This window comes from Jeotgalibacillus salarius, from assembly GCF_004405125.1.
Lineage (GTDB): Bacteria > Bacillota > Bacilli > Bacillales > Jeotgalibacillaceae > Jeotgalibacillus > Jeotgalibacillus salarius.
In genome coordinates this window covers 1-57,671 of record NZ_SORX01000002.1, presented here as the reverse complement: position 1 = coordinate 57,671, position 57,671 = coordinate 1, and the positions used below count along the sequence as shown (strand labels likewise).

General features: G+C 42.0%; 57 protein-coding genes and 1 other annotated feature (1 of these 58 running past the window's edge). Of the genes, 2 read left to right on the top strand and 55 right to left on the bottom strand.

The features are described 5' to 3' along the window. The 19 genes from rimM to E2626_RS02645 all read right to left on the bottom strand — a co-directional run. Positions 1-442 carry the 5' portion of a ribosome maturation factor RimM gene (rimM, locus tag E2626_RS02735; protein WP_134379428.1) on the bottom strand. The gene continues 71 nt to the left of window position 1, outside the view, so the window shows 442 of its 513 coding nt (coding positions 1-442); its start codon is at positions 440-442; its stop codon lies off the left edge, out of view. Positions 443-444: 2 nt separating this feature from the next. Then, on the bottom strand, positions 445-837 hold the full coding sequence (locus tag E2626_RS02730; protein ID WP_166786715.1) for a YlqD family protein: 393 nt from the start codon (positions 835-837) through the stop codon (positions 445-447). Positions 838-1,026: 189 nt separating this feature from the next. Then, entirely contained in the window at positions 1,027-1,260 is a 234-nt protein-coding gene (locus tag E2626_RS02725; RefSeq protein WP_134379424.1) for a KH domain-containing protein, read from the bottom strand. Positions 1,261-1,265: 5 nt separating this feature from the next. Continuing rightward, complete coding sequence (rpsP, locus tag E2626_RS02720; RefSeq protein WP_039808841.1) at positions 1,266-1,538, bottom strand: 30S ribosomal protein S16; 273 nt, start codon at positions 1,536-1,538, stop codon at positions 1,266-1,268. Between the two features lie 108 nt (positions 1,539-1,646). Beyond that, positions 1,647-2,996, bottom strand: coding sequence for a signal recognition particle protein (gene ffh, locus E2626_RS02715; protein WP_134379422.1), 1,350 nt, complete (start codon positions 2,994-2,996; stop codon positions 1,647-1,649). 14 nt (positions 2,997-3,010) lie between these two features. Beyond that, complete coding sequence (locus tag E2626_RS02710; RefSeq protein WP_134379420.1) at positions 3,011-3,328, bottom strand: putative DNA-binding protein; 318 nt, start codon at positions 3,326-3,328, stop codon at positions 3,011-3,013. A gap of 81 nt (positions 3,329-3,409) precedes the next feature. Beyond that, positions 3,410-4,420 carry a signal recognition particle-docking protein FtsY gene (gene ftsY / locus E2626_RS02705; RefSeq protein ID WP_134379418.1) on the bottom strand — a complete coding sequence of 337 codons (1,011 nt, stop codon included), beginning with the start codon at positions 4,418-4,420 and terminating at the stop codon, positions 3,410-3,412. 13 nt (positions 4,421-4,433) lie between these two features. After that, positions 4,434-7,994, bottom strand: coding sequence for a chromosome segregation protein SMC (smc, locus tag E2626_RS02700; protein ID WP_134379416.1), 3,561 nt, complete (start codon positions 7,992-7,994; stop codon positions 4,434-4,436). Beyond that, positions 7,994-8,704 (bottom strand): ribonuclease III, encoded by a 711-nt coding sequence (gene rnc, locus E2626_RS02695; RefSeq protein WP_134380346.1) that lies wholly within the window; start codon positions 8,702-8,704, stop codon positions 7,994-7,996. Before rnc ends, smc begins: the two co-directional genes overlap by 1 nt. A gap of 237 nt (positions 8,705-8,941) precedes the next feature. Further along, on the bottom strand, positions 8,942-9,175 hold the full coding sequence (acpP, locus tag E2626_RS02690) for an acyl carrier protein (RefSeq protein WP_134379414.1): 234 nt from the start codon (positions 9,173-9,175) through the stop codon (positions 8,942-8,944). A 59-nt stretch (positions 9,176-9,234) separates the two neighbouring features. Beyond that, positions 9,235-9,978 carry a 3-oxoacyl-[acyl-carrier-protein] reductase gene (gene fabG, locus E2626_RS02685; RefSeq protein ID WP_134379412.1) on the bottom strand — a complete coding sequence of 248 codons (744 nt, stop codon included), beginning with the start codon at positions 9,976-9,978 and terminating at the stop codon, positions 9,235-9,237. Between the two features lie 2 nt (positions 9,979-9,980). After that, positions 9,981-10,922 carry an ACP S-malonyltransferase gene (gene fabD, locus E2626_RS02680; protein ID WP_134379410.1) on the bottom strand — a complete coding sequence of 314 codons (942 nt, stop codon included), beginning with the start codon at positions 10,920-10,922 and terminating at the stop codon, positions 9,981-9,983. 16 nt (positions 10,923-10,938) lie between these two features. Beyond that, positions 10,939-11,919: a phosphate acyltransferase PlsX gene (gene plsX, locus E2626_RS02675; protein ID WP_134379408.1), complete on the bottom strand. Its 981-nt coding sequence runs from the start codon at positions 11,917-11,919 to the stop codon at positions 10,939-10,941. A 1-nt stretch (position 11,920) separates the two neighbouring features. Then, positions 11,921-12,493: a transcription factor FapR gene (fapR, locus tag E2626_RS02670; protein ID WP_134379406.1), complete on the bottom strand. Its 573-nt coding sequence runs from the start codon at positions 12,491-12,493 to the stop codon at positions 11,921-11,923. Between the two features lie 200 nt (positions 12,494-12,693). Then, positions 12,694-14,766: an ATP-dependent DNA helicase RecG gene (gene recG, locus E2626_RS02665; protein WP_244094231.1), complete on the bottom strand. Its 2,073-nt coding sequence runs from the start codon at positions 14,764-14,766 to the stop codon at positions 12,694-12,696. Continuing rightward, on the bottom strand, positions 14,738-15,625 hold the full coding sequence (gene sdaAA / locus E2626_RS02660; protein ID WP_134379404.1) for an L-serine ammonia-lyase, iron-sulfur-dependent, subunit alpha: 888 nt from the start codon (positions 15,623-15,625) through the stop codon (positions 14,738-14,740). The genes recG and sdaAA overlap by 29 nt, the downstream gene beginning before the upstream one ends. A gap of 35 nt (positions 15,626-15,660) precedes the next feature. Beyond that, entirely contained in the window at positions 15,661-16,323 is a 663-nt protein-coding gene (gene sdaAB, locus E2626_RS02655) for an L-serine ammonia-lyase, iron-sulfur-dependent subunit beta (RefSeq protein WP_134379402.1), read from the bottom strand. A gap of 98 nt (positions 16,324-16,421) precedes the next feature. Continuing rightward, a complete protein-coding gene (locus E2626_RS02650) occupies positions 16,422-18,053 on the bottom strand; it encodes a DAK2 domain-containing protein (RefSeq protein ID WP_134380342.1) in 1,632 nt (543 codons plus the stop codon). Positions 18,054-18,107: 54 nt separating this feature from the next. Then, positions 18,108-18,470: an Asp23/Gls24 family envelope stress response protein gene (locus E2626_RS02645; RefSeq protein WP_134379400.1), complete on the bottom strand. Its 363-nt coding sequence runs from the start codon at positions 18,468-18,470 to the stop codon at positions 18,108-18,110. A 236-nt stretch (positions 18,471-18,706) separates the two neighbouring features. Between E2626_RS02645 and rpmB the strand changes: the two genes are divergently transcribed. Beyond that, the gene (gene rpmB / locus E2626_RS02640) at positions 18,707-18,895 is read left to right on the top strand and encodes a 50S ribosomal protein L28 (RefSeq protein ID WP_134379398.1); all 189 of its coding nucleotides are present in this window, start codon (positions 18,707-18,709) and stop codon (positions 18,893-18,895) included. Between the two features lie 61 nt (positions 18,896-18,956). On the opposite strand, the gene spoVM is transcribed toward rpmB, so the two are convergent. The 15 genes from spoVM to E2626_RS02565 all read right to left on the bottom strand — a co-directional run bounded on the left by spoVM (position 18,957) and on the right by E2626_RS02565 (position 32,576). Beyond that, positions 18,957-19,043, bottom strand: a complete 87-nt coding sequence (gene spoVM / locus E2626_RS17530; RefSeq protein WP_134380340.1) for a stage V sporulation protein SpoVM — start codon at positions 19,041-19,043, stop codon at positions 18,957-18,959. Positions 19,044-19,058: 15 nt separating this feature from the next. Further along, on the bottom strand, positions 19,059-19,694 hold the full coding sequence (locus E2626_RS02630; protein WP_134379396.1) for a thiamine diphosphokinase: 636 nt from the start codon (positions 19,692-19,694) through the stop codon (positions 19,059-19,061). A gap of 102 nt (positions 19,695-19,796) precedes the next feature. Further along, positions 19,797-20,450 carry a ribulose-phosphate 3-epimerase gene (gene rpe, locus E2626_RS02625; protein WP_134379394.1) on the bottom strand — a complete coding sequence of 218 codons (654 nt, stop codon included), beginning with the start codon at positions 20,448-20,450 and terminating at the stop codon, positions 19,797-19,799. 4 nt (positions 20,451-20,454) lie between these two features. Continuing rightward, positions 20,455-21,336 (bottom strand): ribosome small subunit-dependent GTPase A, encoded by an 882-nt coding sequence (rsgA, locus tag E2626_RS02620; RefSeq protein ID WP_134379392.1) that lies wholly within the window; start codon positions 21,334-21,336, stop codon positions 20,455-20,457. Positions 21,337-21,348: 12 nt separating this feature from the next. Beyond that, positions 21,349-23,316: a Stk1 family PASTA domain-containing Ser/Thr kinase gene (gene pknB, locus E2626_RS02615; RefSeq protein ID WP_134379390.1), complete on the bottom strand. Its 1,968-nt coding sequence runs from the start codon at positions 23,314-23,316 to the stop codon at positions 21,349-21,351. Continuing rightward, positions 23,313-24,068 (bottom strand): Stp1/IreP family PP2C-type Ser/Thr phosphatase, encoded by a 756-nt coding sequence (locus tag E2626_RS02610; RefSeq protein ID WP_134379388.1) that lies wholly within the window; start codon positions 24,066-24,068, stop codon positions 23,313-23,315. The genes pknB and E2626_RS02610 overlap by 4 nt, the downstream gene beginning before the upstream one ends. A gap of 29 nt (positions 24,069-24,097) precedes the next feature. Continuing rightward, entirely contained in the window at positions 24,098-25,426 is a 1,329-nt protein-coding gene (gene rsmB / locus E2626_RS02605) for a 16S rRNA (cytosine(967)-C(5))-methyltransferase RsmB (protein WP_134379386.1), read from the bottom strand. Next, on the bottom strand, positions 25,419-26,354 hold the full coding sequence (gene fmt / locus E2626_RS02600) for a methionyl-tRNA formyltransferase (RefSeq protein WP_134379384.1): 936 nt from the start codon (positions 26,352-26,354) through the stop codon (positions 25,419-25,421). The genes rsmB and fmt overlap by 8 nt, the downstream gene beginning before the upstream one ends. Then, the gene (gene def / locus E2626_RS02595) at positions 26,351-26,842 is read right to left on the bottom strand and encodes a peptide deformylase (protein WP_134379382.1); all 492 of its coding nucleotides are present in this window, start codon (positions 26,840-26,842) and stop codon (positions 26,351-26,353) included. The genes fmt and def overlap by 4 nt, the downstream gene beginning before the upstream one ends. A gap of 14 nt (positions 26,843-26,856) precedes the next feature. Then, positions 26,857-29,244, bottom strand: a complete 2,388-nt coding sequence (gene priA, locus E2626_RS02590) for a primosomal protein N' (RefSeq protein WP_134379380.1) — start codon at positions 29,242-29,244, stop codon at positions 26,857-26,859. After that, a complete protein-coding gene (coaBC, locus tag E2626_RS02585; protein ID WP_244094230.1) occupies positions 29,241-30,449 on the bottom strand; it encodes a bifunctional phosphopantothenoylcysteine decarboxylase/phosphopantothenate--cysteine ligase CoaBC in 1,209 nt (402 codons plus the stop codon). The genes priA and coaBC overlap by 4 nt, the downstream gene beginning before the upstream one ends. 125 nt (positions 30,450-30,574) lie before the next feature. Continuing rightward, positions 30,575-30,802, bottom strand: a complete 228-nt coding sequence (rpoZ, locus tag E2626_RS02580; RefSeq protein WP_134379376.1) for a DNA-directed RNA polymerase subunit omega — start codon at positions 30,800-30,802, stop codon at positions 30,575-30,577. A gap of 1 nt (position 30,803) precedes the next feature. After that, positions 30,804-31,418, bottom strand: coding sequence for a guanylate kinase (gmk, locus tag E2626_RS02575; protein WP_134379374.1), 615 nt, complete (start codon positions 31,416-31,418; stop codon positions 30,804-30,806). Between the two features lie 2 nt (positions 31,419-31,420). Next, entirely contained in the window at positions 31,421-31,684 is a 264-nt protein-coding gene (remA, locus tag E2626_RS02570; RefSeq protein ID WP_041122349.1) for an extracellular matrix/biofilm regulator RemA, read from the bottom strand. A 22-nt stretch (positions 31,685-31,706) separates the two neighbouring features. Beyond that, positions 31,707-32,576, bottom strand: coding sequence for a YicC/YloC family endoribonuclease (locus E2626_RS02565; RefSeq protein WP_134379372.1), 870 nt, complete (start codon positions 32,574-32,576; stop codon positions 31,707-31,709). Positions 32,577-32,689: 113 nt separating this feature from the next. Between E2626_RS02565 and E2626_RS02560 the strand changes: the two genes are divergently transcribed. Beyond that, positions 32,690-34,399, top strand: coding sequence for an Rqc2 family fibronectin-binding protein (locus tag E2626_RS02560; protein WP_134379370.1), 1,710 nt, complete (start codon positions 32,690-32,692; stop codon positions 34,397-34,399). Between the two features lie 466 nt (positions 34,400-34,865). Here the strand turns inward: E2626_RS02560 and E2626_RS02555 are convergent, their stop codons facing one another. The 21 genes from E2626_RS02555 to E2626_RS02455 form a co-directional block, all read right to left on the bottom strand. Beyond that, the gene (locus tag E2626_RS02555) at positions 34,866-36,191 is read right to left on the bottom strand and encodes a PQQ-dependent sugar dehydrogenase (protein ID WP_134379368.1); all 1,326 of its coding nucleotides are present in this window, start codon (positions 36,189-36,191) and stop codon (positions 34,866-34,868) included. A gap of 807 nt (positions 36,192-36,998) precedes the next feature. Beyond that, positions 36,999-37,607 (bottom strand): orotate phosphoribosyltransferase, encoded by a 609-nt coding sequence (gene pyrE, locus E2626_RS02550; protein ID WP_134379366.1) that lies wholly within the window; start codon positions 37,605-37,607, stop codon positions 36,999-37,001. Beyond that, positions 37,597-38,307 carry an orotidine-5'-phosphate decarboxylase gene (pyrF, locus tag E2626_RS02545; RefSeq protein WP_134379364.1) on the bottom strand — a complete coding sequence of 237 codons (711 nt, stop codon included), beginning with the start codon at positions 38,305-38,307 and terminating at the stop codon, positions 37,597-37,599. Before pyrF ends, pyrE begins: the two co-directional genes overlap by 11 nt. Next, complete coding sequence (locus tag E2626_RS02540; RefSeq protein WP_134379362.1) at positions 38,279-39,217, bottom strand: dihydroorotate dehydrogenase; 939 nt, start codon at positions 39,215-39,217, stop codon at positions 38,279-38,281. Before E2626_RS02540 ends, pyrF begins: the two co-directional genes overlap by 29 nt. Beyond that, positions 39,210-39,974, bottom strand: coding sequence for a dihydroorotate dehydrogenase electron transfer subunit (locus E2626_RS02535; protein WP_134379360.1), 765 nt, complete (start codon positions 39,972-39,974; stop codon positions 39,210-39,212). The genes E2626_RS02540 and E2626_RS02535 overlap by 8 nt, the downstream gene beginning before the upstream one ends. Then, complete coding sequence (carB, locus tag E2626_RS02530; protein WP_134379358.1) at positions 39,971-43,162, bottom strand: carbamoyl-phosphate synthase large subunit; 3,192 nt, start codon at positions 43,160-43,162, stop codon at positions 39,971-39,973. Before carB ends, E2626_RS02535 begins: the two co-directional genes overlap by 4 nt. Then, entirely contained in the window at positions 43,155-44,240 is a 1,086-nt protein-coding gene (locus tag E2626_RS02525) for a carbamoyl phosphate synthase small subunit (protein WP_134379356.1), read from the bottom strand. The genes carB and E2626_RS02525 overlap by 8 nt, the downstream gene beginning before the upstream one ends. Next, positions 44,237-45,505, bottom strand: coding sequence for a dihydroorotase (locus tag E2626_RS02520; protein WP_134379354.1), 1,269 nt, complete (start codon positions 45,503-45,505; stop codon positions 44,237-44,239). Before E2626_RS02520 ends, E2626_RS02525 begins: the two co-directional genes overlap by 4 nt. Continuing rightward, positions 45,489-46,394 (bottom strand): aspartate carbamoyltransferase catalytic subunit, encoded by a 906-nt coding sequence (locus tag E2626_RS02515; RefSeq protein WP_134379352.1) that lies wholly within the window; start codon positions 46,392-46,394, stop codon positions 45,489-45,491. Before E2626_RS02515 ends, E2626_RS02520 begins: the two co-directional genes overlap by 17 nt. Before the next feature lie 165 nt (positions 46,395-46,559). Further along, complete coding sequence (gene uraA / locus E2626_RS02510) at positions 46,560-47,882, bottom strand: uracil permease (RefSeq protein ID WP_134379350.1); 1,323 nt, start codon at positions 47,880-47,882, stop codon at positions 46,560-46,562. A 119-nt stretch (positions 47,883-48,001) separates the two neighbouring features. Then, a complete protein-coding gene (gene pyrR / locus E2626_RS02505) occupies positions 48,002-48,538 on the bottom strand; it encodes a bifunctional pyr operon transcriptional regulator/uracil phosphoribosyltransferase PyrR (RefSeq protein WP_134379348.1) in 537 nt (178 codons plus the stop codon). Between the two features lie 138 nt (positions 48,539-48,676). Continuing rightward, positions 48,677-49,609, bottom strand: a complete 933-nt coding sequence (locus tag E2626_RS02500; protein WP_134379346.1) for an RluA family pseudouridine synthase — start codon at positions 49,607-49,609, stop codon at positions 48,677-48,679. Continuing rightward, positions 49,575-50,063 (bottom strand): signal peptidase II, encoded by a 489-nt coding sequence (gene lspA, locus E2626_RS02495; RefSeq protein WP_134379344.1) that lies wholly within the window; start codon positions 50,061-50,063, stop codon positions 49,575-49,577. Before lspA ends, E2626_RS02500 begins: the two co-directional genes overlap by 35 nt. 277 nt (positions 50,064-50,340) lie before the next feature. Then, the gene (ileS, locus tag E2626_RS02490; protein WP_134379342.1) at positions 50,341-53,118 is read right to left on the bottom strand and encodes an isoleucine--tRNA ligase; all 2,778 of its coding nucleotides are present in this window, start codon (positions 53,116-53,118) and stop codon (positions 50,341-50,343) included. 49 nt (positions 53,119-53,167) lie between these two features. After that, positions 53,168-53,395, bottom strand: a binding site (T-box leader). A 78-nt stretch (positions 53,396-53,473) separates the two neighbouring features. Further along, positions 53,474-53,980, bottom strand: coding sequence for a DivIVA domain-containing protein (locus E2626_RS02485; RefSeq protein ID WP_134379340.1), 507 nt, complete (start codon positions 53,978-53,980; stop codon positions 53,474-53,476). Positions 53,981-54,125: 145 nt separating this feature from the next. Beyond that, positions 54,126-54,902, bottom strand: coding sequence for a YlmH family RNA-binding protein (locus E2626_RS02480; RefSeq protein ID WP_134379338.1), 777 nt, complete (start codon positions 54,900-54,902; stop codon positions 54,126-54,128). A 55-nt stretch (positions 54,903-54,957) separates the two neighbouring features. Next, positions 54,958-55,233, bottom strand: coding sequence for a YggT family protein (locus E2626_RS02475; protein ID WP_134379336.1), 276 nt, complete (start codon positions 55,231-55,233; stop codon positions 54,958-54,960). A gap of 23 nt (positions 55,234-55,256) precedes the next feature. After that, positions 55,257-55,667 (bottom strand): cell division protein SepF, encoded by a 411-nt coding sequence (locus tag E2626_RS02470; protein WP_134379334.1) that lies wholly within the window; start codon positions 55,665-55,667, stop codon positions 55,257-55,259. Positions 55,668-55,684: 17 nt separating this feature from the next. Further along, positions 55,685-56,356, bottom strand: coding sequence for a YggS family pyridoxal phosphate-dependent enzyme (locus E2626_RS02465; protein WP_134379332.1), 672 nt, complete (start codon positions 56,354-56,356; stop codon positions 55,685-55,687). A gap of 5 nt (positions 56,357-56,361) precedes the next feature. After that, positions 56,362-57,174 (bottom strand): peptidoglycan editing factor PgeF, encoded by an 813-nt coding sequence (gene pgeF, locus E2626_RS02460; RefSeq protein ID WP_244094229.1) that lies wholly within the window; start codon positions 57,172-57,174, stop codon positions 56,362-56,364. A 67-nt stretch (positions 57,175-57,241) separates the two neighbouring features. Next, a complete protein-coding gene (locus E2626_RS02455; protein ID WP_134379330.1) occupies positions 57,242-57,490 on the bottom strand; it encodes a YlmC/YmxH family sporulation protein in 249 nt (82 codons plus the stop codon). Between the last annotated feature and the right edge of the window lie 181 nt (positions 57,491-57,671).

Sequence of the window (57,671 nt, the reverse complement as noted above, 5' to 3'; positions counted from 1 at the left end):
AATCAATATAAGGGATCAGCACATCTTTCCCGCTGTCAGGCTTGATGACCCAAACATCATTTGCACCAGGAGAAAGGATTTCGGTAATGTTACCAATACGCTTTCCTTCGTCTGTCAGAACTTCGCAGCCAATGATTTCATGGTAGTAGAACTCGTCCTCTTCCAGCTCATTCATCTGTTCAGCAGTTATTTTCAGCTGCGCTTCTCTAAAAGGCTCGACCAGATTCACATTGTCATATCCTTCAAAAGTCAGCAAGTCAAAATTTTTATGCCTGCGGTAACCGGATACTTTTAGCTGAACCGGGTCTTTTCCTGGCTGAAACAAATAAAGCGTGCTGCCCTTTGCATATCTTTCCTCAGGAAAATCAGTACTCGAGATTACTCTGACTTCACCCTTAATACCATGGGTGTTCACGATTTTCCCCACGTCAAACCATTCCATCTCTACCACCCCTGACGGATTTCTTTAACCATACCGTCTTCAAGAACAATGACAGGTTTTTGGTCAGGGTGCCAGATGCTGCCCTGATCAAGCTCTACCAGCATATCTGTTTCTCTTAATGTATATTCAGTACCCATTGGCATCTCATCAATTGTTTTTTGCTGAGCTTCCGTCTGAGCCATTAATTGTTTTCTTTTATTAATTTCCTGATTAATGCGGTTTGTCACAGCATCTGAAGATTGCTCAAATTGTTTTTCCAGCTTTTTCTGCTGAAAAATGAGTTGTTCAACTTCTTTTTGTGCACGCTCTGATTTTTGTGTAAGAGAATCTTTCAGACGCTTTTTAGAAGAGTTAGTCATAATTTCTTTCACAATTACCTTTTGAGTTACCTGCATGATCGCACCCCTTTTAAAGTTGCTCTGTAAAAGTTGGCTGTTGGTTTCCGCTTCAGGCGGATGCTTTCCGCGGCCGGTAGCAGGTGTCTCCACTTTGCGTTCCAACCACCAGCTGTGAATAAACAACAAATAACTTTAACAAAGCTTTTAATTTTTCATACAGCAAAAGGGAGGACATATGCCTCCCTTTTACTTATCTACTATTTCAATCACGGTCTTTTTCTTCTGCCCGCTTTCGCCTGCAAAAGAAACAGTACGTATAGCTTTCGCAACTCTGCCTTGTTTGCCAATGACTTTACCCATATCGTCCGGATGAACGGAAAGCTTGTAAGCAATCGCTGTGTCAGTCTCCTGCACATCAACACTTACTGCTTCCGGGTGATCAACGAGAGGCTTGACAATCGTTTCGATAAGCTCTTTCACGTCTGTTATTTACCGCTCTTTGAATTATGGAATTTTTCCATAATACCTTCATTTGAAAGAAGGTTACGTACTGTGTCAGAAGGCTTAGCGCCATTTCCCATCCACTTAAGAACTGCTTCTTCATTGATATCTACAACAGCAGGGTTTGCAACCGGGTTGTAAGTTCCTACTGTTTCGATGAAACGTCCATCACGTGGTGAACGAGAATCTGCTACTACAATACGATAGAAAGGAGACTTGTTTGCTCCCATACGCTTTAAACGAATTTTTACTGCCATGTTATTGCACCTCCGAATAGTTTCACACAAGATAGTATATTATCAAGGGTTTCTTCCTTTGTAAAGTCTTTTTTCTTAACACACTAATTTTTTTCTTAAAAAACGCTGTTATTGCATAAATGGAAAGTTCATTCCACCACGTTTTTTGCCTTTGCCTTGTGCATTTGTCATTTGTTTCATCATTTTTTTCATTTCTTCGAACTGCTTTAATAAACGGTTAATTTCCTGGATCGGTCTGCCACTTCCCCGGGCAATTCTCTTTCTTCTGCTGGCGTTAATGATTTCAGGCTGTTCTTTCTCTTTAACCGTCATAGACTGGATAATGGCTTCAACATGGCTGAGCTGTTTGCCATCCATATCAATATTATCCAGACCTTTCATTTTGTTGGCACCAGGAATCATTTTCAGTAATTCATCGAGAGGTCCCATCTGTTTCACCTGACCGAGTTGTTCAAGAAAATCATCCAGGGTGAAAGAAGCTGTACGGAGTTTTTTCTCCATTTCTTTCGCTTTGTCCTCATCCACGTTTGTCTGTGCTTTTTCAATGAGTGAAAGCATGTCACCCATCCCTAAAATCCGGGATGCCATTCTTTCGGGATGAAACGGCTCCAGCGCATCCATTTTTTCACCCATACCGACGAACTTAATCGGTTTACCGGTTACAGAACGGATAGAAAGGGCTGCCCCTCCTCGCGTATCACCGTCAAGTTTGGTTAAGACAACACCTGTTACTCCAAGTGCGTCATCAAAATTCTGAGCGACTGTTACCGCATCCTGACCAGTCATCGAGTCCACAACCAGGAAGATTTCATCAGGTGAAGAAAGTTCCTTGATCTGTTTTAATTCGTCCATCAATTCTTCATCTACATGAAGACGTCCGGCCGTATCAATCAGCACATAATCATGGTGCTCTTCTTTCGCCTTTTCAATCCCGGCTTTTGCAATTTCTACTGGACTTACCTGATCTCCCATCGAAAAAACAGGCAGACTGAGCTGCTTACCAATCGTTTCAAGCTGATTGATTGCAGCAGGACGATAAATATCAGCAGCTACTAGCAGCGGCTTACGATTGTGCTTTTTACGAAGCAATCCCGCAAGTTTTCCTGCTGTAGTCGTTTTACCGGCACCCTGGAGACCAACCATCATAATCACAGTCGGCGGCTTTTTGCCGACGGCGATTTGGCTTTGTTCCCCGCCCATCAGCTCTGTCAACTCTTCTTTAACTACTTTGATGACCTGTTGTCCAGGAGTAAGACTTGTCATTACTTCCTGGCCTACAGCACGTTCACTCACTTGTTTCACAAAGCTTTTTACAACCTTGAAGTTGACATCGGCTTCTAAAAGCGCCAGACGGACCTCACGCATCATCTCTTTAACATCAGCTTCGTTTACTTTGCCTTTTCCGCGGATCTTTTGGATGGAACCCTGCAGACGTTCGGCTAATCCTTCAAATGCCATAAATGCAAAGCCTCCTATTCCAATTCGTCAAGCGATTTAATGATCTCTAGAAGCTCAGGCTGGATTGCAGCAGCTTTCAGCTTTTCAATCACCTGTGTACGCTCCTGGAACTTTTGAAATAACAATAATTTAGACTCATACTCCTCAAGCATCGCTTCAGTTCTTTTAATATTGTCATAAACCGCCTGGCGGCTGACACTATATTCCTCAGCGATTTCACCGAGAGAGTAATCATCAAGAAAATATAGAGACATGTAGCTCCGCTGTTTAGGCGTTAACAACATTTGATAAAAATCATAGAGAAAGTTTACTCTTGTTGTTTTTTCGAGCATCACATATCCCCCTTTGTTAAGTGAAAAGCCTTTACACTGAAATCATACAGATTAAGGGCTTCTATGTCAACCCGGGAGGATTTATTCACGTTCTTCCTCGTCATCTATTAATTCCTCTTTATCAACCAGATCGGAAAATAGTCCGTAGACATACTTTTCTGCATTGAAAGGCTGGAGATCATCCATTTTTTCACCAAGTCCGACAAACTTCACAGGTATACCCAGCTCTTTTTTGATCGCAAGTACAATTCCGCCTTTAGCAGTACCATCAAGCTTCGTCAGCACGATCCCTGTTACATTTGTGGCTTCTTTGAAAATCTTTGCCTGTGTCATGGCATTTTGACCTGTCGTCGCGTCAAGTGCAAGCAGTACCTCATGCGGGGCATCAGGAATTTCTCTTTCAATGACACGCTTCACTTTTTCAAGCTCTTTCATCAGATTCACTTTATTTTGCAGGCGTCCTGCTGTGTCACAAATAAGCACATCCGCTTTTTTTGCTTTGGCAGAATGAACTGCATCGTACATGACAGCGGCAGGATCAGAACCTTCAGAGTGCTTAATGACATCAACACCGACTCGATTTCCCCAGACTTCAAGCTGTTCAATAGCTCCGGCACGGAAAGTATCTCCTGCTGCAAGAACCACTTTTTTACCTTCATTTTTAAACTGGTGTGCAAGTTTCCCTATTGTCGTCGTTTTACCAACGCCGTTAACCCCCACAAACAGAATGACTGTTAAATCATTTTCTTTAAAATTGAGAAGTTCATCAGGCTCTTCTCCGTTGTAATAAATTTCCACTAGTTTTTGGGAAATGACGCTTCGAATTCCTTCAGTATCTTTGATATTCTGGCGTTTAACTTCCATTTTCAATTCTTCCACCAGCGTCATCACTGTATCGAAACCGACATCTGCCTGGATCATAATTTCTTCAAGCTCTTCAAAGAAATCTTCATCTACAGTTCTATAATTGGCCACCAGATCATTCAAACGGGAAGTAAAACTGTTTCTGGTCTTGCTCAGCCCGTCTTTATATTTATCAGTTGCTGTATCCTGGGTGGTAAATTTCTCTTTCAGTTTCTTAAAAAAACTCATGCCATGTCTCCTCTTAACTCAAATTTATTTGTTCTTCAAGTTTAACAGAAACGAGCTTTGAAACGCCCGACTCCTGCATCGTAACACCATATAGAACGTCCGCACCTTCCATCGTTCCTTTACGGTGTGTAATCACAATAAACTGTGAGTGCTCACTGAATTGGTGAAGGTAGTCACTAAACCGCTGGACATTGGCTTCATCGAGTGCAGCTTCCACTTCATCCAGTATGCAAAACGGCACAGGACGAACGTGCAGGATTGAGAACAATAAAGCGATTGCAGTAAGTGCACGCTCTCCTCCTGATAAAAGGCTGAGGTTCTGCAGCTTCTTACCCGGCGGCTGTGCCACAATATCGATTCCGGTAGACAGCATATCATCCGGGTTTGTAAGCTTCAGTTCTGCGTGACCGCCACCGAAGAGTTTTTGAAATACGCTTGTGAAATGATCTTTGACCTGATAGAAAGTTTCGCTGAATCTTCTCGACATTTCAGCATCCATATCCTTAATAACTGCGAGTAAATTTTCCTTCGCTTCATGAAGATCATTCTGTTGATCAAGCAGAAATTCATACCTTTCACTCACTCGATCATATTCTTCGATCGAGCCGATATTGACATGACCAAGCTCTGAAATCGATAATTTGATCAGTTTGACTTTCGATCTTGCTTCATCAGGGTCAATTTCAAGTGGATATTCCTCTTTCGCAGCATTGAATGATAGTTCATACTCCTCCTGCAGCTTATTCAATCTGTAATCTATATCAGATGACAATTTACTTGTCTTTAGCTTCAAATCATTCATCTGTTCCAGGAGCCCCTGATGTATTCTGCTGGATTCCTTGTATGAGGCTGTTAGTTGCTGCAGCACCACCTCAAGCTCTTCACGCTGAAGCTTGATATCCTGCAATTTTCTTGACAGTGACAAGCTTTCTTCCTGCTTTTCTGTTATTTGCCTGTGCAGCTGATCCGATTGACTTTCACCTGATGACATTTCCTCGGTTAACCACTTCAAGTCTTCAAGGGATCTTTCATACTTTTCTTTCGTGTCCGCATTTAATTGAATTAAGTCTTTCAGTTCCCGTTTAACCTGCGAGGCTTTCTCTTCAGCAACAGCACGTTTGGCCTGGAGATTTGACTTAGTCTGAACCATTTCATCTCTGGATGATTGCTGTGTTTCTTTTTGTTCAGTCAGACTCTTGATCCTGGAATCTAATTCAACTAAGTGCTGCTCTTCCTCAGCTGCCTGTCGGGCTAAGTTAGCTGCTTTATCTTCAAAAGAACCTTTAGAGTGTTTAAATTCTGCCATTTCCAGGTCGTAAAGCTTCAATTGCTCATCTGCCTGCTTGATTGCAGTTTCTACTTCACGGAGATCTGCTTTCAGTTCAGATTCTCTTACACGAGACTGCTCTCCTTTTATACGCTGATCGTCCATTTCCTTTTCAAATTCAGCTGCCTGGTTTTTTAACTCCTGAACTTTTTGTTCGAGCTTTACAGCTGTCTCTTCATATGCCGGTATCTGACTAACAAGCTGATCAAGTTCATTTTTTCTTGAAAAAATAGAAGAAGTTTTTTTAGCCTGAGAACCCCCGCTCATAGAACCACCCGGGTTAACTACGTCCCCATCGAGCGTAACAATGCGGTACCTGTATTGAAGAATTTTTGCCAGTTCATTAGCACCTTTTAATGTTTTTACAACGACAACATGCCCTAACAGATTCTCAATGACATGCTGGTATTGGGGATCGAATTCCACAAGAGTTGAGGCCGGGCTGATAAAATCTTCATGCTCACTCGCCCGTGCAATAAGTGAATCGGGCAGTGCTCTTGATTTAATCACAGACATCGGCAGGAATGTAGCGCGTCCTGCGCGGCTTTGTTTCAGAAATTGAATTGCCTGTCTGGCATCAGCTTCACTTTGGGTGACAATACTTTGCATAGATGCTCCGAGTGCAGTTTCCACTGCCGTTTCGTGCTCCTTACTTACATCAATCAGCTCAGCCACGGCACCTTCAATTCCTTTTAAACGTGAGCCTCGATTTTTGAGCACTTCTTTCACACCCTGATAAAATCCGGAAAATTCTTCTTCCATGGACTCAAGCATTGACCTTCTTGACTTTGCTTCACTCACAAATTGATAAGCTTTATATAAATTCTTCTCCAGGTCAGACAATTCATTTCTAACTGCATCTCTTTTTTGAACCGCTGTTTTATAATGCTCAGCTATGATGTTCAGTTCACCGGCAGTCTGCTCTGCTAGAATTGCCAATTCCTGATGTTTTGCGTTCCACTTTTCACGCTCTTCTATATACCTGGCATTTGTGCCAGTCAGCTTTTCAGCTCTTTTATGCTCCTGATCGCGTTGCTGTGTTAAGTAATTCAACTCATTTTGAAAGGCAGTTTTATTATTTAACGCTTCAAAGTAGTCGTTTTTTGTTTTTTCGAGCTGCTGCTCAATCTCATCCACAGAAGTTCCAAGAACATGATCTGTTTCTGCAAGCTGTTGCTTAATGTGGACGATATCCTGTTTATATTCTTCAGCCACATGCTCTTTATGATTGATTTTCTTTTTAATTTCACTCAGCTGTTCATTTAAATCTTTTACTTTCTGTTTTAACTGATCTTCGTTTTGATCGGCATTTTTTTGACGTTCAATCAATACTTGACGACGCCCCTCAAGCTGTTCTGCTTCCTTGGTAACAGTCAAAAGATCAGACTGAAGTTCTTCAATATTCTTTTCACAAAAAGAACGTTCTTTCTGCTTTGCATTTAATGCTTCATCGTCTTCATCAAGTTTTAAGCGAAGTTTTTGTTCATGTGCTTTTACTTTCTGATACTCATCTTCTCTGGATTCCCACTCAGCAGTCATTTCTTCTGCTTCATGCGCAAGGAGACCGGATTCAGTTTTTAGCAGATCTTCTTTATAGGCCAAATATTCTCTCGCCAAAGAAGCCTGCTGTTTCAGCGGCTCCACCTGACTGCTCAGCTCATGAAGAATATCCTGAACGCGATATAGATTGTCCTGTGTTTCATCCAGTCTCAGATCTGCTTTTTTTCTGCGGCTTTTGTATTTCAATACACCTGCCGCTTCTTCTAAAATTACTCTTCTTTCTTCAGGCTTACTGTTCAGAATCTGGTCTACTCTGCCCTGACCGATGATTGAGAATGCCTCTTTACCCAATCCTGAATCAATAAAAAGCTCTGTAATGTCTTTTAATCTGCACGCTGATCCATTCAGAAGATATTCACTGTCTCCGGAGCGAAAAACACGCCTGGTGACACTGACTTCCATAAAGTCCAATGGCAACGTACCATCCGTATTGTCGAGTACGAGTGTGACTTCAGCAAAGTTAAGCTGCTTGCGTGAATCACTGCCGGAAAAGATGACGTCTTCCATTTTTCCACCGCGCAGTGATTTAGCAGATTGTTCACCAAGCACCCACCTGATCGCCTCAGTGATGTTACTCTTTCCGCTCCCGTTAGGTCCTACAACCGCTGTGACACCCGGCACAAAATCAATTTGTACTTTCTCCGCGAACGATTTGAAACCCAGCACTTCAAGTTGCTTCACATACATTATTTATTCTCCCGGCTTCCTGACTTTTTTAAATATTCCAATGCCTGCTGGGCTGCATGTTGCTCTGCCTCTTTCTTGGAACGTCCTGTACCGGTACCCAGGTCTTCATCACCAAGGAGTACCCTTGAGACAAACTCCCGGTTATGTGCCGGTCCTTTTTCTTTCAAAATTTCATAGTGGAGCGTTCCTGAATGGTTACGCTGAATAAATTCCTGAAGCTGACTCTTATAATCCATCACATGCGAAAAAGCACCGGTATCTACTTTAGGAAAAACAACTTTATCAAGGATTTGCTTAACTGGGTCCATTCCCTGATCAAGATATAAAGCACCGATAAATGCTTCAAATACGTCGGCAAGTAATGCTGGACGCAATCTGCCTCCGGTCTGTTCTTCTCCTTTGCCAAGCAGAATTAAATTACCAAAGTCCATTTCGTTCGCAAAAATGACCAATGAAGGTTCGCATACGATGGCTGCCCGCAGTTTTGTCATTTCACCTTCGCTCATTGAAGGGAATTTCTGAAATAAATAATGCGATACTGATAATTCAAGTACAGCATCACCTAAAAACTCCAGCCTTTCATTATCTTCATAAGGCTTTTTACGATGTTCATTCACATATGATGAATGTGTAAATGCAGTCATAATTAACTTTTGATCATTAAAACGAATTTCATGCGTTTGCTGAAACTCTCTAAACTTTTGCTCCATACCTCTTGAATATTGCTCACGTTTATATTTACCCACTCCGTCTTCACCTTGCCATTCATTTTCTTTTTCGGATCTACATTGTTCTGATGTCCTTTTCCGCAGAGGACAACCGGCTTAAAAGAAACATAAGTATACATTAATCATATCAGAAAACACTTATTGGAAGAATACCTCATACATACAAAAGCTTGGCATGAAGGTTCATGCCAAGCATATAGAAAGGTTTGTACCGGCTGATTACATTTTACTTTCTATGTAACTCACCGCGTTTCCAACGGTATCAATCTTTTCTGCATCTTCATCAGAAATTTCCATATCAAATTCATCTTCAAGCTCCATCACTAATTCTACTACATCAAGTGAATCAGCACCAAGGTCTTCCTTGAAAGAAGCTTCAAGCTTAACTTCAGATTCATCTACACCTAAACGGTCAACGATGATTTTTGTTACACGATCTAATACTTCTGCCATGTTCGTTCACCTCCCTTCAAGTATTATAGTGTAAAAACCGGCTGAATAAAACAACCTTTTTACATCACCATTCCACCATCAATATGAATTGTCTGCCCAGTAATATAATCAGCATCCTCTGACGCTAAAAAGACGACTGCTTTGGCGATATCTTCAGGCTTTCCGAAGCGGTCAAGCGGGATCATCTTTTTCATTGATGCCTGCACATCTTCAGCAAGTTCATCCGTCATATCAGTTTCAATAAAGCCTGGTGCTACGGCATTCACATTAATTCCTCTTGCTGCCAGTTCTTTCGCGGATGTTTTAGTCAGACCGATAACGCCCGCTTTAGAGGCAACATAGTTTGCCTGACCGGCATTACCCATTACGCCAACAATGGATGATACATTGATAATTTTCCCTTTACGCTGCTTCATCATTGGGCGTGCCGCCGCTTTAGTTGTTAAAAACACACCTTTTAAATTAATATCCATGACCTGATCCCATTCTTCTTCCTTCATTCTCATTAATAAGTTATCCTTAGTAATCCCTGCGTTATTAACGAGAATATCAATGCTGCCGAACTCTCCAATGGTCTCTTTCAGCATCGCCTGAACATCATCGGCATTTGAAACATCCGCCCTTATAACGAGCGCTCGTACACCAGAAGCTTCTACTTCTTTTGCTGTTTCTTTAGCTTTTTCTTCACTTCCACTGTAGTTCACGACAACATTCGCCCCATTTTTGGCCAGCTCTATTGCAATTGAACGACCGATACCGCGTGATGCACCTGTCACAATCGCTGTTTTTCCTTCGAGTTTCATGGTTATTCTCCTTTCAGCTTTGAAATCACCAGGTCAAGCGTTTCCTGATCATACACAGGATACACGTTGGCTCTGCGATTAATTTTTTTAACAAGACCCGATAATACTTTCCCGGGGCCAACCTCAATAAATGTATCAACACCGATAGAAATCAACTTTTCAATCGTATCTTCCCATAATACTGGTGAATAAAGCTGAGTGACCAGCAGTTTTTCGATTTTATCTGCTCCAAATACCGCATCAGCAGTAACATTTGCAATGACAGGGACAGCGGCATCCGAAATGGTCACTTTTTTTAACTCTGCTTCAAATTTCTCTGCTGCAGGCTTCATTAATGATGAATGAAAAGGTCCGCTTACATTCAGCGGAAGACACCGTTTGGCACCGCGTTCTTTTGCCAGTGCTGAAGCTTCTTCAACACCTCTTGCAGTTCCTGAGATCACTATTTGACCCGGACAGTTCAAGTTAGCCAGTTGCACGGCTTCACCCTTTTGTGACACTTCATCTGTAATCGCTTTTAAATTCTCACGGTCCATGCCAAGTACAGCTGCCATCGTACCTTCACCATTTGGGACTGCTTCTTCCATTAATTCTCCGCGTTTTCTGACAGTACGCAACGCATCTTCAAACGAAATCGATTCTGCCGCAACAAGTGCAGAATACTCTCCCAGACTGTGCCCGGCTGCATAATCTGCATGAATACCTTTTTCTTTCAGAACGCTCAATACTGCAATACTTGCAGTCAATAAAGCAGGTTGTGCATTAGCTGTTTTGGTCAGCTCTTCCTGAGGTCCTTCCTGCATGAGACGAACAAAATCGCTGCCTAAAATATTTTCAGACTGATTAAAAATTTCTTTTGCCGATTCATGACTTTGAGCTATTTCACTGCCCATTCCAACGATCTGGGCACCTTGTCCCGGAAATAAAAATGCAATTTTCGCCATCATTAAAAACCTCTCTTTATCGATTTAGTGATTCTGAAATCTTTCCGCTGACATTGTGTTCAGCCATTATATGCGCTTGTTTGATTGCATTGTAAACTGCATTCGCATTTGAAGATCCGTGTGCTTTGATGACAGGGGCGTTCAGACCAAACAATCCCGCACCGCCGTATTCAGTATAATCGAGCTTGCCTTTCAGTTGTTTCAAATCACTTTTAACAAGCCCTGCCGCGAGTTTGTTTTTAACAGATGAAGTAAAAGTATCTTTCAGCATGCCGAACAATGCCTGAGCAGTTCCCTCAATTGTTTTGAGCACCATGTTACCGGTGAATCCGTCTGTTACTACGACATCACATACGCCATTTAACAGGTCACGCGATTCAACATTCCCAACAAAGTTCAATTGTGACTGCTGAAGCAGACCATACGCCTGCTTCGTCAAATCATTCCCCTTGCCTTCTTCAGTTCCAATATTCAGTAGCCCCACTGTCGGATTTTTTATGCCTCTTACCTGCTCCGCATAGATACTCCCCATTAATGCATACTGCATCAGGTGTTCAGGTTTTGCATCCGCATTTGCACCTAAATCAAGCATGACAAAACCTTTTCCATCAATGGTCGGAAGAGTCGGGGCAAGTGCAGGACGGTCAATACCTTTAATTCTTCCTACAATAAAAAGACCTGCAGCCATTAATGCACCCGTATTGCCGGCTGATACGCAGGCATCTGCCTCTTCTTCTTTAACAGTCTGAGCCATCAGCACCATCGAAGCATTTTTCTTTCTTCTGACCGCTCTGACAGGCTCGTCAGTTGAAAGGATCTTTTCTTCAGTATGTATAACTTTTATATTCTTTTCGTTATTTAAAAATGGCTTTATTTTATTCTCATCACCATAAAGTTTGATGGTTAAGTTTGAATTTTCACCTGCAGCTTTGACTGCACCTTTTACTATCTCATCAGGCGCATGATCTCCACCCATGGCGTCAACAGCAATAATCAAATTAATCTTCCTCCTTTTTAGCGGATGAACGATACATGTCGAATTCACCCTTAAAGACGACTTCTTTTCCTACAGAAGATTTAACTTCCACAATCGTTCTGCGGCCTTCATTTCTGATTGCTTTCGCTTTTGAAATCACACGTTGACCGGAATGAACAGGTTTACAGAATTCAATTGCTGCCTTAGCTGTTAATGCGAGGTCATCATTAATCAGTGCGACTGCCAGTGAATTTGCCTGTGCGAATAAGTGGTGACCTCTTGCAATATGGTTTCTCTGAAAAACGTGTTCATTCTGTACGTCAAATATCGAGATCGCATAATCATCAAGTTCCACATCAATAATTTCCCCGATGACTTCATCAATTGGCAACGACCTTACTTCATCTTCAAAAGTCTGTTCAGCAACGTGCTTAATACGTTCCCTCAGTTCCGGAATAGAAAGCTCCATCCGGTCCAGACGGATTGTCTGCACACTGACTTCAAAGAATTTTGCCAGTTCGTCATCTGTAACAAAAGGGTTTTCCTGAATTCTCGAGGTCAGCTCTGTCTGACGCTCTTTTTTTGTCCGTTTCATTTCTTCACCGTCCGATACTAACACTTGGTACTAATAGTAGTATATAAATAAATAGGCCTTTTTGTAAAGAATATCGAAAGGACAGGGCAAGTGTCCCTCAACTGCGAATGAATGATTCAGCATGGTAATGTCCAAATCAATATTCGCAGAAGTCTCACACCCACCCCGCCCTTTATATGCTTCAAGTTCATTCATCATATTTAATCGAGTTTACCCCCGCTGATAACTCCTTCTGCCTGAAGGTAACTTCTCAGCGGTTCATAATCGCTGCTATGCCAAAAAATCTCACTTTCAATTAACTGATGAGCATCATCCCTTGCAGTTTCAAGCGCTCTGTAATCATGAACCATATCAGCTACTCTGAATTCAGGCATCCCACTTTGTTTTCGGCCAAAGAAGTCACCAGGGCCTCTTAATTCCAGATCTTTTTCACTTAGCACGAATCCGTCATTCGTTTCGGTCATGATTTTCATTCGTTCTTTACCGACTTCATTTTTAGGGTCTGCCATCAAAATACAGTAAGACTGATCGCTCCCACGTCCAACCCTCCCTCTCAGCTGGTGAAGTTGGGATAGTCCGAAGCGTTCAGCGTCATAGATCAGCATAACGGAAGCATTTGGTACGTTTACCCCTACTTCAACAACCGTGGTAGAGATGAGTATATGAGTTTCATTTTCAGCAAACTGCTTCATGATCGCTTCTTTTTCATCTGAATGCAAACGACCGTGCATAAGTCCTGCCTGATACCTTCCAGCATAATATTGACTAAGCTGAGCGTGTACATCAATTGCGTTCTGAACATCCAATTTATCCGACTCTTCAATCAGTGGGCAGATCACGTATGCCTGCCTTCCCTGCTCAAGTTCTTTTTCAATAAAGCTTAATATTCTATTCATCATATTTTCTTTCACCCAGTAGGTTTCAATCGGCTTACGACCTGCCGGCATTTCATCAATAATTGAAACATCCATCTCACCGAAAACTGTGATCGCAAGCGTCCGGGGTATAGGGGTTGCTGTCATAAATAATACGTCAGGACTTTCGCCTTTCTCGCGCAGCACCCTTCTTTGCTGGACCCCAAAACGGTGCTGCTCATCAGTAATAACGAGCCCCAATTTCTTAAAATCGACTTCGTCCTGGATCAGTGCGTGTGTACCAACCAGCAGATCAATTTCACCCTGTTTTAACTGTTCGAGAAGCAGTCTCCGCTTCTTCCCCTTAACAGAGCTTGTCAGTAAAGCGACGGTTACACCAGTTCCGTCAAATAAAGCCGCCAATGATTCAGCATGCTGCTCAGCCAGGATTTCTGTCGGGACCATCAGCGCACCCTGATAGCCTGCAGTGATAACTGCATAAAGGGCAATAGCAGCAACGACAGTTTTACCGGACCCTACATCCCCCTGTAAAAGACGGTTCATTCTAAAAGGTGTAGACAAGTCAGCAAAAATTTCTTTCAGTACTCTTTTCTGGGCGTTTGTTAACGGAAAAGGAAGTTTTTCTGTGAAATCTCTCAGCTTGTCAGCATCATATTGAAAATGCACACCTTTTGATTGTTCACGCTCAACCTTTCTTAAGCCTTGCATTTTCAGTTGAAAGTAAAAGAACTCCTCAAAGACAAACCTTCTTCTTGCCTGTTTCATACTTTCGGGAGACACCGGGAAGTGCATGGCCTCCAGTGCTTCTTTACGGTTTAATAACTTGTATTTCATCATAAGTGTCTGTGGAAGTGTTTCTGCCAGTGAATCACTGTACAGATCCAGCGCCTGTTTAATAAACTTCCTCAACGTTTTATTCGTCACACTGCCTTTAAGCGGATATACAGGTGCAAACAACTCTTCCTGCGAACCTTCTCCAAGCTTATAAGTTTGTGCCGTTATTAATTGCCGCTGCCTGTCCCACTTACCTGTAACAGTAAGTTTATCGTGAAGATTTACTTTCTTTTTTAAATATGGCTGATTAAAAAAAGTAACTTTAACACTGTGTGGACCAGTTAACAATCTGAAAGTAAGCCTGGATTTTTTTCGTCCATAAAATTGAAGGGCAGGTTCACTGTGAACACTGCCTTCAACGGTAACACGCTCTTCATGAGCAGCTTCTGACAGATCTTTCAGTCTGAAATCATCATATCTGTATGGGAGGTAGTTGATCAGGTCAGAAACAGTATAAATTCCCATATCACCCAGTTGAACAGCGGTTTCTTCTCCTACTCCCTGAAGTACAGAAACGGGTTTCAATAGTGGATGATCAGGATTCTTTATTAAGAGAGAATCCAAAGATTTTCGCCTCCAGCTCCCGGCCGGTAGGTGTTGCTGCCAGTCCGCCCTGAGCTGTTTCACGTAAGGCTACCGGCATTGTCTGACCGATTTTATACATTGCATCAATGACTTCATCGCAAGGTATTCTGCTCGTCACACCAGCTAGAGACATATCGGCTGCTACCACGGCATTTGCCGCACCCATAGCATTTCTCTTCACACATGGCACTTCCACCAGACCTGCTACTGGGTCGCAAACGAGTCCAAGCATGTTTTTCAGCGTGATTGCCATTGCTTCAGCACATTGGGAAGGTGTTCCCCCGGCCATCTCTACAATGGCTGCGGCAGCCATTCCTGCTGCAGAGCCTACTTCTGCCTGGCATCCTCCCGCTGCGCCTGAAATCGAAGCATTATTGGCTACTACGAATCCGAATGCGCCTGAAGTAAATAAAAATCTGAGTTTTTCTTCACGCGTCGGGTTTAATTTATTCTGGACTGCAAATAATGTACCGGGCACAACACCTGCTGATCCTGCAGTTGGCGTAGCACAAATCGTTCCCATTGCAGCATTCACTTCGTTCGTGGCGACAGCTTTGCTGACCGCATCCATCAACAGGTCTCCTGATAATGATTTGCCCGTTGCAATATATTTCTGAATAAGTACTGCATCTCCACCGGTTAGTCCTGAATGTGACTTCACACCCTGAAGACCTCTTTCAACTGCTTCTTCCATCACTACAAGATTTCTTTCCATTGTTTCAAGCACTTCTTCACGTGTTTTATTGCGAACTTTCATTTCCTGCTCAATCATAATGTCTGAGATTTTTTTATTATTTGTTTCAGCGAGCTCAACCAGCTCTGCAACATTTCTAAACATTTTAACCCTCCTATGGTGTAAGCGCTATCACTTTTTTAGTCAGTGATCTTGGTGACTTGCGAGACTTCAGGAAGCGCTTTTAATTCACTTAACAGTTCTTCTTCCACGTTCTGATCCACTTCAATCGTCATTAAAGCCATTTTTCCGACATCCCGTCTTGAAACATCCATCTTACCTATGTTCATCCTGTGCTTCGCGAGAACAGTTGAAACTGCAGCTACAGCCCCAAATCTGTCTTCATGAACAACTAGTATCGCGGGGTGATGACCTGTAAGACTCAGCTCAAACCCATTCAGTTCTATAATTTCAATCTTACCTCCTCCGATTGAAATGCCAACAAGCTCCATTTCACCGTCTTTATCACCGAGGTTTATTCTTGCTGTATTTGGGTGTTCAGTCAGCGCTTCTTCTTCACGAATCTTTACACGCATCCCTTTTTCTTTTGCAATTTTCCTTGCTTCGATGATTCGTTCGTCATCTGTTTCAAAGTCCATGATCCCACCGATAATTGCAACGTCTGTCCCATGCCCTTTATAGGTTTTCGCAAATGAGCCATAAAAAAATATATTGGCCCACTCCGGTTCCCTTCCAAAAAGTTCTCTGGCCATCTTGCCTATTCTTGCTGCTCCCGCAGTATGAGAAGATGAAGGTCCGATCATGACAGGACCAATAATATCAAATACACTTTTGTATTTCATTGCTGTTCCCTCTTTCATACAACTATTTTAGCACTTCAAAAAAATAGAAGGGCCAAGCCCTTCTATTTTCTCTTTTTTCATCTTAATTTTCAATGAACTTATTCAATTGATAAAATATAAGAATACAATGGCTGTCTGCCGTTGTGAACTTCAACTTCCACATCAGGGTACGTTTTCTCAACATACGCTTCGATTTCTGCAACTTCTTCTTCTGGTGAATCCTCACCATACAACACTGTAATGATTTCAGCTTCGTCATCCATCATATGTTCAAGAAGTTTTTTCACAGTTTCAATTCTGCTGTCACCTGAAGTAACAATTTTGCTTTCAGCAATTCCCATGTGGTCATCTTTTTTAATTGTGATGCCATCAATAGACGTATCGCGGACCGCAAAAGTAACTTGTCCGGTTTTCACATGCAGTAATGCATCTTTCATTGTTTCTGCATTTTCATCAAGTTCTGCTGATGGATTGAACGCAAGGATTGATGCCATGCCCTGTGGGACTGTTTTAGTCGGAATGACAACTGCCTCCATGTTAACAACTTCAGCAGCCTGTTCAGCAGCCATAATAATATTTTTATTATTAGGTAAGATAATAACCCGTTCAGCATGTGACTCTTCAATCGCTTTTACAATATCCTCTGTGCTCGGGTTCATTGTTTGACCGCCTTCAATGACACCAGTGGCACCTATGCTCTTAAATAGCTCAGAAATCCCCTCACCCATTGCGACTGTGATAATTGCATAAGGCTGTTTTTCAGCAGGCTTCTCAGTCTTTGCAGCACGGTGGTCTTTCCCAACAATTTCTGTGTGCTGTTCACGCATGTTTTCAATTTTCATTTTAATCAGGCTTCCATACAACTGGCCCTGCGAAAGAGCCTTCCCTGGTTCCTCAGTGTGGATATGTACCTTTGCCACTTCATCATCAGAGATCACAAGCAGAGAATCACCCAGTTCGCTTAAATTTTCACGAAACTGCATTTCATCGTATGGATTTTCCGAAACCTTCTGCTCTTCAAACTTCACCATGAACTCAGTACAATAACCAAATTCAATATCTTCAGTATTCATGTACCCTTGTACGCCGATGTGATGCTCTGCGCTTACAAGCTCGTCCATTGAAGGAGCTGAAGGAGAATCTGAAATCTTTTCACCTTTCAGTTCAGCAAGAAAACCTTCATAAACATGCACCAGCCCCTGTCCACCGCTGTCCACCACTCCGACTTCTTTCAGAACCGGTAACAGATCAGGCGTGCGCTTAAGTGATGCTCTAGCTTCTTTCAGTATAATTTCCATCAGCTTTGTTATATCTTCTTCAGTCTCTGCTGCTTCCATTGCTTTATTTGCTGCATCTTTCGCAACAGTTAAAATTGTCCCTTCGACAGGTTTCATGACTGCTTTATAAGCAGAAACAACGCCTGCATCCAGCGCCTGGGCAAAATCTTTTGCATTCAGGACTGCTTTTGATTCAACAGATTTACCAAAGCCTCTGAATAATTGTGAAAGGATTACACCGGAATTACCACGTGCACCCATTAATAAACCTTTTGACAGAGCAGTTGAGACTTTTCCCAGGTGATCTCCTGTATTACTTTTAACTTCTTTGGAACCCGAAGTCATTGACAGATTCATATTGGTACCGGTATCTCCATCAGGCACCGGAAATACGTTGAGTGCGTCAACTTTATCTGCATTATTTGAAAGGCTTACAGCCCCTTGAAGTATCATGCCGGCAAACGTGTTGCCGTCCAATTCTTTTCTAATCACAAAACTTTCCTCCTATCACTGGTTCGTCACCCTGACGCCCTGAACAAAAATATTGACTGCTTCTACTGAAAGCCCAACAGTTTTATCAAGTGTATATTTTACTGATGACTGAACGTTGTGAGCAACTTCTGAAATTTTAGTTCCATATCCCACAATTATATACATATCAATTGTAACTTTATCGCCATCCTGACGTACAATCACGCCCCGGGTAAAATTTTCACGTCTTAAGATATCGGTGAGCCCGTCTCGGACCTGATGCTTGGATGCCATTCCGACGATCCCATAACATTCAATCGCTGCTCCACCGGCAACCATTGCTATGACGTCATTCGAGATATCGATCAGACCATACTTATTAGTTAATTCAATCGACATTTAGTGCTCCCCCTTTGAATACTGTTTTGGCTACAGATATTTTACTATACTACAGCTGTGATTGAAAGATAAACAGTATTTATCGCTTATTCAGACGTGTAAAGCAAAAAAACTTGATAGAAGTCATTATTTTTATTGCATAATATATGTGCTTGTGATAAATTAGTTAAAGTGTGATTGACTAAGTGAAAGATTGAAACTCTGTTTTCAGCTTCATTTGTTAGGAGGGGAATAGAATGGCAAAACAATGTGTTGTAACAGGTCGTAAAACACGTTCCGGTAACGCTCGTTCCCACGCAATGAACGCTACTAAGCGTACATGGGGCGCTAACCTTCAGAAGGTAAGAATTCTTGTTGATGGTAAGCCTAAGCGTGTTTGGGTTTCTGCTCGTGCTCTGAAATCAGGCAAAGTAGAACGCGTGTAATAAATGATTAAACTAAAAAAGCTTGGAGATCCCAGTGATCTCCAAGCTTTTTTGATTTATGCTATGCAGCTCTCTTTCTGAATAAGCTTAAAACCCCTCTTACCATACCTCCGAGCATTCTCGGCAATTTTATTGAATAGAAGCGCATATGACTCCCTCCTTGCTAATCTCTGCTTCTTATCATCATTAATATGCCTTCATCAAATGAAATAGAAGCAAAGTTATCAAGTATCTCATTGCTAAGCGTCAGCGTCATTCCATATGTGATATCTTTATTCTCAAGCGGGTATTTTACTCCTGAAAGCGATAAACCCTTCACTCGTTTTGTAAATGGAATAAACGATATGTATGGCAGCACTTCATTTTTTTCAACTTTAAAAGAGCCTGGCACATGACAGGTGATTTGATTGTTGCCATCTTCAATCATCACAGTATGTTCATAATTGAGAACATTATCTGACAGTAAAAGTTGAACATTTCCGAAAAAATGATCCTGTCTGCCGCCAGTCACACCAATCATTCTGACTGGCTGATTTTGCTTTAACGCCCATTCCAGCGCCAGTTCCATGTCAGTCATATCCTTGTCAGCAGGTTCTTCGTGAATTGAACCTACCTTTTGTATAATTGTTTCTTTTTCATTGGAAGTGACTGAATCAAAATCTCCGAATGCATGCTCAACCTCTATGTGATGATTCAGTAAAAATACCGTCCCTTTATCAACTCCAATCCAGCAACCCTTCTTTGGCAAACTTTTAAACCACTGCTCATTAATTGGTCCTCCGCCTACTAAATTAATCATGATCCACCCACTTTAGTTAACATAATAATATTATAATTAATTTATTATTATATAGAATAAAGGAGCTGGCACATAAATGTCACAGCCCCTTCTCATATACACTTACTTAACTGCTTGTTTCAGTGCCTGAATCGCGCCTTCCCGGTCACTTTTGCCAAAAACATATGAACCGGCTACTGCAACATCAGCGCCAGCATTTGTGCACAACGCGATTGTCTCATCAGTCACTCCGCCATCAACTTCAATTTCGTAGTTGTAGCGTTCTGTATTTCTAATTTCATTGAGCTCCTGGATTTTTATAACAGTTTCCTTAATAAATGATTGTCCGCCAAAACCGGGGTTAACAGTCATCACAAGAACAAGGTCTGCATCACCCAGACAGTGTCTGATCGCTTCTACAGGTGTATGCGGGTTTAATACGATTCCTGCTTTTACCCCGGCAGATTTAATTAATTGGATAGTTCTGTGCAGGTGTTTTGTTGATTCTACATGAACCGATATGATATCAGCACCTGCTTTGGCAAATGCTTCTACATAACGTTCCGGCTGTTCAATCATCAGGTGAACATCCAGCGTAAGCGAAGTGACAGGTCTGATTGCTTCCACAACAAGCGGACCCATCGTAATATTAGGCACGAACATGCCGTCCATTACATCTATATGAATATAATCTGCCCCTGCTTTTTCAACTTCGCGGATTTCATCGCCCAGCTTGGAAAAGTCTGCTGATAAAATGGATGGTGCAATTTTAACCATAGCTCTAATACCTCGGCTTTCTGGATTTTATTTCTTCATAAAACTGCTGATAATGTTTATAACGATATGGTTTTATATCTTCAGTTTCTACAGCGGATTTCACTGCACACTTTGGTTCATTCATATGCAGGCAGCCGCGAAACTTACAGAGATTAGAAATTTCGTCCATTTCCGGGAAACAAGCAGACAGCTCCTCGAGTTCCAGCTCAGAAAATTCCAATGCACTGAACCCCGGCGTGTCTGCCACAAAACCCTGACCAATCTCAATGAGCTCAACATGACGGGTTGTATGCTTCCCTCTTCCAAGTGAGCTTGAAATGGCATCTGTTTTTAATTCAAGATCAGGTCTTAGTGCATTTAAAATGGATGACTTACCGACGCCTGACTGCCCTGCAAAGACAGTGACATATTCATCTAAAATCGGTGTCAATAACGACAGGCTTTCTTCCCATTTTGCTGAAGTTAAAATAACTTCATATCCTATCTTTCTATAGTCCTCTGCAAACAGGTTGATTGAAAGTTCCTGTTCCTCATCCAACAGGTCCATTTTCGAAATACAGATGACCGGTCTAATACCGTGACTTTCCACTAATACTAGAAATCGGTCCAGCAGCGTTGTGCTGAAATCCGGCTCGACAGCAGAAAAAACAAGTACAGCCTGATCCACGTTTGCAATAGGGGGACGTACCAATTCATTTTTTCTTTCCTGAATATCCAGCAGATAACCTTCCTGATCATTATCCGCCTGATATTCAACATAATCACCTACAAGAGGAGTTATTTTATTTTTTCTGAATATCCCCCGGCCTCTGCATTGAATAACTGAATCCTGATCTTTCACATAATAAAAACCACTCAGGGCTTTCATAATTTTTCCTTCTGGCATACACACGCTCCTTTATTCATTTTCCTGATAAGAGATTGTATCTTCGAGATAGACCTCTCCATTTCTCTCAATCCGGTAGGATCCACTGCTTCCTTCTTCGATTGTTAGTCTGATATTACGTTCTGTGTCTTCAGTAATTGTGAACTCCTCGACCGGCTCATTCATGTCATTATTTTTATCATCAATGTAGATTGTAATAATCTGTTCAGGCAACTCAGGAGGATCTTCTCCCTCTGCAGGGGGTTCTTCTTCCTCCAGAAACTCTATGGTTACCGGAATGACAACATTGTTTACAGGAACAGGCGGAGCTCCCAGTGAAGTAACAACATTAATGTTACCACCTACTTCAACCATTGTACCGGCTTCAGGGTTCTGAGAAATGACAGTACCTGCAGCATAATCATTTGAATATTCTTCTCTGGTTATTGAAACACTGAGACCGCTGTTCCCCTCGAATGCAGCAATCTCTTCAGCGGTAAAACCAGTCAGATTAGGAACTTCAGATTCTTCAATCCCTTTACTGATGACAAGCTCCATAACAGTATCGCCCGGTACAACTACAGCGCCTTCTCCAGGCTCCTGCTCCAAAATGGTACCTTCAGCAGAATCGTCAAACCTTTCAGTAACTTCAATGTCACTAAACCCTGCTTCACGGATCAGATCTTCAGAATTATTATAATTTCTTCCAAGGTACCCATCAGTTTCAATCGTTTCTTTGCCACTGCTGACGATCAAGTCTACAGCTTCGCCTTCTTCAAGTGTTCTGGTCGCTTTTGGTGAACTTCGGAGCACAATATCCTCTTCTATTTCCTCATTCGGCTCATAGACCACTTCACCAACAGTCAACCCGACTTCTGAAATGACATCTTCTGCATCCTCAATGTTCTCACCGACGACATCAGGCACTTGAACTTTAGTCGGTCCAAACACGCCCATTGCCGCCATCATACCGCCACTTAGCAGAAAAACCATCAGTATGGCAACAATCCAGGGCCATTTCTTTCGTTTTTTCTTAGGTTTATCTGGCTCTTTTTTAAGATTGTCAGGCTGATGAATTTTTGTATCTTCCGAAGCGGGAATATTCATACGATCTTTAATAATTGGAATGGCTCTTGTTGCTTCCAAATCAGGCGCCGGCGCAAAAACCGGTTCAGATGCGCGCTCAGGATTCAATACGGTTTTTAAGTCTTCAGTAATTTCGTCAGCATTCTTATACCGGTAATGAGGGTCCTTGGCTGCAGCTTTTAATATGACATTTTCAATACTTTGCGGAAGATCTTTTACTACTTCAGAAGGTCTTGGCAAATCACTTTGCAAATGTTTCAAAGCAATAGAGATTGGTGTTTCTCCTTCATATGGAAGCGTACCTGTAAGCAGTTCATACATGACGATTCCAAGAGAATAGATATCAGACTGCTTCGAAGCAGTTCCCCCTCTTGCCTGTTCTGGTGATAAATAGTGCACCGTTCCCATCACAGAATTTGTCTGTGTAATCGCGGTTGCACTCAGCGCCATCGCAATACCGAAATCTGTTATTTTTATATTACCTTCCGAATCAATCAATATATTCTGAGGTTTGATGTCTCTGTGAATGATACCATTATGATGCGCATGCGCAATTGCAGATGTTAATTGCAGCATAATATCCACTGAATCCTCCAGATCAAGCGGAGAATGCTCCTGAATATATTGTTTTAACGTCATTCCTTCAACATATTCCATCACTAAATAGTAATAATCTTCTTCATCACCCACATCATACATACTCACGATGTTTGGGTGGGTCAGACTTGTAGCAGATTGAGCTTCACGCTGAAAGCGCTTCAGCATATTTGCCTCACTTACGTAATCCACACGCAGCACTTTAACCGCTACATCTCTGTCCAGGATCATATCTCTGGCAAGGTATACATTTGCCATACCGCCGCTTCCAATTGACTTTATGACTTTATATCTGCCGTTTAATCTTTTACCGATCATAAGGGACCACCGCCCTCATCCGGGACATTTACTTTGACCGCCGCAAGAGTAATGTTATCTTCGCCACCATGTTCATTTGCCACGCGGATTAAATCTTCAGCCATTTCTTCAAGTGAATATTCACCTGACAAAATCATTTTTATTTCATCTTCATTCACTTTATTAGATAACCCATCTGAACATAAAAGTACGATCGTGCCATTTTCAGGAACGATAGTTTTAATCGATGGTTCTGCTTTCCCTTTTGTGCCGAGAGCTTTAAGTAAAATGTTCTTTTTCGGGTGATGTTCAGCGTCTTCTTTTGAAATTTCACCAGATTGGACAAGCGCGTTCACAAATGAATCATCTTCTGTCATTTGAAGCACTCTCGATTGATCGATTACATATCCTCTGCTGTCTCCAATATGCGCAATTGAAATAAATTCTTCCGTACAGATAGCAGCCACCAGTGTCGTGCCCATCCCGGTACAGTCAGGATTATTTTCTGCATACTGAGAAAGCTGAAGATTAATTTCTTCAATCGATTGATAAAGCCACTCTTCAGCTGCACCGGCTCTGAGTTCGCCATTCAGTCTTTTCCACTTTTCTTCAATTAAATCGACCGTCATTTTACTTGCCACATCGCCAGCCCGGTGTCCGCCCATACCATCTGCCACAAGAGCGAGAACAGCGTACTGGTTTTTGAAAATGCCTCCTGAATCTTCATTCAGCTTTCTGACTTTTCCACGGTCGCTCTTAAAAACGGCTTCCATTCATTCACCTCGTTCAATTCAACTTCAATTTAATTCTTCTTGAAAACTGTAATAAAAAAGCCGTCCCCGTCAAAGTCCTGAGGGAAAATTTGCAGCATGTTATTTTCGGCCAATACAGTAATATGTTCAGGAAGATTGTCAGGCAATTTCATCTCAATATCAGGGTGGCCAGCCAAAAATTTCTCAACTGTCCCTTCATTCTCTTCTTTATCCACAGTACATGTACTATAGACCAGCGTTCCACCTTTTTTAAGGCTTTTCACAGCAGAGGCCAGCAATTCCTGCTGAATACGTGCCAGGGAATGGAGATCCTGTTCTCTTTTTGCGTACTTAATATCCGGCTTTCTCCGCAATACACCAAAACCGCTGCATGGTGCGTCTACAAGGATTCTGTCAAACTCTTTGTCAGGATAATGCTCCTGCAATTTGCGTCCATCCATCGCTTCACCTTTCACATTTTTCAGCTTCAGGCGATCTGCATTTTCATTGATCAATTTAATTTTGTGATCATGGAGGTCCAGTGCTAATACTTCACCCTCACCATTTAAACATTCGGCAATATGCGTGCTTTTTCCTCCCGGTGCGGCACACATATCAAGAACTGATTCACCTGGAACAGGATTCAATGCATATGCAACCAGCATCGAGCTTTCATCCTGAACAGTAATAAACCCTTCTGCATATGCTGAAGTATGCGCAATATTCCCTTTTTTGACACGTATAGCTGCCGGTACAATATGGCTTTCAGATGCTTCCACACCCTCTTCTTTCAGCATTTCTATTGCTTCTTCCCGAGTGATTCTATTCAGATTTACTCTGGCAGTCTGTATTGGTGCAATCAGGTTTCTTTCACACATTTCTTTTGTCTTTTCAAGACCGAAGTGTTCTGACCACCTTTTCACAAGCCACCCAGGATGACTCGTTCCGATCGATATCTTAGTAATTGGATCCTCGATTTCATCCAGAGAACGGACACCCTCTCGCTGAATCGAACGAAGTACACCGTTCACCATACCGGCAATTCCCTTATGGCCTTTTTTTTTGGCAATTTCTACTGCTTCATGTATTGCAGCACGTTCAGGTACTCTGTCGAGATAGAGCATTTGATAAAGACTCAATCTCAAAAGATTTCGTACCCATCCTTCAATTTTCTTTTTTAAAAATGGTTCAAGGTAGTAGTCAAGCGTCATTTTGCGCTGAATCGTCCCGTAAGTAATTTCTGTCAGCAGTCCTGTATCTTTTTTGCTGATTTCAAACTTTTTAATCGCATGATTAAGCAGCAGGTTACTGTATGACTGGTTTTTATCAATCTGATCCAGAATATGCAGTGCAGCTTCTCTTAATGAAAATTTACTCATTTTGAGCCTTCTCTCCAACTTTAACCTGAGATCCTCTTAAAAAATCAGATGCAGTCATTTTTTTCTTTCCAGAAGGTTGGAGTTCTGTTACCAGTACTGCTTCGTCATCAGCTGTGGCAAAAAGTATTCCTTCATCAGAGACTTCTATAATTTCTCCAGCTGACCCGTTTCCTTTAGAGAGTTTCACCTGCTGGATTTTCATTGGTTTATCTCTGAAAACCGTATAGGCAGTAGGCCATGGATACAGGCCTCTGATCTGATTAAAAACCTCTCTGCCCGGCCGGTTCCAATTAATCTTCTCTTCATCCCTTTTAATATTCCAGGCATATGTAGCCTTTTCATGATCTTGAGGTATCCGCTCAGCCTTACCTGAAATTAATAAAGGCAGTGTTTCAGACAAAAGACCTGCACCGGCTTCGCTTAATTTATCATGCAGCGTCCCCACGTGATCTTCATCAGTTATGCCAACTTCACGCTGACGGATGATATCCCCTGCATCAAGCTTTTCAGCCATATACATAATTGTAATACCAGTTTTATCATATCCACGGATGATTGAATGGTGAATTGGCGCACCACCCCGCAGTTCGGGAAGAAGTGAAGCATGAACATTAATACAGCCAAGCTTAGGTGCATCAAGCAGTTTTTTGGGAAGAAGCTGTCCAAACGCTGCTGTAATGATCAAATCTGCGTCCAGCGCGATAATGTCTTCAAGCTCATCAGACCCTGAAAGTTTTTCAGGCTGAATCACCTTCAAATGATGATTCAGCGCTTCTTTTTTCACTGGAGGGGGCGTCAAAACTTTTTTTCTGCCAACTGGTCTGTCAGGCTGTGTGACAACTGCTTTCACTTCGTATCCGTCAGCAATGATTTTTTGTAATACCGGAACTGAAAAATCAGGGGTGCCCATAAAAATTACTGAGGTCATGTTGTTTCCTCCTCTAACGCTTCCAGCTCTTCTTCTTTTATAAATCTGGTGACTTTAGACGTGAAAAGCACACCATCCAAATGGTCTGCTTCATGCTGGATGGCTCTTGAAAGATATCCGTCAGCCTGCATCACAAATGTTTTTCCATTGCGGTCTTGTGCAGTTAATTCAATCAAATCTGTCCTTGGTACTTCTCCAAAAATGCCAGGAAAGCTCAAGCATCCTTCAACATCAGTTTCTTCACCCGAAATCAGTCTAATTTCAGGGTTCATCATTTCGATAATGCCTGTTTCATCATCAAGGTAGACGATCGCAATTCTTTCAGTAATGCCTGCCTGAGGAGCAGCGATGCCAATTCCATCATGTTCCATCATTAAATCAAATAACTGATCAAGTGTATTGTGCAATTTCTGATCAAATACTGTTACCTTAGTGCATGGTTGTTCTAATTTTTCATCAGGGTGCTTAACAATTTCAAATTTATTCATGTCTTCCTCCATTTTTACATCATAATATAAGGCTGAACGTCAATGTGAATCGTCACAGCGTCTTTACCCGTATCACTATATTGATCTAATATTTTTTTTAGTAATGTCTTTAGTTCCGGCTCATGTTTATACTTAATAATACACTGATACCGGTACTTATCCTGAATTCTTGCGATTGGTGATGCGACAGGCCCAAGAATAATTGATTGATCAGAGAGCCGGCTTTTCAGAATATCAGCAATTTCATTGCACACACCGGCTGCTTTATTTACATTTTCGTGACTGAGTGTAATCAGTGAAATATAATAAAAAGGTGGATATTGTGCTGTTTTACGCATCATCATTTCTTTTTGGTAAAACCACTCATAATTTTGTGTTTTTGCAAGTTCTATTGAAAAATGCTCGGGTGTGTAGGTCTGAATGATCACTTCTCCAGGTTTATCATGCCTGCCTGCCCTGCCGCTTACCTGGGTTAGAAGTTGAAATGTCTTTTCTGAAGCTCTGAAATCCGGCAGGTGGAGCATCGTATCAGCGCTCAGCACACCTACAAGCGTGATATTAGGGAAATCAAGTCCTTTAGCGATCATTTGAGTCCCGAGCAATACGTCTGCTTCTCCGCGGTCAAATGCGCTTAGCAGTTTTTCATGGGAGCCTTTTTTCGATGTTGTATCCACGTCCATTCTGATTGTCTTGACGTGCGGCATCAGCTTAAATAGCTCTTCTTCAACTTTTTGTGTACCTGTGCCAAAATATCTGATATGTTCACTCTCACATTCAGGACACTTTTCGGGCACATGTTCTTCATGTCCACAGTAATGACATTTCATGCTTTCTTTAGATCTGTGATAAGTTAAGGATACTTCACAATGCGGACACTGCATAACAGTTCCACAGTCTCTGCACATAATAAAAGACGAGTAACCTCTTCTGTTTAGAAAAAGCACAATCTGCTCTTTCTTCTCGATCCGCTTTTCAATCTCTTCCAATAGGTCACGGGAGAACATTGATCTATTACCTTCTCTCAGCTCTTCACGCATATCAATTATTTTCACTTCAGGAAGATCCTGCTGATTCATCCTGTATTCTAGCTCCAACAGCTGATAGTTACCTTTTTTTGCTCTTGCAAAACTCTCGAGAGATGGTGTTGCGCTGCCGAGAATGACTGGACAACCGTGCCTGTTACTTCTTTCAATCGCTACATCTCTCGCATGATAACGGGGAGAATCCTCTTGCTTATAACTGGTTTCATGCTCTTCATCAATAATAATAACGCCGAGCTTTTTAAAGGGAGCAAAAATCGCTGAGCGGGCGCCAACAACTACGTTCACTTCTCCTCTGTGGATTTTTCTCCATTCATCATATTTTTCCCCGACTGAAAGTCCGCTGTGCATAACCGCAACCTGATCTCCAAAACGGCCTTTAAAACGCTGCACCATTTGTGGTGTCAGTGAGATTTCAGGAACAAGCATTATGGCCTGCCTTTTTTGTTTTAAAACCTGATCAATCGTTTGAAGATAAATCTCAGTTTTTCCACTGCCGGTCACACCATGAAGTAAGAAAGTCTGCTGTTCATAACTGTTAACTTTTTCTAAAATCGGCGCGATCGCTGTTTTCTGGTCATCTGTTAACTTAAAATGTTCCGTTTTTTCAAACGTTCTTTCCTGAAATGGATCCCTGTATAACTCATTAAAAGACTCTATCAGGTAGCCCTTATCGATCATCGTTTTGATCACAGCACTTGTTGCTCCAGTTGCTTCTTTCAGATCAGTCACAGCCATTTTACGTGCATTTTTCAAAAGATGATCCGAAACCAGCTGCTGCTTCTTCGCGTTACCAGGTATCTCATTCATCAATTTTTCATCAGCCAGTTCAACAAATCTTGCTTTTTTAACATTTGCTGACTGTTTCACAACATATTTCATCTCAACTTTACGATGCCTGATCAATTCCTGTAAGTCCTTCAGTACATGATGTGCATCAGCTGTTTTCCATGTCAGCGGTGATTCTTTTTCGAAAAGTTCTTTAATGTGTGATGGAAGGTGCTGCTTTTCTTCAATCAGGTGAAAAAATTTATTATACTTCGCTTTCATCGCTGCTGGAAGCATGACCTGGAGTGCTGAAATTCTGTAGCAGAGCGTTTGATCAGTCAACCACTCAGATAATGACATCAGTTCTTCATTCAACACAGGTTCTATATCAACTACTTCTTCAATTGATTTCAGCTTCTTTACTGATGACTCTTCTTTTAAAGATAAAATAAAACCCTGAATCTTCCTCGGACCAAATGGAACAATCACTCTGATTCCTCTTTGTACAACAGATGTCAGTGCTTCTGGTACCTTGTAATCGAAAGTCCGGTCAATCTGTTTTGCAGGTACATCAACAATAACAGATGCAATCATGTTATTCGGCCTTTGATTAATTGATCTATTTCACTGATGAGCGCTTCTGCAACCTGCTCTTTTGATTGCATTGGCAGCTCAGCCACTGTCCCATCTTTTCTGAAAAAGCTTACGACATTTGTATCTGAGCCAAAACCGGCACCTTCAGTCATAATATTATTTCCCACGATTAAGTCTGCATTTTTTGATTTCAGCTTTTGTTCCGCATACTTTTCAAGGTGATCTGTTTCAGCTGCAAAACCGATTAATATCTGATGTGATTTTTGTTCACCAAGCGTTCTAAGTATATCCGTTGTTCTTTCAAATTCGAGCATCAGGCTGCCATCTTTCTTTTTCATTTTAAGGTCACTGGTTTGTGCTGGTCTGTAATCTGCTACTGCAGCACTTTTAATGACCACATCGGCCCCGTCAAAATATTTCATTACCTGACCATACATTTCTTCGGCCGTTTCCACTTTTATTGTAGTGACACCAAAAGGCGGTGTGATTGAAACCGGACCTGATACCAGTGTTACCTCAGCACCTGCTTCAGCTGCTTTTTTCGCAATTGCATAGCCCATTTTACCGCTGGAATGATTCGTAAAAAACCTGACAGGGTCGATTTTTTCACGTGTTGGTCCGGCAGTAACTAATAGTTTCTTACCTTTCAAAAGCTGTATGTCTTTTTTATCGAAAAAGTTAATGATGATGTCAGTTATTTTTTCGGGCTCTTCAAGACGTCCTTTTCCTACGTATCCACATGCTAAAAAACCTTCTGACGGTTCAACAAATCGGACACCGCGCTTATCGAGTATGTCGATATTTTGAAGAACAGCCGGGTGACTGTACATATGCACGTTCATTGCCGGCGCTGCCCATACAGGCGCAGTCGTAGCAAGTAATGTTGTTGTAATCATATCGTCAGCTATACCATGTGCAAGCTTCCCGAGCACATTTGCTGTTGCAGGTGCAATTAATACGAGATCCGCCCAGTCAGCTAAATCGATATGTGCAATTTTTGAAGAATCTTTCTCATCAAACGTATCATAGTAAACATCATTTCTCGACATAGCCTGGAAAGTCAGTGGCGTGACAAATTCCATCGCACTTTCTGTCATGATTACTTTTACATTGAAGCCTGCCTGACTCAGCTTACTCGTCAGCGCAACAGCCTTATAAACAGCAATTCCCCCTGAAACACACAGGAGTATATTTTTATTCACCAATGCAGCCATCTCCCCATTAAATAGATACTCCCATTATGAACGAAAAAACAACATTTTTCACTCAGAACACTTAAATCGTCAAAAAGAAAAAACAACCTGAGCGGCTGTTTTTCATTTTGTTATTCTTATTTTTCGTCTTCGTAAAGAATACCTTCTTTAGCTTTTTTCATGCCAAGCTGACCTGCTGCAATTTCTTCTAGCGCCTGACCGACGTATTTTACTGAGAAGTAAGAGTCCAGTGTACCTTTGTCCCCTTTTTCCTGCATGTTACGTGCGCGTTTTGCAGCCACACTCACTAATGAATATTTAGAATCGATATTCTTTCTTAAAGAATCAGACGATGGATATAACATATTATTCTACCTCCAGCATTTTTTTATAACGGGCTTCTACCCGTTCTCTTTTTAAGTGTTCCGCCATGACAATTGCGTTGACACGTTCGCATGCATTCACAACATGATCATTTTCTACAACATAGTCGTACAGATTCATCATCGCAAGCTCTCTTCTGGCAGCTTCCACACGGCTTTTGATCACATCATCGCTTTCTGTGCCGCGAGTAACCAGACGGCTTTCAAGTTCTGAAAGGCTTGGTGGTGCCAGGAAAATGAAGAGTCCTTCCGGGAACTTGTCCCGAACCTGCTTAGCACCTTCAACTTCTATTTCAAGAAATACATCTTTTCCATTATCAAGTGTTTCTCTCACATAATCAACTGGTGTGCCGTAATAATTTCCTACATATTCAGCGTATTCGAGGAGTTTGTCCTGAGAAATTAAGGTCTCAAACTCTTCCCGCGTCTTAAAAAAGTAATCCTTGCCGTCAACTTCTCCTTCACGCGGGAGCCTCGTCGTCATGGATACACTGTATTCGTAACCTGTGTTTTCTGCTGAGAATAATTCTTTTCTGACTGTTCCTTTACCGACACCGGAAGGTCCTGAAAGAACGATCAGTACACCTTTTTCTATCATGTTCATCCTTCTTCCTGACTTTCATCTTTATCTGTGAAACGGGATGCCACCGTTTCCGGCTGAACCGCAACCAGAATGACATGATCACTATCCATAATCATGACTGCTCTCGTTCTGCGTCCATAGGTTGCGTCGATCAGTGTTCCTCTTTCTCTCGCATCCTGCACCAGTCTTTTAACAGGCGCGGATTCAGGGCTGATAATTGTAATGATGCGATTTGCAGATACAATATTCCCGAATCCTATATTTATTAACTTTATTGACATCCTTGACACCCCTTAATCAATTTCACTCAATATTTTGAACCTGCTCACGGATCTTTTCAAGAATTGACTTCATATCAATCACCGCTGCAGCTACCTTCTCATCGCTTGCTTTCGAGCCAATCGTATTTACTTCCCGGTGCATCTCCTGGGTAAGAAAATCAAGCCTTCTTCCGATCGGTTCATTTTTTAATAATGCACGTTCAAATTGTTTAATGTGACTGAGCAGTCTGGTAAATTCCTCTGTCACATCTGCTTTGTCAGCAAAAATCGCTACCTCAGTGAGCAGCCTGCTTTCGTCAATGCCGTTGGTATACTCTCTGATCGTCTTTTCCAGACGGTCTTTATACTTTCTGGAGACATCGGGAGACAGGTCCATTGCGAATTCAACTTTTTGCTTTAATGATTGTACTTGAAAAAGCAATTCATTTTCAAGCTCTTTTCCTTCATTCACCCGCATATCTGAAAGCTTTTTACATGCTTCTTCAAGTGCAGACATGATTGCATCATCAGCAGAATGTTCCTCTTTCATTTCAACAGCTGTAAAAGCATCTGTCTGCTTCAAAAGGTCTCTTACACGTAAACTCTCTTCAATGCCGTATCTTGCTGAAGCATCTTTCACAAACTGTGCGTACGCATCAAGTAATTGCCAATCAACGATTAATTTGTGACTGTTCGGCTTTTCGCTCTCTACAGAAACATAAACATCTACTTTTCCACGCTTTATGTAAGAAGATATAACTTTTTTTACTTTTTCCTCAGTTTCTGCATACATTCTTGGCATCTTGACAGTACATTCATGGAAACGGTGATTAACTGACTTGATCTCTACCGTTACCGCAAGAAGCGCCTGCCTTGATGTTCCTCTTCCAAATCCGGTCATACTCTTTGTCATATCGTAAATCACCTGCTCTATCTCATTCAATGTACTCCATTATAGCATACAGACCCGTTGAAAAGATGATAAGATGGGACAGAAGTCTAAGAAAGCCGGAAAGAGGGATCCGTATGTCATTTGACGGAATATTCACAAGAGCAATTACTAAGGAATTAACAGATAATCTGAATGGCGGCCGTATCAGCCGTATTCACCAGCCCTACCAGAACGAACTGATTCTGGTAATCCGTGCACAGGGAAAGAATCATAAACTGCTTTTATCAGCTCATCCATCTTACTCCAGAATACAGATGACGGAAGAGCAGTTTGATAACCCTTCCGAACCTCCTATGTTCTGCATGCTGCTACGCAAGCATCTTGAAGGAGCGATCATTGAGTCCATCACACAAAAAGAAATGGAACGGATCATCGTTTTCGAGGTAAAAGGACGAAATGAAATTGGTGACATTTCATATAAACAATTAATTGTAGAAATCATGGGCAGGCACTCTAATATCATTTTAGTAGATAAAGAGCGCAGTATGATATTGGACAGTATTAAACATCTTAACCCCTCTGTAAACCGTGCAAGAACGATTCTACCGGGAGCTGATTTTGAGTGGCCGCCTGAACAAAACAAATTAAATCCATTTGAAGTGGACGAGGCATTGTTTTTACGGACATTGGACTGGAACAGCGGACGTCTTGATAAGCAACTGGTTCAGCACTTTGCAGGACTTTCCCCATTATTTGCTAAAGAAGTCATAGAGCGCGCCGGTCTTACTGAGAAGCAAAAGGTTTACGAAGCATTTAAGAACCTTTTAAAACAGGCGGAAAGCCATGACTATCAGCCTTCATTTATGCAGTATGAAGGTAAAGATTATTTTTATCTGTACCCGCTTAAGCAGTTGAAGAATGGCAATATTGAATCATTCAATACGATCAGTCAGCTGCTTGACCGCTATTACTTTGGAAAAGCGGAGCGCGATCGTGTCAGACAACAGGGACATGACCTGGAACGTTTTATTAAAAATGAAAAAGATAAAAACGAATTGAAAATTAAAAAGCTGAATAAGACACTTGAACAGGCTGCAGAAGCCGGTAAATATCAGCTGAGCGGTGAACTGCTGACAGCCAACATTTATGCAGTAGAGCGTGGAATGTCTGAAGTTGAGGTTTTAAATTACTATGAGGAAGACTCTCCAGCTGTCACAATCAAGCTGGATCCGCGGAAATCACCATCAGAAAACGCTCAATGGTATTTCACCAAATATCAAAAAGCAAAAAATGCGGTTGATGTTGTAAAGGAACAAATTTCCCTGGCAGAAAAGGAAATTCAGTATTTTGAGCAGCTGGTGCAGCAGCTCGATTCAGCCTCTCCATCTGATCTTGAAGAAATCAGAGAAGAGCTTGCTGAAGAAGGTTACATGAAGGCGAAGAAACAAAAAAAGAAAAAGTCTAAACCAAAAAAGCCTGTGCTTGAGGAATACGTATCCAGCAATGGTACGCATATTCTTGTAGGTAAAAACAATAAGCAAAATGATTACCTGACGAATAAGGCTGCCGGGAAAGATGAAATCTGGCTGCATACTAAAGATATTCCGGGCTCACACGTCGTGATCAGAGATAAAGAGCCGGATGAAGAAACAATTTTAGAAGCAGCAAAAATTGCCGCTTATTTCAGCAAAGCCAGAGCATCAAGTTCAGTGCCTGTTGACTTTACAAAAATCCGCCATGTGAAAAAGCCAAGCGGATCAAAGCCGGGCTATGTGATTTATGAACAGCAGGAAACTGTTTATGTAACTCCTGACGGTGAGTTAATCAGACGTCTTAAGAAATAAAATTAGCTTTAACAACCGCTGCCCCTTTACGTGGAGGACTTCGCTTTCCTGCCCCCGGACGGTGAGCCTCCTCGAGCTTCGCTCTGCGGGGGCTCACCTGTCCCTTTTTGGGGACGGGAGTCTGCGTCCTCCACTCCAAGGGGCAGCTACTTGTATTTTTAATACATGAATCAATCTCATAAATCGCACTTTTAAAAAAGTGTAGGCGACTTTCCCGTCATTCAAGTTTCCCGCACTCATGAGGGCGCGACACCTAGCTGTCCGCAGCTCTGTGCGTCCACCGATTCATTTCAATCACCCTTCCTTTATATTGCCAATCTGTACAGTCAGCAAAAAAGAAGCAGGCATCCTGGATATCCAGGATTGCCTGCTTCTTTAATATTGTGAAGCGCCTTAAGTTACTGACATCGACATAAGGCTAGTGCTTTTAGAGAATAATGAATTATCCATCATCGTCTTCTTCAACTTAGTTACCTTCACCTGCAGCAGTTATCTTATAAACCTTACCGCCATCAGTGGTTGCAACAAGCGCGCCATCCTCAGTTACAAGAATGTCACGGAAACGTTCACCTTCTTCAGTTAATAGACGTTCTTCTCCAACGATGATGTCATTTTCGATGACAACACGTACAATATAGTTCGGGAGTAGACCACCAATGAACAAGTTGTTCTCCCACTCAGGAATGGCGTCGTTGTCATAGAATGACATACCACTTGGTGCACTGGTTGGATCCCAATAATATACTGGTTCAACAAAGCCTTGAGCCTCATGTTCTGCAATACCATCATTGATTAATTCACCAGAGTACTCGATACCATAAGAAACAATTGGCCATCCATAGTTAGAACCTGGTTCGATAATATTTAGTTCATCCCCAGCTTGTGGGCCGAATTCAACAATCCACAAGTCTCCTGTTTCAGGGTTGAAGTCCACACCTTGAATATTACGGTGACCGTAGCTGTAAATACCATCTAGTGCATCTTCATCCTCGATATATGGATTCGACTCTACTGCTTCTCCGTCTTGTGTGATGTGAATGACTTTACCTAAGTAAGCATCTAAGTCTTGTGCACGTTCGCGAATTGGATCATCTGAACGCTCACCAGTTGTTAAGAATAGGTTGCCATCCTCATCAAAAATAATACGTCCACCATAGTGTAAGGTACCATCATATGCCGGTGTTGCCTGGAAAATCACTTCAAAATCTTCAAGCGAGGCTTCATCTTCTGATAAAACACCTTTACCGACAGCAGTTACCGTACCACCTTCAATATCTTGAGAAAACGTCATAAATACGTATCTTGATTCGTCAAAATCAGGTGCAATGGTTACATCAAGTAAACCACCTTGAGATTCATTATTTACTTCTGGTGTACCTTCAATTGGATCTGATACAGAGCCATCTTCAAGGTTTACAATAAGCAGTTCTGCTGAATCTCTTTGTGTAACAAGTAAGCGGTTTGTATCAAACTCTTCCATACCCCAGGACACGCCAAGACCCTCAACAACAACTTCCACATCAAGTTCTGTTTCAGTTTCTACTTCAGGTGCTCTTGTTTGTTCTGGAAATGCTGGTTCAAACTCAGTAACTTTTGGCTCAGATTCTGCACTTTCATTTGCATCTTCATCTGAGCTTTCATTTGCATTTTCATCAGCACTTTCTTCTGTTACAGCATCCGAGTCATCAGTTGATGCTTCGTCTGAAGTATCATCATTGCTACATGCTGCCAAAGCCAATACAAAGATCAGCATTGTAAAGAACATGAATCTGGACCATGAAACTTTCGTCATCGATTTTCCTCCTCAATTTTAGAATATTAAACTGAATATAGACTAAAATACAGTACACTGAAACCCAGCACTGAAAATTGGTTAGGGCTTTCGTATCATAACTAAAAACTCCGTTGTATATGTACTTTTCCCTAAAATCTTTTCTAGGAAACCAATTTACTCGGCATTAGTGTTTCCTAATGTGCAATTTCTAATTCGTCTTTCTTAAGAGGTTAGCAATCTGTGAGCATTCCATAATTTGCACAAGCAGTTACAATGCTCTTTCTGAAATTATGTATTTATTTAGATTGAGTAGCTGCCGTATGAGGTTATCGTGATTGTTTCTTAAACAGGGAGCGTTTTTTTCGATTGTGCATCCTCCCTATGGGTATCTGCTATCGAAACGAAAAAAGGGATCTTGTTTCAAGCGCTTCACCAGGAGCTTAATCGTAGGGTTTCGCTCCACCACACGAGCGATTAACGAATAAATCTTGGCCCCATAATCGATTTCGCGAGGCGCGCCACGATGAGTTTTCTTATCGAAAACACGAAGAAATGGACCGAGTTCTAATGAGGAAAAAATAGCATTGAAGGGATGGGTAGGTTCCATCTCGAATAATTCATGCATGTCAAATAGGTTATCTTATCATAGGCATAGAGCGCCTCCACTTCTGTTTGTGTGTGTTATGTGTTGACTACATTAAAAAAGGATTTGGGGGAGGTGCTCTATTTTTGCGCCATTTGACACTTAGAGCCTCAAGGGCTCGGAATTATGAAATTAGCTCACTTAATTGCTTTAATCTAAACACCTTTTAATACAACTTCAAATCAAAATTCACTCTTCCACTTTTCCAGTTCTATAACCTGGTCTTTACTGATATAATTCATTTTTTCAGCCTGTCCAATGAGTGTGTCAAAATCGGTGACTGTAAAGTAAGGAACTCCTGCTTCTTTGAATTGCTGCTCTGCTTTTTTAAATCCGTATGTAAATAATGCAGCGACGCCTAATACTTCGATCCCCTGCTCCTTAAGTGCTGTTACAGCATCAATACTGCTTCCGCCTGTTGAGATTAAGTCTTCTATGACGACTGCTTTTTTTCCTGAACTCACTTTTCCTTCTATCTGATTTGTTTTGCCGTGTTTTTTTGCTGAAGACCTTACATAATTCATAGGCAGTTCCATCCGTTCACTAACCCATGCGGCATGCGGGATTCCTGCTGTAGCTGTGCCGGCGATGATTTCTGCATCAGGAAAATTTGTTTTAATCAGGTCAGTTAACTGGTCTGCTGCAAAGGACCGGATTTCAGGATATGACATGATTAATCTGTTATCACAATAAATAGGGGACTTAATTCCTGAAGCCCATGTAAAAGGATGTGCCGGACTTAGTTCAACTGCTTTGATTTCAAGTAAATATGCTGCCATTTTATTTTTCATCAGTGCCGCCCCATTCTTTTTTTATTTGAAAGTAACGCTCTACAGGATTGTCACTTTGTGTAATTGCTCTCCCTACTACAATGGCTGAAGCACCGAGTTTTCTAGCTTCTTCGGGAGATGCCGTTCTGACCTGGTCATTTGCAGCGGATCCTCTTGGACGAATGCCTGGTGTTACATATTTAAAGTCCGAACCAAAATCAGGGACTAAGTATGGACAGTCTGCAGCAGAGCACACAATTCCGTCTAAACCTGCTTCTATTGACAGCGCAGCCAGATTCTTCACTGAATCACTAAGTGTCCCTGAAATATTTTGTTCATTCTGCATCTGTGATTCTGAAGTAGATGTCAGCTGTGTGACAGCAATAATTTCAGGTCTTGCTTTACCGATGCTGCCCTGTTCCAGTCCATTAACCGCTGCCTCCATCATTTTGAGGCCGCCGGCAGCGTGTACGTTCACCAGATCCACCTCAAGTGCTGCCAGCTGTTTCATAGCTTTTTGAACAGTCGTCGGAATATCGTGAAGCTTCAGATCTAAAAAGATCTTATGCCCCATACTTTTAATATCGTGAACAATCGCAGGTCCACTTTCATAAAACAGTTCCATACCGACTTTCACAAACAACTGTTCATCAAAATGAGACAGAAACTTTTTTGTTTCTGAACCAGTAAAATCAAGCGCGAGTATTGGCAACTTTTCCAACGTTCCAGCTCCTCCCTTTGAGGTCATGGATGTGATCCACACCAAGCTCATCTAATATGGCTGGCAACTCTTCAATGATTTCTTTGCAGATGAACGGATTAACGAAATTCGCTGTACCTACGGCTGCTGCGCTGGCTCCTGCAGAAATAAAGTCAATGACATCCCATGCAGAGCTGATTCCGCCCATCGCAATGATTGGAAGATCTGTTACCTGACTGACTTCATATACCATTCGGAGCGCAACCGGTTTTATAGCCGGACCGGAAAGTCCACCTGTACCGTTGGCAATGACCGGCTTACCCGTTTTATGATCAAGACGCATACCGACTAGGGTGTTAATCATCGTCAGCCCATCTGCCCCGCCTTCTTCAACAGCCAAAGCCATCTCTGAGATATTGGAAACGTTCGGAGATAATTTCACATAAACAGGCACTTCAGACACAGCTTTAACTTTTGCAGTGAGTTCCTTTGCAGTAAGCGGATCAGTACCGAATGCGATACCGCCTTCTTTTACATTAGGACATGAAATATTCAGCTCGAGCGCATTTACATTTTTAGCCTTAGAGATTTTTTCTGCTACCAGTACATAATCTTCCATCATCGACCCAGCAACATTCGCAATAACGGGAAGATCGAATTGTTCTAACCATGACAGCTCCGTGCTCAGCACTTTTTCAAGGCCGGGATTTTGAAGACCGATCGCATTAAGCATACCTGACGATGTCTCTGCCACACGCGGTACCGGGTTACCGAGCCTCTGCTCTGCTGTTGTTGCCTTAATCATAATAGAACCGAGTATGCTTAAGTCATAAAACTGGCTGTATTCACGCCCAAAACCAAAGCATCCGGAAGCAGGCATAATCGGGTTCTTTAACTCTAACCCGGGCAGGCTGATATTCAGCTTATCCATAGACCAACTCCCCTTTCCTGAAGACAGGTCCGTCTGTACAGACTTTCTTATATAGTTCAGGACCATTTACTGAGCAGACACAAGCCAGACAGGCACCAATACCGCAGCCCATTCTCTGTTCCATCGAAATATACCCCGGAATACCGTCAAACTGTTTTTCAACTGCACCAAGCATTGGGACAGGACCACACGCATAAAACACATCTGCGTTTATATTAAAAGCAGTGACAGCATCAGTCACGAAACCTTTTGTTCCATAAGATCCATCAGCAGTCGTAATATAAACCGGCCCAAGCTCTTTGAACTCAGATTCATAAAATACAGTTTCTTTTGATTCAAATCCAAGGACATGAACCACATTCATTCCTCTTGCTTTAAGCTGTTTAGAACATTCATATAAAGGTGGGACACCAATGCCGCCTCCGATTAATACTGCTGTTTGGCCCTGTACAGTTTCGACTGGGAACCCGCTGCCGAGCGGGCCCATCACATCCAGTTCGTCTGCCTGATTAGTAAGTTCTCTCGTCCCAAGACCTGAAGCTCTGTAGATCAGCGTCATTGACTGTTGTTTTTTATCATATGAAGAGATGCTGATCGGCCTTCTTAGAAGAGGGTCGTTTGCTGTGTTTACCTTTATATGAACAAATTGACCCGGCATTGATATTTCATTAACCAATGGACCTTGCAGCTTTAGTTCAAATATATTTCCCGCAATCTCTTTTTGCTGGAGGATTTTCATTTTTTCAACCTTTATCATACGAGTGCCGCCTTTTTTGATGGACTCATTGGTGACATTGTGAAGTTCATCGATTCAAGTACACGAAGCATGACCTCGGCAGTATCAAGTGATGTTAAGCAAGGTACACCATTTTCAACTGATTCTCTGCGAATTCTGAACCCGTCTCTCGCGGGCTGCTTTCCTTTTGTCAACGTATTGACTACCAGCTGGATTTCTCCTGACTGAATGCCGTCAATCAGCGTTTTACCCTGTTCACCGATTTTATTAATCGTTTCTGCAGGAATCCCTGCTTCGTTAAAGGACTGCGCAGTTCCTTCAGTGGCCAAAATATGATAGCCAAGTCGATGAAATCTTTCTGCCAGCATCGTGCCTGAATCTTTATCCTTATCAGCAACTGTCAGCAGCACTGAGCCATGGTGTTTAATATTCATACCTGCAGCGGTTAACCCTTTGTACAGTGCTTTCTCAAGCGTTTCATCCTTACCGATGACTTCCCCTGTGGATTTCATTTCAGGTCCAAGCGTAATGTCCACACGCTTCAGCTTGGCAAATGAGAACACAGGTACTTTAACATAGACACCGTCTTTTTCCGGTACAAGACCTGTCCCGTAGCCAAATGAACGTATTTTTTCACCAAGGATTGCTTTCATTGCCATATTCGCCATCGGAATACCGGTAATCTTACTCATAAACGGAACTGTGCGGCTCGATCTCGGATTCACTTCAAGCACATAAATTTCACCTTTGGAAATGACATATTGAATATTGATTAATCCTTTAATATTAAGCCCTTTAGCCAGACGGATTGTGTAGTCTTCAAGTGTTGATATATGATCTGCAGTCAAAGTCTGCGGCGGATATACAGCGATTGAATCTCCTGAGTGGACGCCTGCTCGTTCAATATGCTCCATAATTCCTGGTATACACACTGTCTCCCCATCACTGATTGCGTCAACCTCGATCTCTTTCCCGGTCAAATAACGGTCAATTAAAACGGGATGTTCAGGGCTCGCTTTTACAGCTGTATTCATGTAATGGCGAAGCTCCTGTTCATGATAGACAATCTCCATTGCTCTGCCACCGAGCACATAAGACGGTCGTACAAGTACCGGGTAGCCGATTTCTGCCGCAATCACCACTGACTCTTCTTCAGAAACAGCTGTTTTTCCTTCCGGCATTGGAATGCCCAGTGTTTTTAGTGCTTTCTCAAACTCATTTCTGTTTTCAGCCCGATCCACGTCTTCTAATGATGTACCAAGAATTTTTACCCCTCTTTTTGACAGACCGTCTGCCAGATTAATCGCAGTCTGTCCGCCAAACTGAACGACAACACCTTCAGGCTTTTCAAGGTCTATAACGTGCATGACGTCCTCAAGGGTCAGCGGTTCAAAGTAGAGCTTGTCCGAAATAGAGAAGTCTGTTGATACCGTTTCAGGGTTGCTGTTAATGACGATCGCTTCATACCCAGCTTCTTTAATCGCCCAGACTGAATGAACAGTGGCGTAGTCAAACTCAACGCCCTGACCAATTCTGATTGGTCCAGAGCCTAAAACGATGACTTTTTTACGGTCGCTTACAACTGATTCATTTTCATCTTCATATGTGCCATAGAAATAAGGTGTTTCCGATTCAAATTCTGCTGCACAAGTATCAACCATTTTGTATACCGGCATGAGACCGTCTGCTTTTCTTCTGTTATATACAGCTTCTTCAGTCGTATTCCAGAGTGCTGCAATCGTTTTATCGCTGAAACCCATCCTTTTAGCTTTGTATAAAGAATCATAAGACTGATCTTCACGAAGTACCTGTTCGAACTGTACAATTTTATTCATCTTATGAAGGAAGAAGTGATCAATCTTACTCCAGTCATGAATGTCGTCTATTGATACGCCCATTCTTAATGCTTCTCCAATATAAAACAGTCGTTCATCTCCAGCTTTTCTAATCCGGCGTTCAACCCACTCAGGATCATTCTGTTCAATTTCTAAATGATACACATTGTTTTCAAGGGAACGAACCGCTTTTAGAAGAGATTCTTCAAGCGTCCGGCCAATGGCCATTACTTCTCCTGTCGCTTTCATCTGAGTGCCGAGGTTACGTTTTGCAGATTCGAATTTATCAAATGGCCACCTTGGAATTTTAGTCACGACATAATCAAGAGCCGGCTCAAAGCATGCATAGGACGTTCCTGTTACCGGATTAATCATTTCATCAAGCGTAAGACCTGTTGCAATCTTAGCCGCAAGCTTTGCAATCGGATAACCTGTAGCTTTTGATGCAAGCGCTGACGATCTGCTGACCCGTGGATTCACTTCTATAATGTAATACTGGAAGCTGTCGGGATCCAATGCCAGCTGAACATTACAGCCACCTTCAATACCAAGCGCACGGATGATCTTAAGTGAACAATTTCTCAGCATTTGATATTCTCTGTCACTCAATGTTTGTGATGGAGCGACTACAATTGAGTCACCTGTATGAATGCCGACAGGGTCGATATTTTCCATATTACATACAACGATGGCATGGTCGTCTTTATCTCGCATCACTTCATATTCAATTTCTTTGAATCCCGCAATGCTTTTTTCAAGTAAACATTGTGTAACCGGGCTATATTTTAAACCTGAGGAAACGACTTCTTTTAACTCCTCATCATTATGGCAAATACCACCGCCTGTACCTCCCAGTGTAAAAGCAGGCCGCACAATAACCGGATAGCCGATCTGCTTTACAAAATCATACGCTTCATCAATGTTATGAATAATCTCACTATCAGGCACCGGTTCATTCAGCTCGTTCATCAGTTTTCTGAAAAGGTCTCTGTCTTCAGCCTGCTGAATAGCATCAAGTTTTGTGCCGAGTATTTCAACATTACATTCATCCAGAATTCCGCTCTCAGACAATTCAACTGCCAGATTAAGCGCAGTCTGCCCACCAAGTGTTGGTAGCAGCGCATCAGGTCTTTCCATTCTGATGATTCTGCTGATGAATTCTACAGTCAGAGGCTCCATATATACTTTATCTGCAATTTCTGTATCCGTCATGATGGTCGCAGGGTTTGAATTGACAAGCACCACGCGATATCCTTCTTCTTTCAGTGCCAGACATGCCTGTGTTCCTGCATAATCAAACTCGGCTGCCTGCCCAATGATGATCGGGCCCGATCCAATCACTAAAATGGTTTTGATATCAGTACGTTTAGGCATATTGAATTTCCTCCTTCTCCATCATGTGAATAAAACGGTCAAATAACTCATTTGCATCTTCAGGACCAGGTGACGCTTCAGGATGATACTGTACTGAAAAAACAGCTTCATTACGGTGTGAAATCCCTTCAACTGTTCCATCATTCAGCGCTTTATGCGTCACTAGAAAATCTGTAGTCAATAAGGATTGTTCGTCTACTGCATAGCCATGATTCTGAGCAGTGATCGCAACTTTACCTGTTGAAAGTTCTTTAACAGGATGGTTTGAACCGCGGTGACCGAACTTTAATTTGAACGTATCAGCCCCGCCTGCAAGTGCAAGCAGCTGATGCCCAAGACATATGCCGAAAATTGGTACGGAACCGACCAGCTGTTTAACCGCTTCAACTGATTCAGGTACTGACTTCGGATCTCCAGGTCCGTTCGAAAGCACCACTCCGTCAGGATGAAGTCTCAGAATTTCTTTAGCTGAAGTGTGATAAGGGACGACGATTACATCACACTGTCTGCGATTCAGCTCTCTAAGAATTCCGTGTTTCATTCCGTAATCAACAACGACAACCCGCTTCCCTCTGCCCGGACTTGGATAAGCTGACTTCGTGGACACACGACTCACCTGGTCCTGCACAAGTTCGGAAGACTTTAACTCTGCTGTCATGCTGTTGACATCCGCTCCCTCCGAGCAAATCTTTCCTTTCATCGTGCCATAGCTGCGAATCAGTCTCGTCAGCCTTCTTGTATCAATTCCCGAAAGACCCGGAATCTTCTTTTCCTTCAGCAGTTCATCAATACTCGCTTCACTTCTGAAATTGGAAGGTAAATCACATGCTTCACGTACAATCAGTGCCTTAATATATGGGTGAATCGATTCAAAATCATCTCTGTTGATCCCGTAATTACCGATCAAAGGGTATGTCAGTACAACCATCTGTGCACAATATGATGGGTCAGAAAGTATTTCCTGATAGCCTGTCATCCCTGTATTGAAAACAACTTCTCCTTCAGCATCTCCCATCCAGCCAAAACCTTCACCTTCAAAAACTGAGCCATCTTCTAAAATAAGTAGTTTTTTCGTCATGCCATTTCCCCCTGAAAAACGATTTTTCCTTTACTCACTGTCAGCATTACTTTTCCTGTTACTTTCTGGCCGCCAAACGGTGTATTCTTACCTTTTGAGATAAAAGCATCCGGATCAATCTCACTTATCTTATTTCTATCAAGCAGAACAAGGTCAGCATCTGCACCTTCCTCGATCTTCCCGGCATTCAAATTAAAAGTAGCAGCAGGCTTTACTGACAGCCATTCAATCAATTGTTCCATCGTCCATCTTCCTGTTTCAACAAACGTCGTATTTAATAGCTGAAAAGCTGATTCCAATCCTGTAATACCAAATGGTGCTCTCAGCATTCCTTCACTTTTCTCCACAATTGCATGAGGGGCATGATCTGTAGCGATAAAGTCTATTGTTCCATCTTCAAGCCCTTCGATTAATGCCTGCTGATCCTCTGATGAACGGAGCGGAGGGTTCATTTTGTAGTTCGCGTCATCACCAGGTATCGCTTCTTCATTTAATAAAAGGTGATGCGGTGTAACTTCTGCCGTCACTTTTATCCCAGCCTTTTTAGCATCGCGTATCACTCTGACTGATTCTTTCGTTGAAACGTGACACACGTGGTAGTGACAATCCGCCGCTTCCGCCAGCAGGACATCACGTGCAATCTGGACAGATTCACAAACGGATGGAATACCCGGCAGTCCGAGTTGTTCTGATCTTTTTCCGTCATGCATACAGCCGCCGTGAATCAGGCTGTTGTCTTCACAGTGCGCAACAATTGCTTTGCCAAGCTTAGACGCTCTTTTCATTACTTGAAGCATCTGATCGGCACTTTGTATGCCAACACCGTCATCAGTGAAAGCAAAGGCCCCCTGCTCCGCAAGACTTTCCAAATCATTAATTTCTTTACCTGCCAGATTTTTAGTGATTGAAGCGTATGGCAATACCGGTACAACTGCGTCTTTTTTTATGATGTTTTGAATGTAATGAAGTGTTTCAACGTCACCAGGTACCGGCCGGGTATTTGGCATTGCGCATACGAGCGTATATCCTCCGCGGGCAGCTGCTTCAGTACCTGTTTTAATTGTTTCTTTATGTTCCCCACCAGGCTCTCTTAAATGGATATGGACGTCTACAAATCCCGGGGAAAGAACTTTCCCTGACGCTTCAATGACATCCTCATTATGTAGTTCAGATAATTCTCCAATTGAATGGATGCTGCCTTCGGAGATTCTGACATCTGTTATTCCATAACCAAATACCTCTGCACCTTTAATTAATAAGTTCATGTTTTGTCTCCTCTCTTTTTGCAAGCACATATTGAAGCATCGCCATTCTTGTTACGACACCATTTTTCATTTGTTTAAAAATGCGTGATCTTTCACATTCCACAAGTTCATCAGCGATCTCCACTCCACGGTTCACTGGTGCAGGATGCATGATAATACTGTTTTTCTTCATCTTTCTTTCTCTATCATTCGTCAGTCCGTATTGATTATGATATTCCTGCTTCGTAAAGTTTTCTCCAAACGCATGTCTTTCATGCTGAACCCTGAGCAGCATAACTACGTCACTTTCTTTTACTGCCTGATCCATTTCAATAAAAGGGATATCTGCCATTTCCGGATCATGCCATGCACGCGGTCCTGAAAAACTCACATTGGCACCCAGTCTCTTCAAGGCATACGTATTTGACCTCGCCACCCGGCTGTGCCTGATGTCACCTGCAATCGTGACGTTCAATCCCTTAAAGCTTCCAAATTCCTGATAAATCGTCAGAAGATCGAGCATGCATTGAGATGGATGATGACCCATACCGTCTCCGCCATTAATCAGTGATAACGAGACCTTATCTTTCAGTGCATCAAAATATCGTTCTTCACTATGTCTGATTACGGCTACATCAACGCCAATCGCCTCCAGCGTTTTGACCGTGTCATAGAGTGATTCACCTTTGCTGATAGAAGCATTTCCTGCATCAAATGAGAGTACATTCATACCGAGCTTCCTTTGAGCCATCTCAAAACTGCACTTTGTCCGAGTGCTGTTTTCAAAAAAGAGATTGACTGCATATAGATCCGGTCTTGGTATTGGTGTGTGACTCCTCATCGCTTCAGCCTGATAAAGCACCTTGTAAATATCATCCACTGTCAGTTCTTCTAGTGTTAGAAAATGCATGGTTTCGACCTCCTTGTAAATGTACGATTTAACTGAACATTTTTTTAATCAGCTTACCTATAATAAAAACCGCTTTCTGAGAGAAGCCTCAAAAAGCGGTTTTAGACAGACTGATCCTGTCAGAAACCCTTTTGAAAGCCTCTCTGGACTTCAATTAAAAGGATTTTATGCAGCTTTATTTTCGTTAAACAGCGACTCTTCTTCCTTTATTCTGCCCGGAAGAATTAAGTTCAATGCGATTCCTACAATTGCAGCCAGTGCCATACCCGGAAGAATAAATGATTCCGAAAATTGTACGTATGCTCCACCTACACCGATGATCATGATGACTGAAGCGATAATCAGATTTCTTTTATAAGAAAAATCTACATTTGCTTCAATGAGCATTCTGAGCCCGCTTGAAGCAATGATTCCGAAAAGAAGAATTGATACACCGCCCATAACAGGTGTTGGAATTGAGCTGATCAGCGCTGAAACTTTGCCGACGAAGGCGAAGAAGATTGCAAGCACTGCTGCGCCTCCTATGACAAACACGCTGAAGATTCTCGTAATGGCAAGCACGCCGATATTTTCACCGTATGTCGTGTTTGGAGGTCCGCCAATCATTGATGCAATGACTGTTGCAACACCATCTCCAAGGATTGACCGGTGAAGACCCGGCTTTTCCAAAAAGTTTCTGCCTACTACTTTACTGACAACCATCTGGTGACCGGTGTGTTCCGAAAGTGTGACGATCGCAACCGGAACCATAATTGCAATGGCTGTCCATGAGAAGCTTGGACTGTAATGAACAAATGGCATATACAAATCTGGAACTGCAAACCATGGTGCATCAATGACCTGCTGGAAATTGACCAGCCCGGCGAATAAAGCAGCAATATACCCTCCCGTAATACCGACCAGTATAGGAATTAAGCCGAAAAACTTTTTAAAGTAGATGGAAGCAATGACCGTGATTGCCAGCGTGATCAGTGCAACCGTGATGTGCGTTCCGCTATATACAAAGTCAACTGGATCTGCAAGCGGATTTTCATACATTGCCATGTTAACCGCCGTTCCTGCCAGGCTTAATCCAATAACGATAATCACCGGACCTACGACAACCGGTGGCAATATTCTCATTAGCCAGTTGACGCCGAATTTGTAAATCAGCATTGCCACCCCGCCATAGGCAAGTCCAGCGAAAAATGCACCAAGCATAGCCGCCTGCGGTCCTCCGATTTCAGTTGCAGTGATAATCGGTGCGATAAAAGCGAATGATGAGCCGAGATAAGCCGGAATCTGACCTTTTGTAATTAACAGATATGCCAGCGTCCCGAGTCCGCTTGATAACAGTGCTGTTCCGGGGCTTAGGCCAACCAGCATCGGAACAAGCACTGTTGCTCCAAACATTGCAAATAAGTGCTGTAAACTGAGTGTCAGCCATTGATTTAATTTTGGTTTTTCTTCTACATCAAGAATTGGTTTTGCTGTTTGGATATTCGTCATTGAAATTCCTCCTGTAAAAAAAGCCTCTTTACCAGGTGCATGGCAAAGAGGCTCGGAAGGATACACGTATATCCTCCATCGACTCCTTTGCCAGCCTCTCTGGACTGCATTAAAGGATTTTATTTATGAATGGTCACTTGTTCACTTTTATCTGTTTCAAGTAATTCGACGCTGATTTTTTCATCACTTGAAGTCGGTATATTTTTACCGACAAAATCAGCTCTGATCGGAAGTTCTCTATGTCCCCGGTCAATTAACACTGCCAGTTGAATCTGAGTTGGTCTGCCATTATCCATAATCGCATCCATCGCAGCTCTGACGGTTCTGCCGGTATATAAAACATCATCAACGACAATGACTTTTTTATCGTTTACATCTAGTGAGAGTTGTTTGCTGTGAACAACAGGTTCACCGGAAGTATGTTTTTTTTCCAAATCATCACGATACATTGTAATATCCAGCTCTCCGACTGGGACTGTTACCTGCTCGATTGATTCGATTCTCTCTTTCAGACGTTCCGCTAAATGGATGCCTCTCGTTTTGATTCCAACCAGCACACAGTCTTCAACGCCTTTATTTCGCTCAATGATTTCGTGCGCAATTCTTGTTAGCGCCCGTTTCATCATCTGCTCATCCATCACTACGGTTGCAGACATTCAATCAATCCCTTCTATCAAAAAAGCCCTTCCGGCTATAGGCAGACGGAAGGGCAGAAATATAACAGGTATATTCGCTAAGCCTTTCCTGCCTCTCTGGACCGGATTAAAGGTTTCAGTTATTAAGTTGTTTTCATTCTAATCTGTATCCTGATTATTGTCAACGGCTACTCTTAAATTTTCGACAAAGTGATCAAAGCTTTCCGGAGCAGGAGCAGTAAATTCAACATACTTTTCAGTTGATGGATGAACAAACCCCAGGACTCCTGCATGCAGCGCCTGACCGTTCAGATTAGGTGTTTTGCGCGGTCCATATTTCGGATCCCCTGCAAGCGGATAACCGATATATTTCATATGAACACGGATCTGATGTGTGCGGCCCGTTTCAAGCTCACATTCCACGAGTGTAAATTCTTTAAAACGTTCTATAACTTTAAAGTGAGTAATTGCCTGTTTACCGCCATCAACTACTGTCATACTCTGACGGTCCTTTTTGTCACGGCCAATTGGCGCATCAATCGTACCATCATCATGCGGGATAATACCGTGAACCACAGCCATATATTTTCTTGTTACACTTTTATCCACTAACTGCTGTACAAGTTTTTCGTGTGCTGAATCATTTTTTGCAACCATTAAAAGTCCTGATGTATCTTTATCAATTCTGTGCACAATGCCGGGACGCAATACACCATTAATTCCAGAAAGATCTTTACAGTGCGCCATAAGACCGTTTACGAGCGTACCTGTAAGATGCCCCGGCGCAGGATGAACGACCATCCCCTTAGGCTTATTAACGACTAGTACGTCAGCATCTTCATAGTAAACATCAAGATCCATTTCCTCTGATTCCACATCAAGCGGTTCAGGATCGGGAATCTCAATCAGGATCTCATCACCGGTTACGCTTTTGTAATTCGGTTTTGTTGTTGAACCGTTTACAGTCACATTTCCTTCTTTAATCCATTGCTGTACCTGATTTCGTGACCAGTTATGTTCAAGCCCTGCCAAAACTGCATCAAGGCGTTTTCCTTTTTCATTTTCCTGTATTAAATGTTGAATGTTTTCCATTTTTCTTCCTCTTTTCTTGCACTTCTTCTAATATCATTTGAAGAAATAACATGATTACTCCAATTGTCAGTGCCGCATCAGCAATATTAAAAATAAAATTAAAGAATGTAAACTGTATGAAGTCTACAACCTCCTGCCTGAAGATGCGGTCAATAAAGTTACCAACTGCCCCGCCCAGTAAGACCATCAGACTAGCACTGAATAATTTATTTCCTATAGCATGTTTGTGATAATAATAAAGGATACCTGCAATGACAACCAGCGTGACGATATAAAAAAGCCACATCTGTCCCTCAAGCATTCCCCATGCCGCGCCTGTGTTTCGATGCGAGGTCAGATAGAAAAAACCATCAATGACATTGATTGATTCTCCTACTTCCATATTTCGGACCACTAGCAATTTTGTCAGCTGGTCCACTGCAATAATCATTAAAGCCAGCAAATAATAGATCACTTGTCTACCTCCGTTATCTCGTTGCAAACCCTTAAAATATTGTAGCATAATTCCAGACCTTCAGCATGATAACCGAAGATGTTTTGCAAATAGTTTAACTGAAAGTGAACATAATATTAGTTTTTTGGTCTTACTGCGTCTGATTTTGGATCATCTTTGGTACTTTTCAAGCAAAGCTTGAAAAGCCATGCCTGTAAACAGGCATGGCATGAGCCAAAATCTATGCATATACAACTTAAAAAAGTTGCCGGTATATTAACCGACAACTCTTTGATTTTTATTCTGCTGCTACATCTGCATAATTCTCTTTCACCACTGTCGCACATCTTGTGCAAAGTGTCGGGTGATCGCTGTCGTTGCCAATATCTGTCGTAACAGTCCAGCATCTTTCACACGTTTCACCTTCTGCTTTTTCAACTGCAACTGTGTGTCCGTCAAATTTAATTGCCTGTTCAGGAACATCATTAGATGCAGTTGCAAGTTCGAACTCTGATACAATAAATAACTGCTTCAGATCTTCTTTTACAGATGAAAGAAGTTCATACGTTTTTTCATCTGCAAACAGCGTTACTTTCGCTGCCAGAGATTTACCGATCAGCTTCGTGCTTCTTGCTTCTTCAAGCGCTTTTAATACATCGTCTCTTACATCCAGGAAAGCATTCCATTTATCAAGCAATGCCTTTTCATCGTCGTATGCTGAAGCTTTTGGCATATCAGTCAGCTGAACGCTGTCTTCTTCAACACCAGGGATAAATGTCCAGACTTCATCTGCTGTATGAGAAAGAATTGGTGACAGAAGTTTAACCAGTGAAACCAGAGATTCATACATCACAGTCTGCATTGCACGTCTATCAGCATGATTTTCTGCTTCGATATACAGAATATCTTTAGCGAAATCAAGATAGAACGAACTAAGATCCGTTGTACAGAAATTATTAATTGTATGATAAATTGACGCAAATTCATAATTCTCATATGAATTTGTTACTGATTTTACCACCTGATTCAGTCGCACCATCATAAACTGATCAACTTCTCTCAAATCTTCAAAAGAAACTGCATCTTTCGAAGGATCAAAATCAGCCAGGTTTGCCAGCAGGAAGCGCAGTGTATTACGCATCTTACGGTAAACTTCAGCAACCTGCTTTAAAATTGGATCAGATACACGAACATCTGCCTGATAGTCAACTGATGCAACCCACAGTCGGAGAATGTCTGCACCAAGCTGATTCATTACTTTAGATGGCAGAACAACATTCCCAAGAGACTTACTCATCTTACGGCCATTACCGTCAAGAGCAAATCCGTGGCTTAATACACCTTTGTAAGGCGCTTTTCCAGTTACCGCTACACCTGTTGTCAGAGAAGAGTTGAACCACCCTCTGTACTGGTCGCTTCCTTCAAGGTAAAGGTCAGCAGGACGCTGCAGGTCATCACGGACTTTAAGTACTGATTGATGTGACGAGCCGCTGTCAAACCAAACATCCATAATATCCTGTTCTTTTGTAAAGTGTCCATTCGGACTTCCCTCGTGAGTGAACCCTTCTGGAAGAAGATCTTTGGCATCTTTTTCAAACCAGATGTTTGAACCATGCTCGGCAAAAAGATTGGATACATGACTGATCGTTTCTTCAGTAATGATCGAATCACCATTTTCAGCATAGAAAACAGGGATCGGAACGCCCCATGCACGCTGTCTCGAAATACACCAGTCACCGCGGTCACGGACCATGTTAAAGAGTCTTGTTTCTCCCCAGCCAGGGATCCACTTCGTATCTTTTACCGCCTGCATCAGTTCTTCTCTGAATTTATCAATTGAAGCAAACCACTGTGCAGTTGCACGGAAGATAATCGGTTTCTTCGTTCTCCAATCATGAGGATAACTGTGTGTAAAGAATTCAAGCTTTAATAAAGCGCCCGCTCCTTCAATCTTTTCAGTGATTGGTTTATTTGCTTTGTCATAGAACAAACCTTCAAACCCTGGTGCCTCCGCAGTAAACACACCACGGTCGTCTACAGGACACAGAACGTCCAGACCGTACTGCTTCCCGACGATAAAATCATCTTCACCATGTCCGGGAGCAGTATGAACACACCCCGTACCTGCTTCGGTTGTAACATGATCACCTAAAACAACTAATGATTCACGGTCATATAAAGGATGTTTAGCCGTTACGTTCTCAAGCTCTGCTCCCTTGTAAGTTGCAGTAATTTCAGCCTGATCCCACTCCATTGTCTCCTGTGCTTTTTCAAGTAGCTCTTTTGCCACAACGAATTTTTTACTTCCTGTATTCACGACCACATACTCTAATTCCGGATGCAGTGCAATTGCCAAGTTAGCAGGAATTGTCCATGGCGTCGTTGTCCAGATAACAAAAGCTGTATCATGATCTAATAAACCTTTTCCATCCTTCACATCAAAAGAGACATAAATAGATGCTGAACGCTTATCCTGATATTCAATCTCTGCTTCTGCCAATGCAGATTCACTTGATGGAGACCAGTAGACAGGTTTCTTTCCTTTGTAGATATACCCTTTTTTCGCCATTTCACCGAACACTCGAATCTGTTCAGCTTCATACTCAGGGTTCAGTGTGATGTATGGATGATCCCAGTCACCACGAACACCGATACGCTTGAATTGTGAACGCTGGTTATCAATTTGCTGAAGTGCATACTCTGCACATTTTTCACGGAATTCAGCAACTGTCATTTCTTTACGCTTAACACCTTTATTCGTAAGCGCCTGTTCGATCGGAAGTCCGTGTGTGTCCCAACCCGGAACGTATGGAGCCTGGAATCCGCTCATTGATTTGTAACGTACAATAAAATCTTTCAGCACTTTATTCAGTGCGTGTCCCATATGAAGGTCTCCATTTGCATATGGAGGACCGTCATGCAAAACAAAAAGCGGACGACCTGCTGTTCTTTCCTGCACTTTTTTATAAATGTCCATTTCAGCCCATTTTTCCTGCATTTCAGGTTCACGATTTGGCAGATTACCTCTCATTGGAAACGCAGTTTTCGGCATTAATAATGTATTTTTGTATTCCATTTTTTCTCCTCCTCATTTTTCAGAAAATAAAAAACTCCCCCATCCCCTGGAAAGGGACGAGAGAGCCTGTGCTTCACGCGGTACCACCCTTATAGGAAAAGGTTAAAATTTTCCCACTTAAGTAACGGTTAACGCTGTCACACGTTCAGGCTTACTGACTTTCAGCCTGAAAACTCCGGGATGATTTTCCTCTTTTCTGCCGTTCCGGGCTTTCACCATCCCCGGATCGCTGCTAATCGGTCATGAAGTAGAGTACTGTTCCCTTCAATGTTGTTCGAATGTATGATTGCAAGAAAATTAAATTACATTTTATCATTTTTATTATAGTAATATAAATCTAAAACGTCAATGATTCTTAATCGTGTCGCTCCAGACTTTTCAGTTCTTCGGTATCAAGGTCATATTCCATTAATTCGTCCCAGTCATCGTTGCTGATTAAATCGAGCTGAGCTTCAATCAGCATTTTAAAGCGCGTACGGAAAACTTTTGACTGCTTTTTTAAATCTTCAATCTCAACTGCAATTTTACGTGCCTTTGTTAAAGACTCGTTAACAATGCGGTCTGCATTTTTCTCCGCTTCCTTAACAATGAGCTTCGCTTCTTTATTAGCGCTTCGCTTTACTTCTTCAGCTGCTTCCTGGGCTACAACAATAGATTTATTAAGAGTATCCTCAATTGTAGTGAAATGACCGAGTCTTTCAGTATGGTTTGAGAGTTTCTCTTCAAGCTCTTTCTTTTCACGCAGTACCAATTCATAGTCTCTCATAACGTGATCTAAAAATTCATTGACTTCATCTTCATCATAGCCTCTGAATCCCCGGCTAAAATCTTTATTATGTATATCGAGTGGCGATAATGGCATAATCTGCACCTCCGTGTCTTTGTTTTCCTATCATCCATTATACTGATGATTCGACCTTTTGTGTGAAAATCCTTTTAATTCTTCAATATTTCAACTGAATGTCCTAGCTCTGATAAGACTTTTCCAGCTGGTTTGAACAAGAATGCTACGACTGCAGGAAATAAAAGTTTAATCTGATTTTCTCTTTTTTAGTCATTCCACTCAGTTCACCTACACGCATTCTCCCATGACCTCTGACAGAAATCATATCTCCCTGATCTAATTCAAATGAGGTTTTTTCTTCCTGTCTGAAATTGACTTTTACTTTACCACCCTGAATCAGCAGCTGGGCTTTTTGTCTGGATATATTAATCGCGCTGGCAAGCACTGTATCAAGGCGCAACGAAGAAACTAACACATTTTTTTCAGCCCATTTATTCTCAGGCTGAATGACATTCCCCCACTTTTCTTCAGTCAGGTTTACTTTTGCTTTTCCGGCCTGAATGAAATTCATGATTAAGAAATCTTTCATTTCTTTTGAGGTAATGAGTTGAATACGTTCTTTTGAAGCGAGTATATCACCTATTACTTCTCTTTTGATACCTAACCCCATCAGGGAACCTAACACATCTCCATGGGACAGCAGTACAAATTTTGAAGGGTAACCGACATCAAGAAGCACCAGTTCAAAATCTTCAATTGCAGGTGTTAAATAATCCGGATAAATGAGCGCTCTTTTTCGTTCACTCTCATTAGTTCCACCTTCGAAAACTGCTTTGACCTCTCCGGTATTTCCTATGATTGAATGAACAATATGCTGTTGCCTGGGATCCAAAAAATAAGTGAGCTTTGGGGCATACTTGAACTCCACATCCTGTTTCCATCCCAGGACCTGATCAATAAATCCTTTTTCTTCCTCTCGGAAATGCTGATAAATTGACATCTTTTCACATCCTTTAAATTAAAGAAGCCCGGTGATCGCCACCGGGCCTTTGGTTTCAAATGATCATATAAAATAGCTGCCTCAAGCCACTAATCGCAAAGTTCAGTGCAAGTATCGCAACCAGTGGTGATATATCAATCATTCCAAGTGGTGGTATGATTTTCCTGAATGGTTCCAGATAAGGCTCACATAGTTTTGCGAGTAACTGTCCGAAACTGCTTTCCCGGGCATTTGGAAACCATGAAAGCAGAATATAAATAATCAGCGCATAGCTGTAAAAAGTCAGTAACAGCTCTAGTACTTGAAATACAGAATATAAAACACTTTGCATACTGTTTTTAACCACCTATCATCTTAATCTTCTTGAATTAAGTCCGTTATATTTCCACTTACTTCTATGTTATCAGGTGTACACAAAAAGATATCTGTTCCTACACGCTGAATGTCACCACCGATTGCATAAACTGTACCGCTCAGGAAATCAACGATCCTTTTAGCCTGATCCTTACTGATACGCTGAAGATTCACTACAACTGCACGATGACTCTTCAAGTGATCAGCAATTTCCTGGGCCTCAGCATACAGCCTCGGTTCCATCAGAACCATTTTTGATGATTGCTGAATGCTTTGCAGACTGACAACATTCTGCTTTTGAGAAGACTTTCTCACACTTCTCGGTTCTTCAGGCGCTTCTTCAGTCAATTCTTCCATATATTCCTCTTCTTCACCAAAGAAAAAATCTTTAAATTTCGTTTTCATCCCCATAACACGGATTTCCTCCTTTATTCTCCGACGAGCGAAGATCCGATTCTTATGTAGGTAGCCCCTTCTTCAATGGCAATGGTAAAGTCGTTTGACATGCCCATTGACAGCTCAGTACACGGTGCATGCTGCAGATTTTTAGCAGCTATTTTATCCCTGAGCATTGCCAGCTGTTTAAAACAGCTGCGGATCACCTCTTTATCATCAGTCAGCGGCGCCATTGTCATTAATCCAATTACGTTTATTTTATCATAGTTTGCCAGTGCTTCGACAAATTCAATCGCATTTTGTGGAGAAAGTCCATGTTTTTGTTCTTCTCCAGACACATTTACCTGAATGAAACAATCAATTTTCTCTACTGCACGCTTTTGAATTTCTTTCGCAAGCGACAGACGATCAAGAGAATGCAGGTAATCTAATTCATTAATGACACTTTTCACTTTTCTTGATTGCAGCGATCCGATATAGTGCCATTTCACTTCTCCATTGATCGCCTCGCTTTTTTCTGTAAAGCCTTCAGGGCGATTTTCTCCCAGGTGGATCAGTCCTGCATTCACTGCTTCCTGTGTGCGCTCATTGCTGACATACTTCGTTACTGCTACTATTTTTACTGAGTCAGGTTTTCTTCCGGCTTTTTCAGCAGCTGACTTAATATCATTGCTGATTAAAGCCAGTTTTTCAGATACTTTCAACTTTATTATTCCCTCCATCCGATCACAGCAGACATCCTGCCTGTTTTCCCGTCGTCTCTCCGATGTGAAAAAAAGACGTCTTCATGACAGGCTGTGCACATTTCGCTCAGCAGAATATTTTCTTCTTTTACACCTGCCATCATTAACAGCTGTTTATTTAACTCCTGTAAATTAAGCTTGTATTGATTGTCCCCGATTACTTCGTATAATTTATTATGCTCAGACAGTTCTTGGGGAATCTGATCAATGACTCTGCTATCAACCTGATAGCAGCATTTTCCTATTGAAGGTCCAATCAGGACATGAATTTTGTCCGCACAGACACCGGCTTCAGAAGCCTGTCTGATCATTTCACCGGTGATATTGCTTACGCTGCCTTTCCAGCCCGCATGTGCAACCCCTGCAAACCCAGTTTCAGGTTCGGTAAAGTAAACCGGTACACAATCAGCAAATCCAAGCGCGAGTCCAAGCCCCTGATCAAAAGTCCAGAGGCCGTCTGCTGCTTTTACTGCTTTTTCATATGAGTCAGTCCCCATGCCTGCGTGATGTGCATTCACCTGCACAACCCGTGTACCATGAACCTGATCAGCAAAAATCCAATTCTTCAGATCCCATCCGCAGTTTTGTGCTATGATGTGACGATTTTGAATGACATCATTCGGTTGGTCATCCACATGTAATCCTGTATTAAGAGAAGAAAAATGCTTTTTACTGATGCCTCCATGTTTTGTTGTAAAGACGGCAGTCAGATTCGGAAATTTTTCTTTCCATACAGCAGATTCCACAAATGTATTTGACTTGTCAGCAATCATTCCCATAGTGATCAAACCTTTCTGTACGCACAGAGATTCCCTAAAAGTGTATCATAAATTCGCAAAAATCTCTTTAATTCATTACTCCATCAACTTGAGGAATATTTCTTACTAAAATGACATCATTGCCGATCTTGGCGACATCTTTCCATTTAATCCTGACCTCTTCACCGCGGTTAAACCATCCGCCTGAAGACTGCAGAACAAATGAATCAATCATGCCGGTTTGAACATTTAAGTCGATATCAGCGATTAGACCTAATTTTTTCCCATCGGTAATTGACACAACATCTTTTGATTGAAGATCAGAAATTCTCATCATCTATCTCCTCCCTACCTTATACTATGCAAGAGAGCTTGTTTTACGAAGCAATGAAATTTTTGCTTATAATAGAGAAGTTTTTTCTATGCTTGATACACTTCAGCTCAGCATGTAAATTGTTTTACAAATCGAGTAGGAGGGGAATTTTCATTCCCCGACCTCTCACACCACCGTACGTACC

Bases quoted from the DNA above. Each gene is read 5' to 3' on its own strand.
- E2626_RS02730 (WP_166786715.1), bottom strand. From the start codon at position 837: ATGCAGGTAACTCAAAAGGTAATTGTGAAAGAAATTATGACTAACTCT.
- rpsP (WP_039808841.1), bottom strand. From the start codon at position 1,538: ATGGCAGTAAAAATTCGTTTAAAGCGTATGGGAGCAAACAAGTCTCCT.
- ffh (WP_134379422.1), bottom strand. From the start codon at position 2,996: ATGGCATTTGAAGGATTAGCCGAACGTCTGCAGGGTTCCATCCAAAAG.
- E2626_RS02710 (WP_134379420.1), bottom strand. From the start codon at position 3,328: ATGCTCGAAAAAACAACAAGAGTAAACTTTCTCTATGATTTTTATCAA.
- ftsY (WP_134379418.1), bottom strand. From the start codon at position 4,420: ATGAGTTTTTTTAAGAAACTGAAAGAGAAATTTACCACCCAGGATACA.
- smc (WP_134379416.1), bottom strand. From the start codon at position 7,994: ATGTATGTGAAGCAACTTGAAGTGCTGGGTTTCAAATCGTTCGCGGAG.
- rnc (WP_134380346.1), bottom strand. From the start codon at position 8,704: ATGGAGCAAAAGTTTAGAGAGTTTCAGCAAACGCATGAAATTCGTTTT.
- acpP (WP_134379414.1), bottom strand. From the start codon at position 9,175: ATGGCAGAAGTATTAGATCGTGTAACAAAAATCATCGTTGACCGTTTA.
- fabG (WP_134379412.1), bottom strand. From the start codon at position 9,978: ATGAAACTCGAAGGAAAAACAGCGATTGTGACAGGTGCATCACGCGGT.
- fabD (WP_134379410.1), bottom strand. From the start codon at position 10,922: ATGGCGAAAATTGCATTTTTATTTCCGGGACAAGGTGCCCAGATCGTT.
- fapR (WP_134379406.1), bottom strand. From the start codon at position 12,493: ATGAAACGGACAAAAAAAGAGCGTCAGACAGAGCTGACCTCGAGAATT.
- sdaAA (WP_134379404.1), bottom strand. From the start codon at position 15,625: ATGTTTAGAAATGTTGCAGAGCTGGTTGAGCTCGCTGAAACAAATAAT.
- sdaAB (WP_134379402.1), bottom strand. From the start codon at position 16,323: ATGAAATACAAAAGTGTATTTGATATTATTGGTCCTGTCATGATCGGA.
- E2626_RS02650 (WP_134380342.1), bottom strand. From the start codon at position 18,053: ATGATACTTCAAGGGGCTGTAAGCCTTTCAAATAATGCAGATAAAGTT.
- E2626_RS02645 (WP_134379400.1), bottom strand. From the start codon at position 18,470: ATGTCGATTGAATTAACTAATAAGTATGGTCTGATCGATATCTCGAAT.
- rpmB (WP_134379398.1), top strand. From the start codon at position 18,707: ATGGCAAAACAATGTGTTGTAACAGGTCGTAAAACACGTTCCGGTAAC.
- spoVM (WP_134380340.1), bottom strand. From the start codon at position 19,043: ATGCGCTTCTATTCAATAAAATTGCCGAGAATGCTCGGAGGTATGGTA.
- E2626_RS02630 (WP_134379396.1), bottom strand. From the start codon at position 19,694: ATGATTAATTTAGTAGGCGGAGGACCAATTAATGAGCAGTGGTTTAAA.
- rpe (WP_134379394.1), bottom strand. From the start codon at position 20,450: ATGGTTAAAATTGCACCATCCATTTTATCAGCAGACTTTTCCAAGCTG.
- rsgA (WP_134379392.1), bottom strand. From the start codon at position 21,336: ATGCCAGAAGGAAAAATTATGAAAGCCCTGAGTGGTTTTTATTATGTG.
- pknB (WP_134379390.1), bottom strand. From the start codon at position 23,316: ATGATCGGTAAAAGATTAAACGGCAGATATAAAGTCATAAAGTCAATT.
- E2626_RS02610 (WP_134379388.1), bottom strand. From the start codon at position 24,068: ATGGAAGCCGTTTTTAAGAGCGACCGTGGAAAAGTCAGAAAGCTGAAT.
- rsmB (WP_134379386.1), bottom strand. From the start codon at position 25,426: ATGAGTAAATTTTCATTAAGAGAAGCTGCACTGCATATTCTGGATCAG.
- fmt (WP_134379384.1), bottom strand. From the start codon at position 26,354: ATGACCTCAGTAATTTTTATGGGCACCCCTGATTTTTCAGTTCCGGTA.
- def (WP_134379382.1), bottom strand. From the start codon at position 26,842: ATGAATAAATTTGAAATTGTTAAGCACCCTGATGAAAAATTAGAACAA.
- priA (WP_134379380.1), bottom strand. From the start codon at position 29,244: ATGATTGCATCTGTTATTGTTGATGTACCTGCAAAACAGATTGACCGG.
- rpoZ (WP_134379376.1), bottom strand. From the start codon at position 30,802: ATGTTATATCCATCGTCTGATTCTTTAAGAAAGAATATCGATTCTAAA.
- gmk (WP_134379374.1), bottom strand. From the start codon at position 31,418: ATGATAGAAAAAGGTGTACTGATCGTTCTTTCAGGACCTTCCGGTGTC.
- remA (WP_041122349.1), bottom strand. From the start codon at position 31,684: ATGTCAATAAAGTTAATAAATATAGGATTCGGGAATATTGTATCTGCA.
- E2626_RS02565 (WP_134379372.1), bottom strand. From the start codon at position 32,576: ATGACAAAGAGTATGACCGGATTTGGAAGAGGAACATCAAGGCAGGCG.
- E2626_RS02560 (WP_134379370.1), top strand. From the start codon at position 32,690: ATGTCATTTGACGGAATATTCACAAGAGCAATTACTAAGGAATTAACA.
- E2626_RS02555 (WP_134379368.1), bottom strand. From the start codon at position 36,191: ATGACGAAAGTTTCATGGTCCAGATTCATGTTCTTTACAATGCTGATC.
- pyrE (WP_134379366.1), bottom strand. From the start codon at position 37,607: ATGAAAAATAAAATGGCAGCATATTTACTTGAAATCAAAGCAGTTGAA.
- E2626_RS02540 (WP_134379362.1), bottom strand. From the start codon at position 39,217: ATGGATAAGCTGAATATCAGCCTGCCCGGGTTAGAGTTAAAGAACCCG.
- E2626_RS02535 (WP_134379360.1), bottom strand. From the start codon at position 39,974: ATGATAAAGGTTGAAAAAATGAAAATCCTCCAGCAAAAAGAGATTGCG.
- carB (WP_134379358.1), bottom strand. From the start codon at position 43,162: ATGCCTAAACGTACTGATATCAAAACCATTTTAGTGATTGGATCGGGC.
- E2626_RS02525 (WP_134379356.1), bottom strand. From the start codon at position 44,240: ATGACGAAAAAACTACTTATTTTAGAAGATGGCTCAGTTTTTGAAGGT.
- E2626_RS02520 (WP_134379354.1), bottom strand. From the start codon at position 45,505: ATGAACTTATTAATTAAAGGTGCAGAGGTATTTGGTTATGGAATAACA.
- E2626_RS02515 (WP_134379352.1), bottom strand. From the start codon at position 46,394: ATGCATTTTCTAACACTAGAAGAACTGACAGTGGATGATATTTACAAG.
- uraA (WP_134379350.1), bottom strand. From the start codon at position 47,882: ATGACGAATATCCAAACAGCAAAACCAATTCTTGATGTAGAAGAAAAA.
- pyrR (WP_134379348.1), bottom strand. From the start codon at position 48,538: ATGTCTGCAACCGTAGTGATGGATGAGCAGATGATGAAACGGGCGCTA.
- E2626_RS02500 (WP_134379346.1), bottom strand. From the start codon at position 49,609: ATGGAAAACATTCAACATTTAATACAGGAAAATGAAAAAGGAAAACGC.
- ileS (WP_134379342.1), bottom strand. From the start codon at position 53,118: ATGGAATACAAAAATACATTATTAATGCCGAAAACTGCGTTTCCAATG.
- E2626_RS02485 (WP_134379340.1), bottom strand. From the start codon at position 53,980: ATGCCATTATCGCCACTCGATATACATAATAAAGATTTTAGCCGGGGA.
- E2626_RS02480 (WP_134379338.1), bottom strand. From the start codon at position 54,902: ATGTCAATTTATCAGCATTTCCGAGAGGAAGAAAAAGGATTTATTGAT.
- E2626_RS02475 (WP_134379336.1), bottom strand. From the start codon at position 55,233: ATGCAAAGTGTTTTATATTCTGTATTTCAAGTACTAGAGCTGTTACTG.
- E2626_RS02470 (WP_134379334.1), bottom strand. From the start codon at position 55,667: ATGGGGATGAAAACGAAATTTAAAGATTTTTTCTTTGGTGAAGAAGAG.
- pgeF (WP_244094229.1), bottom strand. From the start codon at position 57,174: ATGGGAATGATTGCTGACAAGTCAAATACATTTGTGGAATCTGCTGTA.
- E2626_RS02455 (WP_134379330.1), bottom strand. From the start codon at position 57,490: ATGATGAGAATTTCTGATCTTCAATCAAAAGATGTTGTGTCAATTACC.